We start from the raw sequence: 57,671 nt of genomic DNA, 5'->3' as shown, positions 1-57,671 counted from the left end.
TTGTGCTAATCTCAATCGTATCGGTATCATGAGACAAGCCAGGGATAGTGCCTGACTGTAAGTCCGGTTGGCCGTTCTGTTTTTTGCCGTGAGAGTATAAGTTGATATCTGGTAGGGCTGAGCTTTGGATTTTCATATTCATAAGACCCTCTTCCCATTATTTATTAATGCATCCTCTTATATCCACATTATCGGCATTTACCTCCTTGTTTTTTACAGATAGACAAAAAGAAAACAACCATCAGTTCACATGAACTGATGGTTGCTGCTTTCGAAGGTGTTCTCTTAACCACCGTATATACTATATGCAAAGTGATAGACAATATCGGTAGTATAAACATTCGAACGGCTGGTGACGCTTGCTACCACACCGCAAAGATCGTAATAATGCGTAAAGCTTATGGCACCAGGAATATACTCGCTAATACTTCCTGTGGAAGGCGGTAAGGACAACGTAACCGAGAACTGACCATTGCTATTAGTAATGGCTTGTGCACTCCGGTATCTGTTGTTGCTTGACTCAGACCAATAATCATTGACCCAAGTAACATCGACTTCGGTATTGGCCACGGCATAGTTGTCCGCGGTAGTAGCCACACCGGTTACAGTGAAGGTTCTGCCAGTAATGCGGTAATACTTGCCGTACATATAGCTAGGATAAGAGTTAGGTCCGCCATCTGAATTGTAGCCGGTAATCACGATTTTATCTGCCCGCAGGACAGGGCGCAGATTCAGCGAATAGTTGGCATCAGAGTAAGCGTTAGTCGTGTATACGCGCAAATAGTAAGTGCCGGTTCCGAGTGTTACATTACCGTTCTGAGCAGGAACCAGCGCCATCCGGTTGCCACTTAAGGCGGCATATAATTCGGCCTTGTAGCCGTAGCCAACGGAAGCCTGATCCAGACTGATATGCATGGCATCATAGTTTCTGCTCTCGGGAACCGTAATTGCATACCAATCCTGATCAATCTCGGAATTGATAGAGCGGCTGGCCAGCGTAGAGCCTCCCAGAGCTACTGTGAACGGATAAGCATGCAAGGCATTCTCGTCCGTCTCGTAAGCATCATAGGTTGAGCTTGTGGAGACAGTCAGATAGAACGGCTCGCTGATGCTCGCTCCCACTGCACCATACACCTCAAGCAAGTAGGCTTTGGCATAAGGGGCCGTATTTACAGTCCCTACATTCTCCGCTAAAGTCTTATTATTATTCAGGTATGTGCCGTAGATAGAGTAATCAATCGGATTTGGATTTAATTCTCCCGTGGACATATCGAATTCATAGAGGTACAGATCGTAGTCTAGTTGGGCTGAGGCGGGGGCATCCAGTTGCGATTGAAGAATGCTGCCCGGGTCTACATAAATAGGATAAAGAAAAGAAGAATTGCCTGGTTGCTCAATATAGCCTGTGTATGTATAAGTCGATGCTGTCGCCGTCACGCTATTGAGCGCTTGCAGATCTGCTGTTAATCCTTCCTGCACGGTGGAAGCAATTCGGGCTGAATCGAGGTTCAGCGCGGCTTCTACCGGGTGAGATTTTAATTTGGCTGTGTCCAGATCAGATTCTGATCGGGTAAGCTCAGTGACGACCTCACTGTCCGGCAGTTGCAATGGCTCGGAGACAAGTGCTTCGGGAGCAATCCCCGACGGGGTTACGTCGGGCGCTGCCGACGCACCTAGAGTAAAGAAGAGGCTGAAGAATAAACTCATGACCATTACTGCGGATAACATCTTTCTCATGTAAGGAACACCTCTTTCACACAATATATTTTTACTTCTATTCTAGAATATACCAATTATAGGTTTTTGTTAAGATTACTTGTAACATTTTCTAGAATAATAGTATAGATGGCGAAAGAGGCCCGAAAATAGCTGCCGCAGTTTAGTTCTAGCTTTGTTCTACATAGCGAAATACCGCACAATTCCCTTCGAGAGTAACCACTTCGCTGGAATAGCGAATGGGAGCCCTATGTTGTGCCGAAGCTGCCGAGCGCGATAAAATAGCCTTAACAAGAAACGCTTGGAAAACGGAGGTTATGCCGTGACGATCAAATGGATCGATTTATCCCGAAATGCGATTGACATCTACGAGCAAAAGCATATGAATGGGCATCTCGTGTCCGACCATTACCACGGGGCGCACCAACTGTTGTTTGTGCTGGAGGGCGAAGGAGCCATTCGACTCGACGGGGAAGTACATAAGCTCACGGTTGACAATACGGCGCTTATTGTGCCGTATTCGGTCCATTCGGTCATGTCCAACTCTAGGCTAACTTTACTAGTGTTGGCATTTGATGATAAGGTGCTCGATGCTGATCTAAGAGAACAGTTGCTCCATGCTTATTTCCCGACCTCATGTCTGTTGAAGCCAGGGATGTTCGCCGCAAGCGAGCTCCGTCAATGGCTGAGGAAAATGCTGTTCGGGCACTCCAGAGAGGAATCGCCGCTGGTCCGCATCTCACTCCAGGTTCAACTGTCTCAACTGCTGCTCTTGCTGGTAAGTTCGCTTGATGCGGAGGTCGCCGCAGTCGGCTCCAGTTCAAACAGGCTGCGCGCGGAGAAGATTCGTAGCTACATCGATTCCAACTATTTCGATTCGCTGACGGCCGGGGATATTGCTTCCAAACTGGGCATCAGCACGCGGCACGTCAATAATATTTTCAAAGAACGGTACGAGATGACACCCATACAATACTTAACAGAAGTACGTATTCGCGTTGCCCAGAAGCTGCTGGAGGAGACGAAGAAGGACGTTATCTCGATTTGCTTTGAGGTTGGCTACGACTCGGTGTCCACCTTTTACCGATCCTTCAAAGCCGTCGCCAAGCTATCTCCGAAGACGTACCGGGAACGGCACGCTCGAACAACCGACCCTAATTAAGAAGAGCCTGTTTCCCTCATTGGCCTAGTGCTGGTGAGGGAATTTTTATGTTTCCATGAAATCGCTTCCGAAATTGAGAATGCTGTTCCCGGAGTTGTAAGAAAAGCGAGGACGCCTCAGCTACAATACGAAGTATACGAAGCGAAGGGGGCAATCAATCATGGCAGTTCGCAATATAGGCATTATCATGAACGGTGTGACCGGGCGGATGGGGACCAACCAGCATTTGATTCGTTCAATTCTGGCAATTCGCAAGCAAGGGGGCGTTGTGCTACCGGGAGGCGACGTTGTCATGCCTGATCCCATTCTGGTCGGCCGACAGGAGAATAAGCTGCAAGCTCTGGCAGAGGCTCACAGTATCAAGCGCTGGAGCACGGATCTGGAGGCCTGCCTGGCCGATTCCTATAATGAAATTTATTTTGATAGCCAGACGACGGTGCGCCGTGCGGAGAGCATCAAGCAGGCCATCGCCGCAGGCAAGCATATTTATTGCGAGAAGCCGACTGCCGTTGATTTGGACGGAGCGCTTGAACTGGCGAGCATCGCCACCAAGGCGGGAGTGAAGAACGGAGTCGTGCAGGATAAGCTATTTCTGCCCGGCTTGCTGAAGCTGAAGCGTCTGATCGACTCGGGCTACTTCGGGCGTATTCTATCCGTGCGGATGGAGTTCGGCTATTGGGTATTTGAAGGTGATTGGCAAGCGGGCCAACGGCCTTCGTGGAACTACCGCAAGGAAGATGGCGGCGGGATTATTGTCGATATGTTTGCCCATTGGCGTTATGTACTGGAGAACTTGTTCGGAGAAGTGGAGGCTGTGTCCTGCCTCGCCGCTACGCATATTCCGAAGCGTCTGGATGAACAGGGGGCTTCATACGATTGCACGGCAGACGACGCCGCTTACGCCATGTTTGAGATCAAAGGCGGAATTATCGTGCAGGCCAATTCATCTTGGGCGGTGCGCGTTGACCGGGACGATTTGCTTACGGTGACCGTTGACGGCACCGAAGGTAGTGCGGTGGCGGGCTTGCGGGACTGCAAGACCCAGCATCGGGTCAATACGCCGAAGCCGGTATGGAACCCGGATATCCCTAATCCGTTCCAGTTCCGCGACCAATGGGTCGAGGTGCCTGACAACGCAACGTTCGATAATGCCTTCAAGGTGCAATGGGAGATGTTCCTGAAGCATGTTGTCATTGATACGCCGTTCCCCTGGGATCTGCTTGAAGGGGCGAAGGGCACCCAGCTTGCTGACCTTAGCTTACAGTCGTGGCAGGAGCGTCGCTGGATCGATGTGCCGAAGCTGAGCTTGTAAAGGAGGGAATACGATGGCCAAATCGCTGTTACTCCCCCGCGTGGGGGGAACTTTATACGAATATGCTCCGGGCCAAGCAGCCCAGTTCACCAAGCCAGGTCAGCCGTTTGCAGGCCGCATCGCCTTCTCCGCTGCCCATGTGGTCTGTGATCCCTTTGCTGACGCTGATCCGCTGCACCAAGCGCCGATAGACTGGAACTCGACGCTCGCCTATCGGCACCATCTGTGGTCGCTGGGTCTGGGCGTGGCTGAGGCTATGGATACGGCGCAGCGCGGCATGGGTCTTGACTGGAACCGCTCCAAGGAGCTTATCCGTGCTTCGCTCGCGGAAGCGCGCTCGGTCGGCGGGAAGATTGCTTGCGGTGCTGGCACCGATCATCTGCTTCCCGGACCGTCGGTCACGATTGCCGATGTAGAGACGGCTTATGAGGAACAAGTCGGCTTCATCGAGGGGGAGGGCGGTCAAGTCATTCTCATGGCAAGCCGTGCGCTTGCCGCTTGTGCGACCGGGCCTGAGGATTATGAGCGGGTATACGGTCGTATCCTGGGGCAAGTACAACAGCCAGTTATCCTGCATTGGCTTGGCGAGATGTTCGATCCGGCGTTGGACGGTTATTGGGGCTGCAAGGATGATCTGGACGCAGCGATGGAGGTCTGCTTACGTGTCATTCGGGCTAACGCGGACAAGGTGGATGGCATTAAAATATCGCTGCTTGATGCCAGTAAAGAAATCAAGCTGCGTCGGCTGCTACCAGCAGGCGTCAACATGTACACCGGCGACGACTTCAACTATCCCGAGTTAATCAAGGGTGATGAACAAGGGCATAGCCATGCGCTGCTCGGGATATTTGACGCCATCGCGCCAGCCGCAGCCGCAGCCCTTCATGCGCTTGATGCGGGTGAACTGGCTCGGTACGATGCGATTATGGAACCGACCGTCGCCTTGTCACGCCATATTTTCCAGCAGCCGACATACGCCTACAAGACAGGAATTGTCTTTATGGCTTACTTGAATGGTCATCAGCCGCATTTCCGCATGATCGGGGGAGCGGAGGGGGCGCGTTCCATCATCCATCTGGCCGAGTTGTTTGTACTTGCTGACCGGGCTGGACTATTGGCTGATCCGGAGCTTGCTGTCCAGCGGATGAGACCGGTCCTGGCATTGGCTGGTATCCAGTCGTAAATAATCCTTAGCGATATTTAGAATCCGGGAGGGATCAGCATGGAACCACTTCGTTCCATAGATAGACTCAGCTTGAACCAGATTACGACTGATCGATTAAATATGCGTGAAGCTGTAGAGACTTGTGTTCGCGCTGATGTGTCGTGGATTGCCTTGTGGCGGCATAAGGTAGCGGAGACTGGCCTGGCCGAGAGCAAGCGGCTAGTAAAGGACGCGGGCCTACGCGTCTCCAGCCTGTGCCGCGGGGGTTATTTCCCGGCGGCCACCACTACTGCACGCAGGGAGCGGATGGACGATAACCGCCGCGCCGTGGAGGAAGCGGCAGAACTCGGAACCGATGTGCTTGTGCTCGTTTGCGGCCCCGCACCGGACCGGGATATCGACTTCGCCCGCAAGACCGTTGAAGAGGCTATCGCGGAGTTGGTACCGTTCGCCCGCTCGCACGGCGTCAAGCTTGGCATTGAGCCGTTGCACCCGATGTATGCGGCTGAACGCTCCGTCATTAATACGCTGGCCCAGGCCAATACGCTTGCGGAACAACATAGTCCGCAGGATGTAGGGGTTGTTGTAGACGCATTCCATGTCTGGTGGGACCCTCAGCTATATGAGCAAATTGAGCGAGCCAGGGGGAGAATACTTGGATTTCACGTCTCCGATTGGGTGGTGCCGGTTCCCGATTTGCTCATGGGCAGAGGGATGATGGGGGATGGAGTCATCGAGCTGCGCCGGATGCGCCATGCGGTCGAGGCCGCAGGTTACAGAGGAGCAATCGAGGTCGAGATCTTCAACCAGCAGGTATGGGATATGCCCGGCGAAGAGGCGCTTGCCCTAATAAAGGAACGTTACCTGGAGCACGTTTAATAAATTCATCTATAGCCTTGACTAGTGGGGGGAAGGAATGTGAAGATTTGTCACGCTGCGCTGATCGGAATCGGAGGATTTGGCGTTGAGCATGTCAATATGATGCAGAAGCTGGCCGAAGAGGGTAGCCTGCAAGTTGTTGCTTTTACAGAGCCGAATGTCGACGCTCATCAGGAGTCTTATAATAAGCTGACCGCACTGGGGGTTGTTCATTACACGAATCATGTAGAGATGCTCACGCACCATCCGGACATTGACTTTGTCACGATTGCTACGCCCATCGCCACCCACAAGCCGATGTGTATTCAGGCGATGCAGATGGGGTTCCATGTTCTGGTGGAGAAGCCCCCGGCAATTACAATTCAAGACCTGGACGAGATGATTGCCGTGCAGCGGGAGACGGGCCGCTTGTGTCAGGTGAACTTCCAGAATACTTCGGGTCAGGCGTTCAGGTCGCTGCTGGAGAAGCTTGGCTCCGGCGCACTTGGGCAAGTGGAGCATGTAGTTGGCATTGGAAGGTGGAAGCGGTCTCGCGCCTACTATGATCGGACCCGCTGGGCAGGCAAGCTGGTGAACGATGGCCAGTATGTGCTGGATGGGACGTTCAACAATCCGTTTGCCCATTTACTGCATAATTGCCTGTTGGCGGCTGGAGTCGAAGGCACCCCGAATATGTATCCGCAATCGGTTCAGGCTGAGCTTTACCATGTCAACGATATTGAGGGAGACGACGTATCTTGTATTCGCGCCATTATGGATAATGGGATCGGGGTTCATTTCTACGCTATGCTGTGCTACGAAGGGAGCGAGGAGCCGTCCATTGCCGTGTACGGAACGGAAGGGGAAGCGCATTGGAATTACGAGAACAAGTTGACCCTTCGTACACGCAAAGGCGAGGAAGAATTGGCGTTTGGTCCCGTTGATTTAATTCACAACATGTATGCGAACCTGATAGATGCCATCGAGAACCCGGGTAAGCCGCTCTTCTCACCACTGGAGGCATGTCGAAGCTTTGTACTCGTCTCCAACGGCACTTATGAATCGGCCCGTGTGGTGCATGCTATTCCCGGCAAGTTCATGATTGAGCAACCTGCTGGAAAATCTACGGTGCGTTTACTGCCGGACTTGTCTGAGAAAATGGAGGACGTGGCGGCCAGGCGGCAACTATACAGCGAATATCCTTTCCCCTGGGCGGAGCCGTCCCATCCATTTCCGATGAAGGGCTACCAGCGATTCAAGCTTCCTGCTGACATGATGCAGACTTGATCGTATTTTGATTCATACCCAGCAAATACCACCTTCTGCAAGTTTAGTCCTGCTACTGACGGGGTAATGGAAGGATGTACACCACTTCGCAGAAAGGCGGGATTAATATGTTATGGACTTTATTCGGTATCCTGATTGCGATCTGGCTGCTGGGCTTCATTTTGGACGTCATGGGCGGTTTTATTCATATCGTTCTTGTCATCGCGGCAATCGTAATGGTTATTAACTTTATTCGTGGCCGGGGCCGCGCATAGTTCTGTATGATCGTATGAATTTTAACTCCAAAAAAGCCCTGGAAGCCGGGTTCTCGGATGATTTCCGAATCCCCGGCCTCCAGGGCTTTGCACTGTCTATTGATATACCCACGGGGTAATAGTTATACTCCATTATTTGTATTATTAGTGCAAATGCACAATAAGATTCATCGGAATTTCAATTGTTTAAGTCTCGCAATCGAAATATAATGAAACCGTATTCATCAATAGGCAGACAAGAGGTGTAAGGAGGAGTTCTTAACGAGGCGACGCCGAAATGGCGGATCATAGAAGCCTATTATGTGAATAATAGAACATGCTTTGTAAGCGGATTTATCCGGCTACAAGCATGGTGCAGCAAAGAGAAGAGTCTATCTTGAGGAGGATGTTCAACAATGAACGCATTAGACATAAGCTGGTTTGGTGCCTTATCCGGTCTGGCAATAGCCATTGTGTTGATATTATTGAGATTGGCACCAACCTATGCCTTGATCTTGGGGGCTATCGTTGGTGGCTTCATTGGCGGAGCCAATTTTACAGAAGTTATTCAGATTTTGATTTCCGGAACGCAAAGCGTTCAAGGAACCGTAATACGGATTATTGCTGCGGGCGTATTTGCCGGAGTCATGATGGAGTCGGGAGCGGCGGAGACCATTGCGAAGGTCATTGTAGACAAGCTAGGCGGAACGAAGGCCATGCTGTCCCTCGCTCTGGCGACGATGATTATCACAGCGGTCGGGGTATTTATTCCGGTTGCTGTACTGATCGTGGCGCCGATCGCCTTGTCTGTTGGTAACAAGATGGGGTACTCCAAAGTTGCTTTGTTGATCGCCTTATCCGGCGGCGGTAAAGCGGGTAATATCATTTCCCCCAACCCAAACACGATTGCGGCTGCAGGTGGATTTGGTCTGGATGTGAACCAGGTTATGATCGGCGGACTGGTTCCGGCTTTGATTGGACTGGCCGTAGCCGTAGTTATCGCATCTTTTATGAAGTACAAGGGAACAAAAGTGACGGATGCGGAAGCTGCTGAATTGGAAAAGACTAATTCTACGAACCTTCCACCGCTGTCCAAAGCATTGGTTACACCCGTTATTGCGGTTGTCCTCTTGATGATTAGCCCACTGGGCGCGATGCTCGGTATTGATTTCCTGGCTTCGCTGAAGATTGACTCCTTGTTCATCTTGCCTTTTGCCGGGATCGTAGGCTCACTGGCGCTGGGCCGGAAGAACAAAATGATCGAATATTGTGCCGCGGGTCTCAACCGAATGACACCAACGATTCTGATTATTATCGGTGCAGGCGCTATTGGCGGCTTGATTACGGCTTCAACGCTACCGGCAGAAGTGGTTGCCCTGGTTGAATCCTCGGGTCTTTCCGGTACGTTCCTGGCTCCAATTGCGGGTATCTTGATGGCCGGAGCTACGGCTTCGACATCGACAGGCGTTATTTTGGCGACGGGCTCCTTCTCGGATGCTATTATCAATACAGGTGTTGCCCCACTCGCAGCAGCGGTTATGGTTCATAGTGGTGCTACGGTGATTGACCACTTGCCGCACGGCACGTACTTCCACGTTACTCGTAATGCCATGGCGATGACCATGAAGGATAGAATGAGAGTGGCTCTCTTTGAGAGCGTGGTTGGGCTTACGATGACGATAGTGGCAATCATTCTATACGGCTTCATTTTATAGCATAAGCTTTGGTGCTGAGAATCTGACTTTTTGAACATTCATTCTATAAAAAAAGAAACGAGGAATTTGAGATGAGCAAAGTGTTTGTGTTGGCACCCGATTCATTCAAAGAGAGCATGACGGCGAAGGAAGTATGCGAAGCCATGGAACTCGGTATCAAGCGGGCAATTCCGGATGCCAAATGCATTCATGTCCCAATGGCTGACGGGGGAGAGGGCACTGTCCAATCACTGGTTGATGCTACCGGCGGCAGCTTGATTGAGAAAGAAGTGACGGGTCCACTTGGCACGCCGGTACTCGCAAAATACGGTATTTTGGGCGACGGCAAGACGGGCGTTATTGAGATGGCATCCGCCAGCGGAATTCATCATGTGACGAAGGACACCAAGAATCCATTAATTACAACGACGCTGGGAACCGGCGAATTAATGAGAGATTGTATAGAGCGAGGCATTACTAACATTATCCTCGGCATTGGCGGCAGCGCGACGAATGACGGCGGAGCCGGAATGGCCCGAGCCCTGGGCTACAGCTTCCTTGATCAGGACGGAAAGGAACTGCCACTCGGCGGCGGATTCCTGAATCAGTTGGATCGAATTGATACGAGCGCCGTATTGCCGCAATTAAAAGACGTGAGCATTCTGGTCGCTTCGGATGTCACGAACCCTTTGTGCGGAGAACGTGGTGCTTCGGCGGTATTCGGACCGCAGAAAGGCGCTACGCCTGAGATGGTGGCAACGCTTGATAACAATTTGCGCCATTATGGCGGCATTATCAAGAAGCAGCTTGGTATCGAAGTAATAGATGTACCCGGTGCGGGCGGTGCAGGTGGACTTGGCGGTGGATTGCTTGCCTTCACCAAGGCGACTATGAGAAGAGGCATCGAGATTGTCATCGAATATACGGGGCTTGAAGAGCAGCTCAAACAGGCGGATTACTGCATCACGGGAGAAGGCGGAATTGACTTCCAGACGAAGTTTGGCAAAGCCCCTTATGGTGTGGCTCAAGCGGCCAAGAGAGTGAATAAGGAAATGAAAGTCGTTGCCTTGGCTGGTCATGTAGGCCAGGATGTTGAGACGCTTTACGACGAGGGGTTTGATGCCATCTTTGGTATCGTGCCTGGCGCAGCACAGCTTGAAACCTTGCTTGCTCAAGGCAAAGAGAATGTGGCCCGTACCTCGGAGAGTGTGGCTCGCCTGTTAAGTTAACGCTATTGAAAAAAGGATGTCCCGTAGCCTGAGGTCAAATCAGGAGGGGCATCCTTTCTTCATAGAGGTACTTTTTTATGGAATCCGATAGACTAACATGAAGATAAGCTCCACCAAATCCATCACGTTTTTGGGGTCTTTGCCGGTGATGGCCTGGATCTTGTTCAACCGATATTGCAGCGTATTTCTATGGAGCATCAATAGATTGGCCGTTTCATTCGCGTTGAGATTGCAGTTCACATAAGCTTGCAGTGTTTTGACCAGCTCTTCATTTTGTTCAAGCAAATGAGCTAGCCGCTCCGCCCTGGGATCATTCCTTAGCAGCTTGGATGTATCGGCGATAAACTCACATTGCGCATAATAAATCGTTTTTTCGGTAGAATAAACGCCTTTTAATACGCGTAGCGCAGCCTTGGTCTGTACATATCCCTCCGAAATTGTGGGATTCCACTTGCTGACGACAATATGAGCCGCTGGATATTGCCTCTTGATGGAGCCCAGCACAGCTTCGGTGTCCTTGGCTCTCTGGACGACAAAGAAAAGGGAATAGCCCGGCCCGTTAAAAGAAGGAACGTTCTTGATCAAGCTTTCGCTAATCTCCTGGGGGAACTCGGCGTAAATGATCTGCGATGGATTGGCCAGTTGGATCCCATAGGCCGCTGCCTGATCGGTCAGTTCTTTGGAGTACACTGTATCTGACTGCACGATCGTATTGAAGAACTCCTGCTTCAGGTGCTCCTCCAGTTTTTCTTTTTCCAAGGCCCTGCTTTGCTCAATTAACAAGATAACAGTTGTCTTGACGAGATTGCCGAAGGGGCGTGTCTCTTCAATCTCTCCGCTAATTCCTACCACGCCGACAATGATGCCGCCTAGCTCAATAGGAAGATTAATTCCCTTCTTCACAAACTCTTCGTCGCTATGAATTTCCACTATCTTCTGTTGTTTGATGGCTTCCGCCGCACCATAGTGCAATGTTCCGACCCGGGCCTTATTGCCGCTTCCGATAATAATGCCGTTCCGGTCCATAATGTTAATATTATAGGGGATATCCTTCATCATTTTATTCACGATATTCTGAGCTTGATGACGTGTCAGTTCAAACATAGTTGATCGCGCTCCTTAACATGGCATATCATCTAATTGTAAGCGTAATCAAAAATTTGGTCAATGCACAAAATTTGTGCAAAAGAACAAAGGGGCCATCTTTGACTTTATTCCGTACTCGTATTAACGTTGAATAAACACTCCGATGCTCAGAAGTGGTAACCAAATTGTCGGAGGAAGAAGCAATGGAGGAGAAGACTTGCACACAAAAGAGAGCTTGATAAAACAACTAGAAGCATTAGGCATTCATAGCGAAGGAACGGTATTGATCCATTCTTCCATGAAGAGCCTTGGCGAGGTGGAGGGTGGTGCCGACACAGTTTTGGATGCGTTTACCTCATATATGAAGGATGGGTTGTTGATATTACCGACCCATACTTGGTCTTATATCAACGCGGAAAATCCGAAGTTTGACGTGCAGCAATCCAAGGTTTGTGTGGGCATTCTGCCGGAGCTGTTCCGTCATAGACCGGGCGTTGTCCGCTCCTGGCATCCGACGCATTCCGTGGCAGCCTTGGGCCGCGATGCTGTTGAGTTCACACGGGACGATCACCATTTTGATACGCCTTGCGCAAGGGGATCGGCATGGGGTAAGCTGCTGGATCGTCAGGCGACTATTTTGCTCGTCGGCGTTGACTTGAAGCGGAATACGTTTATTCATGGGATTGAAGAGTGGGTGAATATTCCCGGTCGATTAACGGATGATCCGGAGATGCTTTATACCATTACCCCGGGCGGAACGGAAATCGAGGTGCCTTCGCGCAGGCATTGTGGCTTGCCGTGGTCGGAGCACTTCTGGAAGGTGGATGAGGTATTAATCAGCCGAGGGGCCATGCGTATGGGGCAACTGGGTGATGCTGTCGTTAGAGTATGTGATGCTGCCGCCATAACGGCTATCCTGACAGAAATGCTGGAAGACGACCCGGATTTGTTCTCGGATAATGAGCCGTTGAAGGATCAAGGTCGCTGGATGGCAGGGGCAAGTCAGTTATAGTTGGACGTCAAAAAAAACAAACCGCAGAAAGCTCTCATTCAGAGGGCTTCTGCGGTTTGTCCTGTTTAAATAGTTACGAAGCGGGTGTTCCTTGGGTTACCCCGTGAACATAAGTTTGCCAAGGTGTATCCAGAGCGCCTTGCCCTGGGTTGTAGGTGAAGAAATACTCCACCGTATCTCCTTGCTGCAGGCCTGGAACAGGGTAAGTGTAATTTCCATTACCGTCCGTATGCATGGCTACATTAAGCTGACCCCCGTTATTGATCTTATAATGCAGATCGGCGAAGGTCGCACCGTTCACGTAGAAGAGCAAGTCATTGCCTGTCTTCTTCAAGCCGCGAATTTCGTCCCCGATGATGATCACCGTGGAGGGCGGCGGGGTTACCGTAATGGTGCTTACCGCTGTTTTGCCGCCATCAGCGGTCGTGGCTGTAACGGTTGTTGTGCCTGGCGCAATGCCGGTTACAGTCCCGCTCGCATTAACCGATGCGATGCCGGAGTCAGCTACAGACCAGGTCACTTGCTTGTTGGTGGCATTAGAGGGAGCTACATTCGCGGATAGCTGAACACTTTGTCCAACTTCCACCCCAGTGGATGCGGGAGTTACCGTAACGCCGCTAACCGCTACATCACCAGGCTCTCCCGGAGTACCAGGATTGGTTCCTCCTCCTTGGTCACCATCCTTGTATACCCGAACGTAGTCAACCTGCATGGTTGCAGGGATGTCGCCAGGTCCAGGTGTCAGGCCACCGTCAAAGTTGCCGCCAATGGCCAGGTTCAAAATCAGGTAGAATGGCTCGTCAAACGGTGCATTTGGATTATTAGGAGCTGCTGTAGAGAACCATTGCTCGTTAGTGGCTTTATAGAAGAACTTGCCGTCTACATACCATTTAATATTATCTTCTTCCCAAACGACCGAATACACATGGTAATCGTTAGCGTAGGTTTGTCCACTTGGGAACTGATATTCCCCGCCAATATACTGGTTGGCCGGCCATTGTCCGCCATAGTGGATGGCTCCGCTCGTCACGCCGGGCAGGCGGCCTCTTGCTTCCATAATATCAATCTCGCCGGATGCTGCCCAGGTTCCGTAAGGGGAATTCTGCGGAAGCATCCAGAAGGCTGGCCAGATTCCATTGCCTGTCGGCAGCTTGGCTCTCATATCCACTCGGCCATAGGTGAGAGTGAAGTGGTCCTTCGTATTCACTTTACCCGATGAATATTGCGCATAACGATTCGGGTCTTGCGGGAACGACTTAGGATCGTTGATAGCCCGCAAATTCAAGTTACCATCCTGAACAAAGACGTTCTGCGAACTGTTTGTATAATGCTGCAACTCGTTGTTACCCCAACCCCAAGTGCCTGGGTCATCATTCAAATAGTAACCTTGTTCATAGTTCCATTTGTTCGTATCCAGGGTGGATTGATTGAATTCATCCTGGAAGATCAGATTGTAACCCTCGATATTCGGGTTGCCTGGTGTGCCGACCGGAATATCTACCTGGTCCTCGATGTCCGGACGTGGAGCATTAGGATTACCAATAAAAGTATATTGAACATAATTGCTACCCACATCTCCGCCAGCTTGTCCATTTAGCGGATAGCCAACACGGAATTGCATATCTTCTTGAATCGGTTGGAACCACAGTCCGTAAATATAATCGGCCCAATAACCCCATTGGTTGGCAGGGGACATATTATTGTAGCCATTCGCTTGATAGGAGAAGCCACTCAAGGCCGAGTTATCCATATTAACCCATTGACCATTCACATTGATTTGATAGACAAATTTGTCTAACTCCGACGCGATTGCTGCGCCTCCGTCAATTTTGGGCAGTGGAATTCCGATAGCTCCGTTGGTATCCGCTGTGAAGGACGTACCTTCATAAGGAGTCAAAATATATGAATTCCGTACCGGTTGATTGAAGGTAATGGTATAGATCAGACTGGCCGAAGAGGTCTTGGATTCCAGCTTCACATTAATAGATTCCGTTACCGTGAACCAGTATCCACCACCGCCGTCGGTAAATTGTCCGAAGTTGTGGTCGTAAATCCATCCGCTTGCTGCATTGTTGTCGATATCGATCCAGGTGCTGCTATTTACCGGCTTAACGAATAACTTGAGATCATCCGCCACCGCTTCGTACGTGACAGCCGAATCATTGTTGAAGGTAGGATAAGTGAAGCCTGAGCCACCCGTGAAGCTGGCCGTCAGATCGGGCCCTTGAGTTGGCGTCATTGCCGTAATCGTCGTTTTGTTGATGTTCTGGAATTGCAGCGTATAGTCCAGAGTCACCCCGTTAGCCTTGGAATACAGTTGCACTTCTGTCGTTGCCGAGAGAATGAACCAGTATCCGGTAAAGCCGCCATCGTTCCAGTGCCCCCAGTTCTGGTTGTATACGAAGGTGCTGACGCTGTCGATGTCCACCCAACTGCCATTCACCTTCACTTTAACGCCCAAATCATCTACGACATCGCTCCATGTGGCAGAGCCTCCGTTGAAGATTGGCATAACAAAGCCATAGCTGGCTTGTCCAACTCCAGACTTAGCAATCACGGGACCGTCATTAGCCGAGAAATAACCCATTGAGGTAATGGTGCTTTCTGCGGCTGACGCTGGAGTCCCCATAACGGGCGATAAACTGACGCCGGCAATCATGACTACAGCCAGCAGCATACTCCAAACTCTTCGATTGAACCTGTTCTTCACCTGGCGAAGTTGCTTCATCCTTGATCCTCCTTTGATAGATGTAACCTGGGTAATCGCTTACATTTATATTCTATCAAATGAAATAATTGGATGAAAGGGATAAATATATATTTTTTATAAAGTAATATTATTTTGTATTTAGATACTAGTTGTTTCCAGCAATTGAATATATTATTGTAAAAGTAAGTAATTATTTGGAGGGTATTATAACATGAGAAAAACATTGTTGTTTCTAATTAGCTGTTTGCTTATTTCTATTTCGTTGACTGGTTGTTGGGGAAAATCTAATGTGGATTCCCCCCAGGTTTCTGTTCCGAGCACGAGCGTAATAGGTACCGGAGACTTGCCCGACTATGATGATTTTTTAAAACTTATGGAAGATTTTAAAAATAATATAGCTATAGATGGATTTTCATTAATTCCACCAGTTAAGACAATATTTTTAATAGAAAGAGATTTTACATTTGATAAAAAAGACACCATAACACTTGGTGGTGGAAGTGGTGATTTTAATCCTACACAGCAATTATTTATATTTGAAAAAGAGGATAAGTCTGTTCAGTTTTATGTGCGCTTCTCTTATACAGAGATAGATATGGGAAACAATTTAGTTGCTTGGGAGATTCCTGTTGGATATGAAAATGCCGATGCCGAATTGTTAAATAGAACAGATATGGCAACTTACACATACAGAAATCTGATTGTTACCATTACACAAAATGCAAAAACAAAAGCAGATAATAAAACTACTAAAGAAGTAGTAAAGTCAGTACTTAAGATATTAGATAACTATTATAGCGAATGATATTGAAATAATACCATAATAGTAATATAATGGATAAGAATTAAAAAGTTGGGAGGTAATTATTCTGAAATTAAATATTAAAAGAAAGATCGCAATTTGCACACTCGCCTTACTCACAGTGACAACCCCTAGTGCCATCATCAACGCTCAAGACAGTATACCTAACACAGTTCAGGAGTTGGCGGATTCAAAAGTTTCAAATAAAATTCCAATTCCTGAAGTTAGAGCTTGGGAAACGGATTTAAATGGAAATACCAAGGAGGTTGTTCCGCTCTCACAAAGGGTAAATCTAATGGGTCCTCCAACTAATGACGGTTTCAAGTATGTTTTTGAAACATATATACCAAGCTCCCGGGCAGTAAGAGATTGGCATTATCAAAACTTAGGAATTTATCGTTATCAAAACGCTACTAATGCTGAGGGATCAATCCAATATGAACAGCAAAGCACGACATCTGGAAAATGGAATGTTTCGACTAATATTAGTGCTAAGGCAGAATTTAAGGCACCACTCTTTGGCAAAGTTGAAGCGCAAATTGGTGGATCATGGGGTATGGAAAGAGGATGGACTAAGGGAAGGAAATATGGAGCGACTCAAAAAGTAAATCCTAACACAACAATTTATTTGACAAATTATCAGGTTGCAGCTAATACAAACGGAAAATTGCAGTGGAAAAAATACTCTCCATCCGGTTCCCAGATAGGAGTTTATGAGGAATCAGCTGGTGGGTACGTGGTATCTCTAAGCGATGTTAATATTGAAGTTACAAGAACAGAGCCCAATTAATAGGGTGAAAATAAATAAAGAGGCGCAACTGACATCTAATCAGGTTGCGCCTTTTTGTAGTGTATTCAATTAGTTTAACGCTTTTTTTATACCAATCTGCTTCATATTTACAATCCAGATGCCAGCCAGAACTAGTAGAATTCCTACTAATGTGACAAAATGGAGGCTTTCATTGAGGAATACATACCCGGAGAGGATGCCTACGACCGGAACAAGCAGTAACGATACCGATGCCTTGCTGGCTTCGGTACGGCTCAGAATTAGGTTCCACATTACAAAGGCCAAGGCGGAAGCAATAATACCAGAGAACAGAATGTAAATGATCGGCATCAAGCCCCATTGGGCGCTCCCTCTCTCGAAAGAAAGCGAAAATGCCCATAACCCCGCGGCTCCGATAGCCATTTGCCAGGTGGTGTATTGGAGAGGATCGGCGTGCTTTAATTTTATTTTGAATAGTAGATTAGCGGCTGCCCATGAAATAGCGGAGCTGAGTGCTAGCAGTACAGCCCAGAAGGAGCCTCCCGATTGAATATTCATAGCTATGAATAAGCCGGCCAATCCTACGGCAATTCCCGTCGTCTTCTGAATCGTCAGCCGTTCTCCTGGTATCCAGCGATGTGCCATGATGGATAGAAACAGCGGCATGCTATAGGTCAAGACGGAGGTCAGGCCTGCACTAACATAGTTGAGTGAAATTTGAATTGCAATATTGAAGAAAGTGGTCTGTAGCAGCCCACAGATGATGTACCATTTCATATCCGAACGCTTAGGCTTCGGGGTTTTTCGAATCAAGCACACGGCAAATAGCACGATGGCTCCGGTCAAGAATCGCAGTGCAGCGAACATTACCGGCGGGAACGCCCCATTCCCTAATTTCATAATCACAAAATTAAATCCCCAGACAAGGCATAATAAAGCCATGGCCATTCTCATATCAAGTGTTCCTTTCCCGGATGAAATCGTGTTTTTCCTTGCCCTTACTACGCTATCGATACTTTACAACGGATTGTTATTGTCGTCTAATATATAAGTGTCATGGTTCTAAGTCGATTCGCGACTTAAAAAGGTTGATTCGAAAAGCCATCTTTACCCTGGAAGGAGCTCGTCCCATGGAATTGCGCCAGATTGAATATTTCATTGCCGTGGCGGAGGAACTGCATTTTGGCCGTGCAGCCAAGCGCCTGCAGATGACCCAGCCGCCCTTGAGCCAACAGATTATACAGCTAGAGAAAGAACTTGGAGTCCTGTTATTGGAGCGATCGAAGCGGCATGTGGAACTAACGGATGCAGGAAAGGTCTTCTTGCAGGAAGCGCGTCATGCGCTTGCCCAGCTTGAACAGGCCAAAGCGGCGGCACAGAGAGCGCATATGGGAATCGAGGGCAGACTGGTGCTAGGGTTTGTCGGATCGGCATCGTATGATATTCTTCCTGTCGTTGTGCGGGCTTTTCAGGAGCAATACCCACATGTCGACTTGGTTCTTCATGAGATGCCTACACCTGTGCAAATCGAAGCCTTTCGTCGAAAAGATATCGACATCGGCTTTGTCAGAACGCCAGTCGATGACCCTCTGTTATCATTCTTGCCCGTTCATCAGGAACTGTGTGTCGCGGTTGTCCCCAAGTTGCATCCCTTGGCAGGGCACACTTGCGTGTCGATGGAAGACTTAAGAGCCGAGCAATTCATCTTGCTGGAGAGGGGGATTTGGCCGAGCTGGCATGACGATATTGTGGCGAAATGCCATCAGGCCAGCTTCAGCCCAATCATTCGTCAGAGTGTGAAGGAAATACAAACCGCGATCAGCCTTGTTGCGGCGGGGCTAGGAGTAAGCATCGTACCGAGTTCCACATCCAATTTGCATGCGCGCGACGTTGCCTATTTGGACATTGCTGGAGACGCCCCGCGCATAGATATGAGCATTGCGTGGAGAACGGATAATACATCTCCCCTTGTTCAGCAATTTATCCAGGTCGTAGCACGACTGGATTCGGCTAAGTGAAACCTATGTTATTGACAGAACGTCCGCCCGGGACTAGTATTGAAATACTTAACAGGCATTGGTAGATAAAAATTGAATAATTCGTAAGCTATGATCGCTATGGATCACACTATAGCAGGAGCAGCTTCTGGAGAGACTGCGGGGAACCGCAGCGCCGAAGGGTTCATAATCTCAGGCAAAAGGACAGAAGGGTATTAAATAAACGATGTACTATGTGTTTTATTTCACATATTAGCCTTTATTTATTATTCTTGTGACCTTGAGATTGGAGTCCCTCCAATCTCTTTTTTTATGGGCATTTTATTATTGATCTCAAGGGGGAGTCAACTGTGGCACAACAAGAATTGCAGAGAAATCTAGAGAATCGGCATGTTCAGCTCATCGCGATCGGGGGCACGATCGGGACGGGATTATTTCTGGGGTCCGGCAAAGCCATACAATTAGCAGGACCGTCTATTATATTTGCTTATCTAATTGTAGGGATTGCCATCTTCTTTGTTATGCGGGCGTTAGGGGAGCTTTTGCTCTCCAAGGCGGGCTACCAGTCCTTCACGGATATTGCCCAGGATTATCTGGGGCCTCGCGCGGCGTTCATCACCGGCTGGACCTATTGGTTCTGCTGGATTATGACCGCCATGGCTGATGTCATCGCCGTAGGGGTCTACGTCAAATATTGGTTTGATATTCCGCAGTGGATTCCGGCCCTCATCTGTCTGCTTGTTTTGCTCGTTCTGAATTTGTTAACCGTGAAGAACTTTGGTGAACTGGAGTTTTGGTTCGCCTTGATCAAGGTGGTGACCATCTTGGCCTTGATTGCCATCGGGGCTGTGCTGATCATCATCGGCTTCAAGACCGACACGGGAACGGTCAGCCTCACGAATATATGGGGTCACGGGGGCGTATTCCCTAACGGGATTACCGGATTTCTGATGTCGTTCCAAATGGTAGTATTTGCTTATGTGGGCGTGGAGCTTGTGGGGGTGTCCGCTGCCGAAACCTCTAATCCGGAGAAAAATATTCCGTCCGCCATTAATAAAATTCCATTAAGAATCTTGTTCTTCTACGTCGGTGCACTTATCGCCTTGCTGGCGATTAATCCCTGGACACAGCTTAGCGCTTTGGAAAGCCCGTTCGTTAAAACCTTCACCCTGGTAGGCATTCCGCTGGCCGCTGGTGTAATCAACTTTGTTGTATTGACCTCGGCGGCCTCGGCCTGTAACAGCGGGATGTTCTCGACCAGCCGTATTCTGTATAACCTGGGCAGGAACCAACAGGCACCAGCCAAGCTGGCGAAGCTAAACCGTAACCATGTGCCCAGCAACGCGCTTTTCATCTCTACATTGGTCTTGTCTGTAGGTGCTCTGCTTAGCAAGCTGATTCCCGAGCAGGCCTTCGGCATCGTTACAACGATTAGTGCAATCTGCTTCATTTGGGTTTGGGGTGTGATTCTTATCTGCCATATCAAGTATAAGAAAACCAAGCCTGAGCTTCACGCCAAATCGCAGTTTAAAGCGCCGTTCACGCCAGCCATCAACTATGCTGTTCTTGCGTTGTTTTCGGTCATTCTCATCATTATGTTGTTTGCCGAGGCTACTCGCCCCGCTCTTCTGCTTACGCCGCTCTGGTTCGTGCTGCTCTATCTGCTAAGTCTGCGCCGGATTTAGTCCTGTTGGCTCCGCTGTAGTATAATGGGGGAGTGTAAACCATGCATAGTATAGAGAGGAGCCAGTGGAGATGGCACAAACGTTAACAGACAAAGTGGCAATCATAACCGGTGGAGCCCGCGGAATCGGTAAGGCTACGGCGATTGCATTGGCGAAGGAAGGCGTACATGTCGGCCTGATCTCAAGAACCGAAGCATCGTTGAAGGAAGTCGCGGCGGAAATCGAAGGCTTGGGCGTGAAGGTTGCTTATGCTGCGGTAGACGTGGCTTCCAAGGAGCAGGTAGATACGGCGATTGAAGCCTTGAAGGAGAAGCTGGGACCTGCGGATATCTTGATTAACAACGCGGGGATTGCTACCTTCGGCACACTGCTGGAGATGGACCCGGAAGTATGGAAAGGCATGATCGATACAAACCTGATGGGTACATATTATGTGACTCGGGCCGTTCTGCCTCAACTGATCGCCAAGAATGGCGGCGATATCATTAACATTTCTTCGACCAACGGACTGAATGGGGCAGCTACTGCCAGTGCTTATAGTGCGTCCAAATTTGCCGTTATGGGATTTACTGAATCTTTGGCGCAGGAAGTGCGTCGCAACAATATTCGCGTGTCGGCGTTAACGCCAAGTACGGTGGCAACCGACCTCGCCTTGGATCTGAACTTGATTAAAGAGAACAGCGACTCTAAATTTATCCAACCGGAGGACTTGGCCGAGTTTATTGTCGATCAGCTTAAGCTCCACCCGCGCGTGTATGTGAAGTCGGCATCTTTTATCGCGACCAATCCTTTTTAATATGAGTTAGTCTCATATACATGAAGAAGGGCCACTCTACAAGGTGGCCCTTCTTTGTTATGCTCCCAAGTCATTTATGTTCGCTTAACGCCATTTAATGGACTAATCTAGCTCCTTCACCGTTTCCCCTGTGATCAGCACAGGCTGATAATAGTTGGAGTTGCGCAGATCCTTTTTCCCTTGCAGCTTCTTGATGACCCAATCGGCGGCATCCCGGCCCATTTGTTCCTGGGGATGCGTCAGGGTCGTCAGCTTGATTCCGGCATTCTTGGCGATATAGGAGTTGTCCTGCCCGATCAGGGACAACTCGTCTGGAATGGAAATATTCATTCGTTTGCAGGCTTGAACCACTTCAAGCCCCACTTCGTCGTTGTAGCACACGATGGCGGTCAAGCTCTCGCGATTTGCGGTGAGGAATTGCTCCAGATTTGCGGGCAACCCCTGCTTCGTCTCCGTGTTGAAGGACAAGACCTGTTCCGGGTGAAAGCGCAGCTTCGCCTCCCCAAGTGCTTTGATATATCCTTTCATCCGGTATTTCCCCTGTAAATCATCCATCTTGGCAATAATACCAATTTGGGTATGGCCCATAGCGATGAGTTCCTGGGTCGCCAGATAGCTGGACTGCACATCATCCAGACAGAAGAAGGGCACCTCAAGCTCCTCATAATAAGCATTAATCATAATGAAGGGAACATTCTGTTCCTTAAAGGATAGATAGTACGCAATGTTAGGGTTGTACAGATTGCTCTTGGTGGGCTCCACGATCAAGCCGTCCACACCATAGGACAACATCATCTCTAGCGCCTTCTTCTCCTGAGCCACATCATTATTGGTGCTGGCCAGCAGCAGGGAATAATTGTCCTCATTAAGCCGCCCCTCAATCCCGCGAATAATGGAAGGAAAGATATAGTCGGAAATATAGGTGGTAATCACGCCGATGGTGCGGTTGTTGGTATTTCCACCTGCCTTGGTGAGGTATTGATTGCTGACGTAGGTACCGGACCCCTTCTCGCTTCTTAGGAAACCTTCATTAGCTAGCTCCAATATCGCTTTGCGCACCGTTTGCCGGCTGACATTATATTTATCTTGCAACGCGGATTCGGTGGGAATCTGCTCGCCCACATTATAGGTACCGGAGAGAATTTCGCTGCGAATTTCCTCCAGGATAATCTGATATTTCGGTTTCATCCATCTTCACTTCTTTCCAGGGTAAATAGTTGTATGTACAAATTTATAGACTGAATAGGGATAGCCCTCAAGTTGATTTCATATGTATAAACATTATATAGAAATAAAAAGATTTTTCCAGTGAGATATTTGTACGTATAAATCTTGTATGTTATTGACAAATGTACGAACAAAAAACTATACTAGGGCTGTAAAAAGAAGAAAGCGCCTTCTTGAAAGGGGAGCAGATAAATATGGATCAGGCCATCAGGCAAGCGATTGAACAAGGTGAGACTTCGCTTGGGATTGAACTGGGGTCTACGCGGATCAAGGCGGTGCTGATTAACCGCCGTTTTGAGACGATCGCATCAGGAAGCTATGAATGGGAGAATCAATTGGTAGACGGGTACTGGACGTACAGTCTGGAGGATATTCTGAACGGGCTGCCCGCGGCGTACCAGGAAATGAAACAGGATATCGAGCAAAAATATAGCATCAAGCTGCGAACGGTAGGCTCCATTGGTTTCTCCGCTATGATGCATGGATATATGGCCTTTGACCGCGAGGGGGAACTGCTGGTTCCCTTCCGCACGTGGCGCAATGCCAACACTGGCGATGCGGCCAAGGCATTAACAGAACTGTTCCAGTTCAACATTCCTGAACGCTGGAGCATTGCCCATCTCTATCAGGCGATTTTGAACCAAGAGGATCATGTCCCGAGAGTCGACTTCATCACTACGCTGGCGGGATATATTCATTGGCTGCTGACTGGAGAAAAGTCGCTGGGCATCGGAGATGCATCCGGTATGTTTCCCATCGATGAGGGTGCGGGGAATTACCATGCCGGGATGGTCCAGCAGTTCGATAAGCTTGTCGCCAATCAGAGTTACCCCTGGAAGCTGGCCCAGATTCTACCTCAGGTTCGTCTTGCCGGGGAACGGGCAGGGGAGCTTACCGCTGCCGGAGCGAAGCTGCTGGACCCGGCAGGGGATTTGCTGGCAGGCATACCGCTATGTGCTCCCGAAGGGGATGCGGGAACAGGGATGGTAGCTACGAATAGCGTAAGGAAGCGGACAGGTAATATTTCCGTAGGTACATCGGTATTTGCCATGATCGTGTTAGAGAAGGACCTGACGGCCGTTTATCCCGAGATCGACATGGTGACTACACCGGATGGAAGTCCGGTGGGCATGGTACATGCCAATAACTGCTCCAGTGACATCAATGCCTGGATGGGCCTGTTCCGTGAGTTCTATGAAGCGATGGGCCAGAAGGCCAATCCGGATGAACTGTTTGGCGTCTTGTTCAACAAGGCATTGGAGGCTGATCCTGACGGAGGCGGATTGCTTAGCTACGGCTATTACTCGGGTGAGAATATTACGGGCATGTCAAAAGGCAGACCGTTGTTCGTCCGTTCCCCTGAGAGCCGGTTCAACTTGGCTAACTTTATGCGGGTGCATCTGTTCACCGCCTTCGGTGCGCTCAAGATCGGCATGGATATTCTGACCAAGAAGGAGCATGTGGCGATCGACAGCATTCTGGCTCATGGCGGATTGTTCAAGACGCCGGTTGTCGGGCAAAGAATGGTGGCCGCTGCTCTCAATGTACCGGTCTCTGTGATGGACAATGCCGGGGAAGGCGGGGCATGGGGGATGGCGATTCTGGCCTCCTATATGCTGAACCGGGGGCAAGCGGAGAATCTGGATCATTTTCTGGCAAGTGAGGTATTCAAGGACGTGGCGGGACAGCAACTACAGCCGGAAGCAGCCGATGTGAAAGGCTTTGAACTCTTCCTGGAGCGTTATACCCGGGGGCTGGCCATCGAACAAGCGGCTGTAGATCATCTGGTGGAGAACGGGAGGGCTTGACGTGTTAGAACAATTGAAGGAACAGGTATACGAGGCCAATTTGGAGTTGCCCAAGCAGGGGCTGGTGAAATTCACCTGGGGTAATGTGAGTGCCGTTGATCGCGCGAGTCGTTTGTTTGTGATCAAACCCAGCGGTGTGAGCTACGAGACGATGAAGCCTAGCGACATGGTGGTCGTTGATTTCGACGGAAACGTGGTGGAAGGAGAGCTTAGACCTTCCTCGGATACAGCAACCCATGCCGTGCTTTACAAGCATTATGAGGCAATCGGCGGCATCGTGCACACGCACTCCACCTGGGCGACCGCTTGGGCTCAAGCGGGTGTGGATCTTTCGGTGATGGGAACGACGCATGCCGATACCTTCTATGGAGCAGTGCCTTGCACCCGCTTCTTGACCCAAGCAGAAGTTGAGAGCGGTTATGAGGCGGAGACGGGACGGCTCATTATTGAGACCTTCGAGGAGCGAGGCCTGGATGTTATGGCGGTGCCCGGGGTTCTACTCAAGGGACACGCACCCTTCACCTGGGGCAAGGATGCAAAATCTGCTGTGGTGAACACCGTCATATTAGAGGAAGTCGCGAAGATGAATTTGTTAGCGCGGCAAGTGAATCCATCTGCGGAGGATCTGCCGCAGTACATTCTGGATAAGCACTATTTACGCAAGCATGGCAAGGACGCTTATTACGGACAGAAGTGACAGAAGGTATGGCTCAATCTAAAAATTAGTGTTTGACAAAAGACATCTATAGAACGGAGGGTCGTAGGGATTCTGGAGAAACGAAGTGGTCGCCTTTGCGAGTAGATTTCAACCTTATGAGAATTTATTTAATCGGGAAAATCTAGGAACAACAGCGATTGGAAGAACCCTACGAACCCGGAGGGCCTCATCGCCCACATGTCAAGCACTGCTTTCGCTGTTGAGCCGAACTTATCTAACTAAATCCAAAAGGGAAGAGGATGAATATCATGTCTACAGCCATTGCCAAGCAATTCTGGTTCGTTGTGGGATCGCAGCATTTGTACGGGGAAGAGGCTCTTGCCGAGGTGAAGGCCCATGCGCAGACGATGACTGATGCATTGAACAAAAGTGGTGTCCTGCCATATCCATTGGTTTTGCAGGATCTAGCCGTGAGCGCGGATAAGATTACCTCCATCATGAAGGAAGTTAACTATCGGGACGAAGTGGCAGGCGTGATCACTTGGATGCATACCTTCTCCCCGGCCAAGATGTGGATTCGCGGTACGAAGCTGCTGCAGAAGCCTTTGCTCCATCTGGCTACTCAATATAATGAGAGCATTCCTTGGGCGACGATTGATATGGACTTTATGAACCTGAATCAGGCGGCACACGGTGACCGTGAATATGGATTTATTAATGCCAGGTTGAACAAACAGAACAAAGTGGTGGTGGGCTATTGGGAGCGTCCAGAGGTGCAGCAGCAAATTGCTGATTGGATGGATGTAGCTGCGGCTTACAATGAAAGCTTTAACATCAAGGTAGCGCGCTTTGGCGACAATATGCGCAATGTGGGAGTCACCGAGGGCGATAAGGTTGAAGCGCAAATCCAGTTCGGCTGGACCGTGGACTATTTCGGAATCGGTGATTTGGTAGCGTACGTTAATACCGTGACGGAGGAAGACATTGACGCTTTATTTGCGGAATATGAGAAGCTGTATGATTTCGACTATGGCAACTATAGTAAGGAAGCTTGGGAAGCTAGCGTCAAGGTGCAAGCCAGCTATGAAATTGCCTTGAAACGATTCCTGGATCAGGGCGGCTACAATGCATTTACCTCCAACTTCGAGGACTTACATGGAATGAAGCAGCTTCCAGGCCTGGCCGTACAACGTCTGATGGCCCAAGGCTACGGCTTCGCCGGGGAAGGTGACTGGAAGACAGCGGCATTGGATCGCTTGCTGAAGGTGATGAGTCATAACCAAAATACTGGCTTCATGGAAGATTATACGTACGAGATGGCTGTAGGTCAGGAAGCAATCCTGCAATCTCATATGCTGGAGGTCGATCCAAGTCTGGCTAGTAACAAACCTAAGATTCTGGTATCGCCACTGGGTATTGGTGATCGTGAAGATCCGGCGCGCCTGGTGTTTGACGGTAAGGCTGGCGAAGGCGTCGTGGTATCAATGGCGGACTTCGGTACCCATTACAAGCTGCTGATTAACGAGGTGACGGCCTTTGAACCTACGGTTCCTGCCCCTCATTTACCCGTAGCTCGTGTACTGTGGCAAGTGAAGCCGAACTTCCAGGACGGGGTGAAGGCCTGGATCGAGAACGGGGGCGGGCATCATACGGTTGTGTCCCTGAATCTGACTACAGATCAAATCATTACGTATGCCAAGCTAGTGAATCTGGAGTACGTCGTAATCAAATAAAATAAGCATAACTCATTCCTAATAAATTGCATGTACAAAGAAACTGTTGACCGGGTAAATGGTGGGCTTCACTTCCATTTTCCGGCCAGCGGTTTCTTTTTTTGGTTTGATTTTACGTGAAAAAATATAACACAACAAAAAAATATCAACTCATTTATGTTAGGTTTATGTTATATAAAAAATCAGTGTTTTCAAGTTTTTCAGGACTGCATACAGTCATGGGGAACGCTTGGAAACGGCGCTGGTATTGATTTCCGGTCATGCGGCAGAGTCCATTATCCTATATAATAAAGCAAAAATAGAAACGGGGGGAGTACCTGTGGTGCGACGCTGGAATCAATTAACCTACCAGAGCAAGCTGTTTCTGTCGTTTCTTATGTTAGGTATTATCCCATCTATAGTGATTGGAACCATGGCTTATCTCAAATCGGTGGATACCTTGGAAAGGCGAGTCAGTGAAGATCTCAGGGTCATTGCCGGGCAGCTTAATGAGGCTATTCAGCGTCAGGTGGAGGATGTAGACCGCTTCAGTACCTTTCCATACTTTACCCCGGAGATTCTGGAGATTCTGGGCGAGCCGTATATGCCCCGTGAGCAGTGGAGCTACCGCGAGATTGAAACACAGCGTCAATTCGCCAAGCTGCTCGTGACTTATCCCTCGATCTCAACGACGATCCAGGGAATTCTTTTTTTCAGCGACAAGGGCAATGTGTATGGCTACCGAGTAAGTGATCGTTCATCGATCAATGAGACGGTCAGTCCTGTAGAGGAACCGTGGTACCGGGAGACACAAGAGCGCGGTGGCGGCATCGCTATTTCGGGATTGCGCATGGAACGCCAGTTCAACAGCCCTCCGTTCAACACGATCACGGCCTCGCGGGTGTTGCTGAATGATGATTTTAGCACGGCAGGGGTCATTGCAATCGATATTAATCCGGATTTTATTCAAAATATTGTCCGGTCCTTCCAGCTTGAAACGATGCATGTGCTGGTTGCCGACGAGAAGGGGGAGCTTATCTACTCGACTCAAGGCACAGACAACCGGCAGTTCCTGGATGCAGCAGCGGCTCAGGCCGAGAAGCTGGGGGCAACGAAGGGCATGATTACTGTGCCCGAACTGAGTGAGAGCCACCCGGCGGCCACGGGGGTTTACGCCTATAGCGATTATCTTGGCTGGACAACGTATCTGCTCATCGACCGGCAGGAGCTGCTGGGGGATGTAAATGTCATCCGCAACTTCACCATCATCCTGGTTGCGGTCTTTACGGTCCTAGCTGCAATTCTATCGTTGTTGCTGGCTCGCGGACTGTCGAAGCCCATCCGCCGCTTGATCTCATCTATGCGGGAGGTGGAGCTTGGTGTATTTGCTCCGCCAACGGAGCCGCTAGCCAAGGGGGAGCTTGGGCAATTGCATCTCAGCTATGTAACGATGGTGCGCCGGCTGGATATGCTGATCCAGTCCATTGAGGAGAAGGAGCGGCAGAAGCGTGAGGCGGAGCTGTATGCGCTGCGTGCCCGGATTGCCCCGCATTTCCTTTACAACACAATCAACTCTATCCGCATGCTTGCTGTGTTGCAGCAGTCGGACGCCATTGCGAAGCTACTGCTCTCGCTTGGCAAGCTGCTGCATGCCAATATGAAGCTTGATAGTGAACTGGTGCCGCTATCGGCCGAACTGGAGCTGTTGCACCACTATGTACGGCTGATGGAACTCCGCTATACGAACCGATTTCAGGTGGAGTGGCAAATACAGGAGGGGACTCCAGATGCCTTGGTGCTGCCGATGATTCTCCAGCCGTTGATGGAGAACGCGATTTTCCACGGTTCACTGAATAAGGACGGCGTGTTGCAGATTGAGGTTGGTGCAACCCTGGTGGGCGATGGCACTGAACTGGTGATCTGGATTGAAGACAACGGTCAGGGTATAGAGGCTGGTCGTGTAGCTGAATTGAATGCGGAGACGCCGAAGGCCGCTTTGCAGGAACGGGCGAGTATTGGCATGGCTAATGTGCGGGACCGTATACAGCTTCGCTTCGGCTTGCCTTATACCTTGAAGGTAGAGAGTGAGCAAGGAGCCGGTACTAGAGTAACCGTGAATGTGCCTTACCAGTCACCAAGCGGTCTGGATAGCTAGGTGCATAACAAGGGGGGAAGGCTAGTGTGGAACTTGATGGTGGTCGAGGATGAAACGATTGTACGTCTGGGGTTGCGCTACATGATGGACTGGAATGAACTGGACATCAACTGGAAGGCGGAGGCATCGGGCGGCGAGGAAGCGCTGGAACTGTTGGAGAAGGAAGAAATTCATATTGTAATGACGGATATTCGTATGCCGGGTATGGATGGACTGACGTTAGCTCGCCAAATCAAGGAACGGTATAGCTGGATACAGATTATTTTCTTTAGTAGCTTCGAGGATTTTCCTTATGTGAAGGAGGCCGTACGAATCGGCGTCGTTGACTACCTGCACAAGCCAACGATGGAACCCGAGGAGATTGCTGCGGCACTCCGCAAGGCCCGCGCCAACCTGGAGGAGCAGCAGGCGGCGACTCCGGCAGGCTACACCGACAAGGAACGCGAGAGCTTCCTGCTGGAATGGCTGGAGGGGGAGCGCCTGCCGGAGGGAATGGAGGAACGCGTTCGTCGCTTTGGACTCAGGACATTACTTGGAGCAGGGGTTCAACTCGCCATTCTGCATATCGAGGGCGAGGTGAAGCCGGAATTGGCTCGCTTCATGTCTTTCCGCTATTACCTGGAGGAATATGCCGTGCGACAGTGGGGCGGACTGCTGGTAAGCCGCGGACAATGCGAGCTTATCTGGCTTCTGCCCCGCAGCGGCAAGGGCCATGACGAGGAGGAGATTCATGAGTATTTAAAGCAGTTGGAGCAGGGGCTGTCCAACATGCTGAGTCTCCGGATGGCTTACACTTACACCGGTATTCGGGACGGACTGGAGGAATTGCCAGAGGCATACCGGACCGCAGCCGCGCAGCCGCTGTCCAGTGAAGGTGGCTACAGCGGAATTGTTAGGCTGGCCACCGGCTACATCGACCAATTTCTACTCAAGGAGGTGACGCTGGCTCGAATTGCGGAAGAGGTTCATGTCAGTGTTAGCCACTTGAGCAGGGTGTTTCTGAAGGAGACCGGACAGCACTTTAACGAATATGTTACCGCCAAGAAGATGCTGTTGGCCCGCAAGATGCTGCGGGAAAGCAATCTGAAGGTATACGAGGTGGCCGAACAGCTTGGGTATGCGAACCCGCATTATTTCAGTAAATTGTTCAAAGATGACATAGGCATGACACCTCTTGAATTTCGCAATCAATAGGCTGCTGAGCCGTAAATAGCAAGAAAATAGGGGAAGACAGCAAATTTCATCTATTTATAGCTCGCCGCATACAGAATGCCCTCATCAAATCGGCAAGAATTCGCAGTAAAGCAGCAAACCAGTATGGTAGTTTACCTGACACAACAACAGTAATATAGGGGTAAGAAATTCAATTCATGTCAGGGAGGCTAACATATGAGAAGAAAAGGCGGGTTATGGTGGTTAACGACGGTGTGTCTCAGCTTGGTTCTGGTACTGGCGGGCTGTGGCAGCAATAACGGCAGCAGTTCAAGCAACTCGGAGCCTGGGGCTTCCAGCGGAGCGAATGCAGCAAGCGGCACAGAAGATAAAGAGCCGGTTACGCTCAAACTGACAACCTGGAATCCGATTAGCCAGACGGTCATCGACAAGTTCCAGGAGGAGTATCCTTGGATTACCATCGAGCATGACAAAGTATACGATCAATTCCGCGAGATCATCCGTACCCGGATAGTCTCCAAGGCGGATATGGATATGACCTGGTTGTTCCCTAACCAAGTCGTTGACTTCTCCAGGGAAGGGGCTCTGATGGACATCAGTGGTAGCCCGTGGCTGAGCAACTACTTGGAGGCGGCAGTTGATCTCGGCACCGTGGATGGCAAGACATACGGCGTTCCTTACAATAGCCAGCCCATCCTGATGTTCTACAACAAGACCTTGTTCGATCAGCTTGGGTTGTCCGTTCCAAAGACCTGGGAAGAGATGATGGAGGTCAGCGAAGCTATTAAGGCTAGCGGCACGGCTCCTATGGTCATCGGCAGTAAGGATGGTTGGGCTACCCAATTCCTCGCGACGGCACAATTCGGTCTGTATAAGCATGACAATTCGGAGGTATTTGCCCAACTGGCGGACGGGGAGAAGAAATGGACCGATCCGGAATTTGCAACCTTCTTCGACGGGATGAAGGAATTAGTAGATAAGGGTTATCTGCTGGAGAACTCGGTGGGTTTGAGCTATGACCAGGTGGCCCAGGTATTTAAAGAGGGCAAAGCCGCCATGTGGCCAATGGGTGAATGGGGCTATAGCGAGAACTTTGATGCCAGCTTTGATAGCTTTGAGATTGGTGCGTTCCCCATTCCGGTCAACCGCGGTGATCAGCCACTCGTGACCAACCTTGTCTCTGATAATTTACTGGTTGGCGTAAGCTGGAGCAAGCATCAGGAAGAGATCAAGCTGTTCATGGAATTCGTTGCCCGGCAAGACATGGCTCAAATCTGGTCTGAGGAGACGAAGCAAGCCGTTACCGTTAAGGGGGGGACCTCCGGTACTTACAGCCCGCTTGCTCCTGCGCTCCAACCGCTCATTGATGCTACGGAAGCGCAGATTTTTCCGAGCATGACCGCTTCGGTTGAGCCCGTGATGTTCCCGATTTTCCAACAGATTCTACTGAAGCAGGATGTGGATATGGCGAAGCTGCTCGAGCAAATGCAGGCGGCACAGGACAAAGACATCTAGGAAGCCAGGGCGTGTCTGACAATTGGTAGAGCTGGCTAATCCCCGGCATGCTCAGACACGCCTGGCCCACTGCATATGGAGGTTTGGCAATGAAATTCATGAACTTACGCAACTACATCTTATTTGTCGCTCCTGCGCTGCTGATTTACCTGGTTTTTTTCGCCGGTCCAATCTTCAGTGGCCTCTACTACGGTTTTACCGACTGGAATGGCTTCTCCTTCAAAGCCGAATGGGTGGGACTGGAAAATTTTCAGGAGGCTTTTCGTGACCCACTGCTTCTGACCGCGTTAAAAAACATGGTCATACTCTCGGTTGTAGTCATTGTGCTACAGCATAGTTTCTCCATCTTGCTCGCCGTATTGCTGGACCAGAAGGTGAAGGGCATTGTCTGGATGCGAGCGGTTATCTTTTTCCCGGTTATCCTGAACACGGTAGTTATCGGCTACGTATGGAGCTACATGTACGCGCCGATGGTTGGCTTCTTGCCCCGGTTGTTCGCGGCGCTGGGACTGGACGGTCTGGCACAGCTTGACCCGCTCGGTGATCCGAAGCTGGCCATCTATGCCATAGCATTTGTCATGGTCTGGCAGTACACCGGCTATTCCATGATGATCTACCTGGCGGGTTTGCAGTCCGTATCGGGAGAGATTTACGAAGCTGCAAGTATTGACGGCGCGGGTCCATTTAATAAATTTTTCAAAGTCACGCTACCGCTCCTGATTCCTTCCATAATTGTGAACACGGTGTTATCTGTCATCGGTTGTATGAAGATGTTTGAGCATGTCTTCATCATGACTCAGGGCGGGCCAGCCAACTCGACCCAGACTTTCGGGATTATGATCTACCAATATGCCTTCAAGACTTCACAGATGGGCTACGGTACAGCGATGGCGATGATCTTATCCGTCATGATTTTGCTGGCGACCTTCATTCAGATCAGGCTGCTTAGCCGCTTGGAGGTGACAAATTGACGACTACTCTGCAAAAAGCATCCATATATACGATTCTAGCGATCGCCCTCATTCTTGTGCTGGTGCCGATGGGCGTCATGATTACGGTCTCGCTGCAAACTTCGTCTTCGGTCAACCCGCTGGCATTGCCGCGTGATCCACAATGGGGCAACTACGTAGAGGCGCTTCGTACCGGGAATCTGCTTCCGTATTTCAGCAACAGCATTCTAGTGCTCGTAATTACCACTACGGTAGCAATTGCTATCGCTGTGTTAGCCGCTTACGGTCTGCATCACGGCAGAAGGTATAAGTCCGATGCACTGTCGACCTTCTTCCTGATGGGGATGATTCTCCCCGCCTTCTCAGGTACGATTCCGGCATTTCTGGTATTGCGCGAGATTCATCTGCTTAATACACATATCGGGCTATCTCTGATTCAGATTGCTTCGGGTTTGGCGCTACCTATTTTTTTATACGTCAATTTCTTCAAAACCGTGCCCAGAGAGATTGAAGAAGCCGCCGTGGTGGATGGTTGCGGGCCGTGGCGGACGTTCTTACGAATTATATTCCCGCTAACGCTGCCGATTACCGCGACAACTGTCATCGTTGTGGCTATTAACTCCTGGAACGACTTCTTTAACCCGCTGATCTATTTGTCCTCACCTGAAATGCGCACGCTGCCGGTCGGGCTGATGGCATTCAAGAGCCAATACAACACCAACTGGCCGCAAATGTTCGCCGGTGCTACGCTGGTGGCCTTGCCAATTATCATTCTGTACATGTTCGTGCAAAGGTTCATTATCAAGGGAATGGTTGGCGGTGCGGTGAAGGGCTGAGCGACAGGAACATCCAAGATTCACCTAGCCTGCTGAAAAGGAGTTGTGTCTGTATGAACAGCAATAGAAGTATCATTCCGTGGCAAGGGCTGGTCGTTTCCTGCCAAGCCTTGGAGGATGAGCCGTTGCACGGCAGCGCTCATATGGTTGCGATGGCTCGGGCCGCGCAGTCGGTGGGAGCCACCGGAATCAGGGCCAACTCGGAGGCGGATATCCGCGCGATCAAGGCGGAGGTCAAGCTGCCGCTGATTGGGCTGCGGAAGCGGACGGTTCCTGGCTTCAGCGTATTTATTACGCCGACGCTGGAGGATGCGCTCAGCGTTCATGCCGCCGGTGCGGATATCGTCGCCATTGACGGCACGGGACGCCCTCGTCCTGACGGGCGGACACTGGAAGAGACGGTAGCTGCACTAAAGTCAGCGGGTGTGCCCGTGATGGCAGATATCGCGACGTTTGACGAAGGCGTTAGGGCAGCTCAGCTTGGGGTTGATTATGTATCGACCACGCTGAGCGGCTACACTGAGGACACGGCAGACATCGTACTGCCCAATATGGAGCTGCTGGCCCGGCTGACCGCCGAGCTTCAAGTGCCGGTTGTAGCCGAAGGAGGCATTCATCAGCCGGAACAGGCGGCGGAAGCGCTCCGGCGGGGAGCCGCCTTCGTGGTGGTTGGCTCGGCCATTACACGGCCGCAGTGGATCGCCGCCCGCTATGCGGAAGCCATGCGCCTGGCCGCCGCAGGCATGAGAGAGGGGCGCGCTGAATGAAGGAGAGCTATATCGGCCTTGATCTCGGCGGTACCGGCATTAAGGCGGCACTGGTCGATGAGGATGGAACAATCACCGCCAGAGCCAAGAGAATGACGCCAACCGCCGAGGGGCGGGAAGGGATTTTCCGCGCGGTCCAGCAGGTCATTGCTGAACTGCTTGAGCAGAATTCACAGGTTCGCGGTATCGGCATCGGTACGGCGGGCTGGGTGGAGCCGGACACTGGCAAGGTGCTCTTCGCGAACAACAACCTGCCCGGCTGGACCGGCATGCCGCTCCGTGAGGCGGTGGCGCAGGCCTTTTCGTTGCCTGTAGCCGTGGAGAACGACGCCAACGCGGCTGCCCTGGGGGAAGGTTGGCTCGGCGCCGCCTTGCCTTACCGCCATTATGCCATGCTGACTCTGGGTACCGGCGTCGGTGGCGCCGTGGTGCTGGGCGGGCGCATCATTACTGGCGGCAAAGGCGCTGCCGGGGAGTTCGGCCACATGGTGCTGCACCCGGGAGGTATCCCGTGTAGCTGCGGACAGCGTGGCTGCATGGAGCACTACGTGTCCGGACGGGCGCTCGGGCGGCTGGCGGCGGAGGTTCATCCGGCATGGGACGGTCGTCATCTACTGGAGGCGTTCGCCGCAGGAGACACTGCCGCTGCACCGGCGGTAGAGCGTTACTTTACCGACCTTAGCCTGGCTGCACACAATATCCAGTCATTCCTTGACCCGGAGGCGATTATCCTGGGTGGAGGTGTAGCCGACTCCCATCCGTTGTGGCTGGAAGCATGGAAGCTGCGACTGGCTGAGCTGACACCGCTGAAGCTGACCCTGATTCCAGCATCCCTTGGGAATGAAGCGGGCATACTGGGCGCCGCCAGAGCAATTATGCAGAAGGAGAGGGGTTGACGTGCTGCTTGAAGTGATCGCAACGACGGCAGAGGATGCGTGGCTTGCCGAGCAAGGGGGCGCGGACCGAATCGAGCTCATTACGGCATTTCCCGAAGGCGGGTTAACCCCGTCGCTTGGATTGGTCGAAGAGGTTCGTGCACGAGTGAGCCTTCCGGTGCGGGTGATGATTCGTCCCCATGCACGCTCCTTCGTATATAGCCGCATCGATGCGGAGACGATGCTGCGCGATGTGCGGCATATCGCGGCCATCCCGGGTCTTGGCCTCGTGACAGGGATGCTCCGCCCAGACGGCGCAGTGGACGAAGAACTGCTCACTGCGTTACTCGCGGCTGCTGAAGGTCTCCCGGTGACATTCCACCGGGCATTCGATGAAGCGGTTGATCTGGCCGCTGCTTATGAGGTACTTGCGAAGTATCCGCAGATTACCGATCTGTTAACATCCGGCGGTGCGGCTATAGCTCCCGAGGGAGCGGAGTTACTCGCTGGGCTGATTCGCCGCTCCGCCAGTGGGGGTCCTGCTGTTCTGTGCGGCAGCGGTCTGAATGCCGACAATTTGCCGGACTTCCTCGCTTGCACAGGAGCCGAGCGAATTCATCTCGGGTCCGCCGTGAGGGAAGGCGGCGACCCGCGCAGGCCGGTAGATCCGGCCAAGGTTGAGGAAGTACGCAGTCTGCTACATTCATGGAAGAGGTGAGGAGCATGTCACAACAGAAGCAGCGCGAGCTGCGTCAGCAGAAGAAGCAAGAGATTAAGGCATCCATCGAGAATGGTCCTTACGTAGCGGACTGGACGTCTCTTGACGGGTATACCGTTCCGCGTTGGTATGAGGACGCGAAGTTTGGCATTTTCATCCACTGGGGGGTCTATTCTGTACCCGCCTTCGGGACAGAATGGTACGCACGCAATATGTACAGGGAAGGTACCGAGGTGTACGAGCATCATGTACAAACTTATGGTACGCCGGATCAATTTGGCTATAAAGATTTCATTCCGATGTTCACCGCGGAGAAATTTGATGCGGAAGAGTGGGCGTCCCTCTTCAAACGAGCTGGCGCTGCGTTCGTCGTACCCGTCGCTGAGCATCATGACGGTTTCGCAATGTATGACAGCCCGTTCTCCGAATGGACAGCGATCCGGATGGGCCCCAAGCGTGATGTCATTGGTGAATTGGCCGCCGCGGTGCGTCGCCATTATATGACCTTCGGGGTCTCGTCCCACCGAGCCGAGAACTGGTGGTATTACAACGGAGGTCGCGAGCTGCCGTCCGATGTGCAGGACCCGCAATACGCCGAGTTATACGGTCCGGCGCAGGCCTGCTACGGCGACCCGGCATATCCCTTGCCGATTCTTCCACCGAATGAGGAATTTCTGGACGACTGGTTCTTGCGTACCTGCGATCTGATCGACCGTTATGGCCCGCAGTTGGTTTACTTCGACTGGTGGATTGAGCAACCGGTATTCAAGCCGTATCTGCAAAAGCTGGCCGCCTACTATTACAATAAAGCCGCGGAATGGGGCCAGGGCGCAGTGATTAATTACAAATTCGATGCCTTTGCTGAAGGTACAGCGGTCTATGATATGGAACGTGGACAATTGGCCGATATTCATCCAAGTGTCTGGCAGACCTGTACCTCTGTGGGAGAGACGGCCTGGTGCCACATTGCTGACCACAAATATAAGTCGGTGCAGACCATCCTTGGTGATCTGGTTGATATCGTCAGTAAGAACGGGGTTATGCTGTTGAATGTGGGGCCACGCGCCGATGGGACGATCCCTGAGGAAGAACAGCGGATGCTGCTGGAGATCGGCGACTGGCTCGCGGTGAATGGCGAAGCCATCTATGGCACAAGACCGTGGAAGGTGTACGGCGAGGGACCCACGCAGATCGTGAGCGGGACCTTCAATGATACCAAGCGTAGTGCATTTACCGCGCGCGACATTCGGTTTACATCACGAGGCGACGGCATCCTATATGCCACAGTGATGGGGTGGCCGGAGGACGGCGTCGCTGTGATCGAGACGCTGGGCATCCGCGGCAAGCTGCTGCCAGGTGAGATTGGCAAGCTGGAGCTGCTAGGCTGGAAGGGTGAACTTGCGTGGAGTCGGGAGGAACTGGCGCTGAAGGTCAATCTGCCAGAAGCCATGGCCTCCCGTGGTATGCTGGTACTGCGCATAGAGCACGGTGCTGTGGACGCAGCCAGATAAATCTACTCCAGCCACTTAACGTTGAGACGTACGGGCATTGGCCGTCTGATGATTTAACATCGGCTTGGCGTCCTTGCCCTTGCTCTTGACTTGCTTCAGAGCGGCGACGATCAAGAAGCTGATAATGACAAGCAGCAGCCAGGAACTGATCTTGCCGATATGCACGAGATGCCAGCCCCCCGTTTGATTCGGATATTTCCATGCGCTGAAGAAGGTGGCGATATTCTCAGCAACCCAGATAAAGAAGCCGATCAGACCGAAGGACAGGACGAGCGGCATATGGTAGCGCTGAACGCCTACTTCGTAATACACCCGGGTCCGCCAGAACACGACCACCACGAGGGCAAACAGCCACCAGCGGATATCAATCCAGTAATGATGGGTAAAAAAGTTCAGATAAACCATCGCGGCCAGCGGTACGCTAAGCCAAAGCGGCGGGAAGTGTTCAAGCTTGATACTCAGCCGCCGCCAGGCTTGGCATAGATAGCTGGCTACGCTGGCATACATAAATCCGCTATAGAGCGGGACTCCGTTCACCTTCGCCCAGCCCTCCTCCGGATAAGACCAGGAGCCCATATGAACCTTGAACATTTCCAGCGCTAAGCCAATCAAGTGAAAGACGCTAATGACCTTAAGCTCATCGCTGGTCTCAAGTCCCGATCGTACCATCCAGACCTGCATCGCCAGACAGATGATGAGCAGCCAATCGTAGCGGGGGAGCCAGGGCAAGGGAAGGAATTGGGTCAGGGCAAGTGAGGCAAAAATCACGACGGGAAACACGCAGGATAACGCTTGTTGCCACCCGAAGCGGACCAACTGTTGCATAGCATGCCATACGCGGTTTTTCATGAGCTTTCCCCCCTTATCCCTCTGTTTTGCTATCGCTTCTGTATTCAAGAATATCTCCGGGCTGGCAATTCAAGGCCTCACAGATTGCCTCCAGTGTGGAGAAACGAATAGCCTTGGCCTTGCCGTTCTTCAATACGGATAGGTTGGCCATCGTAATCCCCACCCGCTCCGAAAGCTCCGTGACACTCATCTTCCGTTTGGCCAGCATGACATCGACATTTACTATAATCGCCAAAGCATTCACCTCAGATCGTCAGATCATTTTCTGTTTTTATCTGGATCGCGCTGGTCAAGAGCCGCTCTAGCACCGCCGCGAACACGGCAATGACAGCGGAGGCAAAGCAGATGACCAGACCCAAGGCAGCCAGCCCGGGAGCATCATTCTTGTCGGCAATGATGAGCAGGGTCGGCAGGATGGCAGCATAAATGATGCTAATAGCCACCCCGCAATTTCTAATCTGTCTCAGGGCGTTCACCGAGCCTTCGGAGAAGGCCGTGTTCCGATCAATCAAGCCCAGCAGCTTGAGCGTCTGGTACAACGCAAAGAAAAATGGCAGCGCAGCCCCGTACATGCCGACCATGATGGGCACCGTGACGTACAGCGGGTAATATCCCAGCAAATCGCCACCAATGCGGGGCAACGCGTATATAGCTAAAGCAAGCACCGCAAACCCCATCAGGAAGACGACGACTCGCAGAAAAAGCGTTGAACCTTGCTTCGATTTCATCACACAAGCACCTCACGACAATTAGTATGGGATTAATTTAGCATGGTTTTTATCGTTTTACAATAAATATTTATTATTTTTAATGATAAAAATATTGTTAAGCACCTTTTCTGCATCAAATTACTGGTCTTGGAGAGGGTTATTGATTGGAACGTTGGATGTAGGGAGCAACCTACCTAACAGCTTGCGCATTATACCTTGCACATTCACCTTGCACGATGCACATCGCACATGACACAGTCCAGATTTAACGGGAAATCCTCCATCTAAAACTTGATTTATCGTCTGAAATCGACGTTTATATGGAATTCCTCCCTATAATGTTGCACCGATTGCCGAAAATGGCCCTAAAGCGCGGAATTATAGGGAGCTTTTCCAGTTAAGTAGCACAAATCAGCCAATCTGTGAAAATTAACTGGATGATTTCCTGCTAATTTGCCATAAGAGGGGGATATGATCAGGGGGCTGCGTATTCAAACTTGCCTCTAGGCCCATTTTCGGCCACCATGGTGCTTGTCACTTGTCACTTGTCACTTGTCACTTGTCACTTGTCACTTGTCACTGGACAAAGCTTCGGACGCTAGCAAGTAGGAACACGGTCAGCTTGGGGAGCGTGCCAATGCTGATGCCTCTCTTTTCTGCGGAAAAGTTCCGGTTATGTTATGATAAGGGCTAATGATAAAGCAAAGGGAGAGTATGAATTTCATGTCAGATTTGCCAAACTGCCCAAAATGCAACTCCGAATACACCTATGAGGACGGCAACCTTCTCATTTGCCCGGAGTGTGCCCATGAGTGGAGCCTGGAGCAACAAGAAGCCTCTGAGGACAGCAAGGTTTATAAGGATGCCAATGGCAACGTATTGAACGACGGAGACAGCGTAACCGTGATTAAGGACCTCAAAGTCAAAGGTAGCTCGTCCGTGCTCAAGATCGGAACCAAGGTGAAGAACATCCGCTTGGTCGATGGCGATCATAATATTGATTGCAAAATCGACGGGTTCGGTGCGATGAAATTGAAGTCGGAATACGTTAAGAAGGCGTAAGCTGTTACGGTTAATTAAGAAGTCGGCCCAAGCATCCCAGCGGATACTTGAGCCGGCTTTATTTCATATAAGCGCCAGTTCAACCTCTAAAAAATAAATATTATAGAAATACATATTTCAATCCTTGCACGCTATTGATACACTAATACCAGAGAAGTTATCGGAAAAGGTGTGGGCCTGTTCGGAGTCCCGGGCTATCGATAGCACGGAAGAGAGAACGCTTACATCGTTTCGGCAAATTTTAAGGTAAGGATGGTAGACATGAGCCACGAACAAACTACTACGGATGTTATCTTGATTGGCGCCGGAATTATGAGTGCAACATTAGGGGCTCTGCTTAAGGAACTGGCCCCGGATTGGCGTATTGCGGTATTCGAGAAGCTAGACAAGGCTGGAGAAGAGGCCTCCAACGAATGGAACAATGCGGGGACAGGTCATGCTGCGCTTTGCGAGCTCAACTATACCCATGAGCGGCCGGATGGATCGGTTGATATTACTCAGGCCGTCAAGGTGAACGAGCAGTTTCAGGTATCCAAGCAATTCTGGGCGCATCTGGTGCGAAGCAAGCGGATATCCAATCCGCAGGATTTTATTATGCCGCTTCCGCATCTGAGCTACGTGCAGGGAGAGCGCAACGTTCAGTTCTTGAAGAGTCGGTATGAGGCCATGTCCAGCCATCCGCTGTTCCAGGGGATGGAATATTCGGAGAACCCGGATCAGTTGAAGGAATGGATACCGCTTATGATGAACAATCGCAACGTTCAAGAGCCTGTCGCTGTAACCAAAGTGGACTACGGCACGGACGTGAACTTCGGCGCTTTAACGCGCATTATACTGGAATCCTTGCAGAAGCAGCAGGTGGATATTCGTTACGGTCATAGTGTAACCAAGCTGAGCCGGACGAGTGACGGGCGCTGGGAGCTCAAGGTGAAGGATTTGAATAGCGGTGAGACGAAGCGGCATACGGCCCAATTTGTCTTTATTGGCGCTGGCGGAGGTAGTTTGCACTTATTGCAAAAATCCGGCATCCCGGAAGGCAAGCATATCGGGGGCTTTCCGGTTAGCGGCTTGTTCCTGGTGTGCAATAATCCGGAGGTCATAGGGCAGCATCATGCCAAGGTGTACGGTAAGGCTTCGGTGGGAGCCCCGCCTATGTCAGTGCCCCATCTGGATACCCGGTTTATTGATAACCGCAAATCACTGCTATTTGGACCGTTTGCCGGGTTTTCACCTAAATTTCTCAAGACGGGTTCGATGATGGATTTGATTACTTCGATCAAAACGCATAATCTCTTAACTATGATGGCCGCGGGCGTCAAGGAGATGTCGCTTACGAAATATCTGGTGCAGCAATTGATGTTATCCAAGGATCAACGCATTGAGGAATTGCGCCAATTCGTCCCGGATGCCCGAAGCGAGGACTGGGATTTGGTCGTTGCCGGACAACGGGTACAGGTTATCAAGGACACGCCTGAAGGCAAAGGCAAGCTGAGATTCGGCACAGAGGTAATTAGCAGTGCTGACGGCTCGGTAGCCGCATTGCTTGGTGCCTCACCAGGAGCCTCGACGGCGGTGCATGTCATGCTGGAGGTCATTCAGCGATGCTTCCCTCAACACTTGAAGGAGTGGGAGCCAAAAATCAAGCAAATGATTCCTTCCTATGGCGTGCTGCTGTCAGAACAACCTGAGCTTCTGCGCGAGATTGAGCCTGTCGTTGCCCAGGTGCTTGGCTTGACCGTGATGCCCTCTCTGGCCGGAGAGACTGTGGAGCCTATAATTTAGCTCCGGGAGGAGAACAACATGAAGACGATAACCGCTGAGATTCTTGCGGACAAATTCAAGCTCGAAGTGCTGGCGGGAGCCAGCCGGATGGACCGGGTAATTACCCGTCCAAGAACGCATCGCCCTGGCCTGGAGTTCGTGGGCTACTTTGACTTCTTCCCTATGGAACGGGTACAGGTCCTGGGCCGCAAAGAGATTACTTACTTGTTGACCTTAAGCGTGGAGGAACGCAAGCTTCATATCGGAAACATCGTGAAATACCACCCCCCGTGCTTTATCGTGACCTCGGGTCAGCAGGAGATCCCCTATCTGACTCTGTTCTGCGATCAGGAGGGAATACCGCTGCTGCGTACGAAGGAAACGACGACGGAATTTATCGCCAAGCTGGATAGCTATCTGGTCAAGGCGCTGGCCCCCGAGCTGTCGATTCACGGGGTATGTGTGAATGTGTCGGGTATCGGCATCCTTCTGCGCGGGAAGTCTGGCATCGGCAAGAGTGAGACGGCTCATACGCTAATCCGCAGAGGACATCGCTTTGTGGCGGATGATGTTGTGGTACTGAAGAAGCTGGGGCCTACGACATTGTTAGGGACTCATAATGAGACGACTCGGGAGTTTCTGGCCTTACGCAGTGTGGGGCTGATTAACGTTGTCCGTCAATACGGACGCAGGGCTTTTCAGGACGAGACGCGTATTGTCCTGGACATTGAACTGGTGCCGTGGCGGGAGAATGCCTTGAACAATGAACTGGAAGTGGTGCCTCAGTTCACGGAATACCTGGGTGTCCAAATTCCGCATATTGAGGTCCAGCTTCAGCCAGGCCGGGATGTGGCCGGATTGATCGAAGCTGCTGCGAATAACTGGTATTTGAAGCAACTCGGATACAGTGCGGTAGAAGAGTTCATGAAACGAATTGAAGACGAGATGCAATCATGAGCGCTGGCTTCAGGTTCCGGCTATAAAGGGAAGTGAATCGAGATTGAAGTATGGGCAAGTCGTGCATGGTTGGTTCTACGCGAGACTTAATCGCTTTATTGCCGAAGTGTTTGTAGGTGGGGTTAAAGAGCGAGTGCATATCAAAAATACCGGCCGGTTAAGGGAACTGCTGCTACCGGATGCCGAGGTACTGTTGGAAGTGAGCGGTAACCCCTCCCGGCAGACCCGTTATTCGCTGATTGCGGTGAACAAGGAAGGGCGCTGGGTGAATATTGATTCCCAGGCGCCCAATGCTGCGGCCTTCGAGGCTGTACAAGCGGGAAAGGTGCCGGAGCTAGGCCATATCATCAGTGTGAAGCGAGAGGTTACCTATGGGGATTCCCGCTTTGATCTGTATTATGAGCACGATAGGGGTCAAGGCTTTGTTGAAGTTAAGGGTGTGACACTTGAGCAGGAGGGAGTGGCGATGTTCCCCGATGCCCCGACAGCCCGGGGGACCAAGCATGTGCTGGAAATGGCGCGGGCGGTCCGAGAGGGCTATGCTGGAGCCATCCTGTTTCTGGTGCAAATGAAAGGCTGCCACACCTTCACGCCACATCGCCAGATGGATGAAGCGTTAGCCGATGCTTTGCTGGAGGCCTCCCGCGAGGGAGTATGTATTTTAGCTTATGACGCCAGAGTAACGGAGGATGGGTTGTGGCTGGATCAGCCGCTCCCCGTTATCCTGTAAGTGAAGCAGCCTTGCTCAAGGGTACCGTATCTATCAAAAACTAATAGCAAAAAAGGACGCTCTCAGAGGCGTCCTTTTTTTGCTGCTATCCAGCCATTCTTGGCTATATCGCGTTATCATTCCACGGCGAAGTCGTTGTCGCCGCTTACCTTACTCTTTGCTACCCGTATTGGCAATCCCTTGCACATAATAACGCTGCAACGGAATCAGCAGAACGACCGGGATAATGACCGATAGAATGGCGGCAGCGAACATTTCGTTCCAGTAGGTTCCATATTCGGTGATGAAGTCGCTCAAGGCAACTTGAATAACCTTATATTCCTTGGACCGGGTGGCGATGAGCGGCCACATGAAGGACTCCCATTGCTGGATGAAGATAAGCAAGCTGGCGCTTACGGTGACGGGCTTGCATAGCGGCATGACCACGCGGGCATATACCCGCCCCCAGGAAGCCCCATCCATCCGGGCAGATTCAATCAGGGAGTAGGGAAGCTCCAGGAAGAACTGACGGAACAAGAAGACCACCAGCCCGTTCGCCAAGCCAGGAACGATAATCCCCGCGTAGGTATCGATCCATCCCAACTGATTCACCAAGCTGTAGAGGGGAATGGAGATCACTTCGAATGGAATCATGAAGGTTAACAGCACGAGCAGGAACAACGCCGACTTGCCACGAAATTCGAAGTAGACGAAGGCAAAGGCAGCCATCGAGCCCAGGAGAAGTCCGCCTACAACCGCAGAGAAGCCTACGAAGAAAGTATTCAGGAGCGTTCTCCCGAACCCGCGTTCCGTGAACAGGGATTGGTAGGCCTCCCAGGTTAGCTCGCTGGGCCAGAAGGTCTTCCAGGTGACTGGCGACATATATTTATAGATTTCATCCAGGGGCCTGAACGAAGATACTAGCGCAAAGGCCAACGGGAGCAGCACGATCAGAGCCAGGGCCAAATGGATGATATAGACCGGCAGAGACGAGCGTAGAGATCGAATCACAGGCATGTCCTTTCTGACAGTTGTCTTGAGATGTAGTTTAATGGGAGGCCTTCAACCACTTGAACTGTACAGCAACTGCCGTCAGCGTGAGCATCAGCAAAATAACGACGATGGCTGAAGACCGCCCCAAGTCGGAGTATAGAAAGGCACTGTTGAAGCTCTCCAGCATCAGTACGTTGGTACTGTTCTCCGGCCCGCCCTTGGTAAGAATGTACATGGGCGAGAATAGGAGGAAGTTGGCGGTGGTGATGGATACCACAATGAACGTCAAGGGACGCTTCATCATGGGATAAATAATGTGAATCAGTTGCCGCCAGCGCCCCGCTCCGTCTAGAGAAGAAGCCTCCATTAATGAGGCTGGAACCTCTTGAAGACCCGCCAGCAGGAATAATGCCCAGTAGCCTACGCCCTTCCACGAAGCAATAGCGATGATTGAGCCTAGAGCCTGGGTGCTACTGCCCAGGAAAGGCTGCTCCGGCAGGCCGAACGCGGCCAGGATGGAATTGACGACGCCTTGCTCCGGACTGAGCATAATATTCCACAGCATGCAGGCGGTGGGCACCGATATGGCCACGGGCACAAAGTGGATACTCCGGAACCAGGCAATTCTCTTGATTCTGGCATTTAATAGTAAGGCTAGCAAGAAGGCGAGCACGACCTGCAACGGGTTAATGATAATATTGAACAACAGCGTCACCTTCAGGGAGTTCCAGAAGACAGGGTCCTGAAATAAGGTGATGTAATTCTGAAATCCGACAAAGCTTTGACCGCCAGTCAGGAACGATGTTGTGTATAGACTTTGCAAAATGCCATTGCCAATAGGATACAGCTTGAATAGAAAGAGGCCCGTCAAAGCGGGCAACAGAAATAGTAAAAGAGGGCCAAGCATTTTTTTGCTACGCATCGGGTTCACCCTTGACCTATTTATTTTGCAGCTACATCTTTGTATTTCTTCAACTGATTATCAATAATGGATACCGCTTGATCCAAGGCTTTCTGAGGCTCAGCCCCATTCTTGATATCATCGAATGCCTTGTTCATATTGGACTCCCATTCCAGATATCCTGGTGTCATCGGACGGGATACGGCTGTCTCCAGCGATTCCTTGGCCGCAATGCGAAGAATGGAATCCGGGAAAGCCTCATATTTCGGATCGGTAGCGATGGCGTCAAGTAACTCAACCTGTGGAGGTAGCGTTCCCCCTACTTCAAAGATGATTTGCGCACCTTCACCCAGCGTCAGGAATTCAACCAGCTTGGCGGCAGCTTCCTTCTTCTCGGAGAACTGGGATACCCCAAGGTTCCATGCGCCCGTAGGAGTAGCGATTTGTTTGCCTGCAAAATAAGGATGGAGCGTCACGCCGAAGTCCATCCCGGAATCCCGGATTTTCGGCATATTCTGATTGGTGGCAAGGTACATAGCGACTTTACCTGAGGTGAAGTAGTCCAGCGATTCTTCTTTCTTAATCTTAGGGCTCACCTGATCTTGATTGAACAGATCGCCATAGAATTGGAAGGCCTGTGCAGCCTCCGGAGAATTGGAATATCCTGTTGCTGTTAGTCCATCCTCGCTGATCATCTTCACGCCCAGACTATCGGACAAGGCCAGCATTTGATAGGCTTTGCTAATCTGCTCGAACGAGAAGCCGTAGACATTGTCACCAGTGAGCTTCTTGGCAAGCTCTACAACTTCTTCCCAAGTCATGCGTGTGTTCTCATCCGGAAGAGGAATGCCGTTCTTCGCGAACAATTCTTTGTTGTAATAGAGCACCTGGCTGGAGCTATTCATCGGAGCTGCTACTAGCTGGCTATTGTAGGTCACACTCTCTACGGCAGCAGGCGTCCATTTCTGCTTCGCATCTCCGTCGATCAACTCGTCCAGCGGAGCTAAGTATCCCTTGACCGAATAGTTCATGACCAGTGGGGAATCGACAAACAAGGCGTCCACGTCTTTGGATTTGGCACTCAGCTTGATTTCAATCGTCTCCATCAATTGGTCGAAGGGAGCCAGGTCCAGCTTGACCTTAATCTCGGGATTCTGTTCTTCGAACGCATTGATGGCTTCGGTTAACGGCTTCTCATAGTTGGAATATGCGGCAAATGTGATTTCTTGCTTGCCAGTCGCAGAAGCCGATTCCGGTTGCCCATTCGCAGAAGGAGTCGGGTTGCCCGAAGCGCAGCCAGCCAGTACCGTCGAAGTAATCAGCAGCGGGGCAAGCCAGGTTCCTAATTTACGCATAGTTTGGTTCTTTATCATCAAATCTCGCACCTCATTTATAATTAGTGAAATCGAGCCTTAAGAGAACAGTCGCTGATGCAGCAGCTTGAAGAAACGATCCTTATCCAGCTCCAGAGCCACCTCAATGGGGCTGGAAGGGTGAAGGCGGGCCAACGTTTGGCCGGAGGATGCCCGGTGGTCATATACGACCTCGATGTCCATGGCCGATGTACGAATCAGCGAGGGATCAATCAGCGCGGCAATGGTCAGTGGGTCACACATATAGGAGAAATCCCGCTCCATATAGTCCATAAAAGCATGCATCATTTCTACCAGACATACGGCGAGCGGGGTGGCGCATTGAGCCATCTGCCGGGCCTCATCTCGGGTAAATCGCGCTTGCCTGGTGACGTCCAGTCCTACCATCAGGATGGGGGCGCCACTACTGAATACGACCGAAGCCGCTTCCGGATCGCATTGAATGTTGTGCTCTACCGCATCCAGTTCAGCGCCATTGGCCGCCAGGCGGGTCACGCCACCCATCATGACGATGCGCTTCACCTGCTTGGCGACCCGAGGTTCGAGAATCAAGGCGGTGGCTACATTAGTCAGGGGTCCAATCGTGACCAGTGTGATTTCGCCCGGATGGTCTAATATCTGCTGAATTATAAACTCTACGGCATGGCGTTCAGGTTCCAGGGCTTCATTTAGTGCTGGCCCATGGCCTTCAATGCCTGCCCGCAGCAGCGGGCGGTTGCGGAGCAGGGGGGACGCTACCCCCGGAAATACCGGGATATGATCTGTTCCGCATAGCTTCAGTACGGAGCGGGCGATTTGTGCCCGGGCATGAACCTGTCCGTAGACAGTGGTCAGGCCTTCTATACGGATTTCCGGTGATCGCAAAGCCAGTGCGACAGCTACCGCGTCATCGGCATTGGTACCGATATCGGTATCGATGATAATTCTTGACAATAGGTCCACTACTTTCTCTCTAGTTGCCTGGGAGTCCCCTTGCTTAGCTGGGCTCCCCGATGATTGGTGTCAGGTTTTGAATCAAGATTTGCTTGCGGTCATAACGAATCCATCCTTGCTGCTTCCACCGGCTAAGCAGTTCGGAGACGGTCTGACGCGTGCAGCCGATGATGTTCGATATTTCCTCATGGCTCAGGTCAAGCTCTACCCGCAGTTCCCCGGAGGAAGCCAAGGTTCCAAGCTGTTGAAGCAGCCAGGCCAGTCTCCACGCCACAGGCTTGGAGATGAGTAACTCCACGGTGCTCTGATGATGAATCAGCCTGTGAGTCAGTGTGTACAGAATCGTTTGCGTAACAGCCGGGTTGGTCAGAATTTGTTCACGGATGATGGAGGATTCCAGCACCCAGATTTGGCTATCATGCAAGCATTGGGCATAGCAAGGATGGTTCTGCTGCAAGATGATCTCGGCTAGTCCGAACGCATCTCCTGTCTTGCGAATGAAGAAGGTGACGTCTCGTCCTTCCTCCGTAAATTGGCAGACCTTCAGAAGTCCGGATTCAATATAATAGGAGCCGGTGGATACGGACCCTTTCGTAAATACAAAGGAGCCTTTGGGAAAATGCCGCAAGGTCCCGTGTTTGCGGTGCAACTCATTGACTGAATTGTCGGGATAAGACGTATTCGCTGACGCGGGATTCATCCGGGCGTCGCGCGCAGAATGTTGAAGCTCAAGCAAGCTTGTCCCCTCCTCCGCTTCTGTACACAAAGCGTGGATTGGACACTTCACTTGCCGAGTACGATTTCAGTATAAATAAGGGGTTATGTGGATTCTGTCGGCTACCCGACAGAGAGAGAAGAAGTTGCTCAGGTAAAGACATGAAGGGTTCCTCCCATCTGATTGTATTGCACTCTTCAGTATGGAGGAGGAGTACACGCGAAATGTTATGGCAGGGTAAAACTTTGTAAAACCCAATATTTTCAAAAGCAAAGAGCCAGGCCCCCGCAAGGGCCTGGCTCTTCACAGATCGTTACTGCTATTTACAACTTACCAATTGTTACCTGAGTTGCGAATGACGTTAAAGTTCGGACTTCCGCTTTCACCATAAATGGCGGTTACTCCCGGATTATGAATTTGTACATTGGTGAAGCTGGCTTCCCCGACTACAGGCCCTTGCCCGGCTTCCGCACTGACAACCAGCTTGATCCCGTAACGTGTCGGGTTGTTAATCGTGATGTTCTCCAGGCGGACATTCTCCATTGGAAGATTCTCCGGCGACTTGGTTTGGAACATAATGCCGAAGTAAACCGGATCATTGATGTCCACATTTTTGACGACCACGTTCTTGAAGTCGCGGTCCCCACTATGAAGCCAGATGGCACCGAAGTTTTGGTATTCGTTGATTTTATCATCGGCTCCGACGCTGGTCCAGAAGTCTCCGCCGGTACGGTCCAGTGTGACCCCGTCGATGACGGTATCCTCATCGCCAAATCCGAGGGTATTGTATCCAAAGCTCAGACTGCTGACGGTCAGGCCCGGATAGGTGAGTGTATCTGCACCGTACAGGTTCTGGAACAGATTGTTCTGACCTCCATAGACGGCAAAGGCAGCCGCACGTCTCACGTTAGTTGCTGTAAGGTTCGTGTACTTATTGCCTACATTATAAGAGCCTCCCGAATCGATGGCACTGAACAGGGCAAAGGAATCATCCCCGGTGCCCCGGGCGTAGTTGTTGTCGATGATGTTGTAGGATGAACCGTTGGTCATATTAATACCGTCGGCAAATACGTTCTTAATCCGGTTATCCTTGAACGTATTATAGGAGGAATTTACTCCCCAGTAGAGGCAGATGAAATGCTCTGCCCAGATATTCTCGATGGTCACGTTCTGCATACCGTTTCCGTCGATGAATTTGCCTGGACCATCCACACGATAGACGTAGTTGCCCCAAGCGGACAGGTCTTTAATGGTTGAGCCATTGGCTTGGGAGCTGATATTAAATCCGACATCGGTATTGGTTTTGTCCTGCGGAGCCACCAGCTTGGTATGCCATGGACCCGCTCCGATAATCTCCGTGGCCCGCCCGTATAAATAAATCTTGGACGAAATCGTCCATTCTCCGGCTGGAATAAAGATCCCTTTCTTGGCAGGATCTTGGCGGAACTCATTTAAGGCTTGCTCAATAGATTTAGTGCTGGATACTTCTACATACTTGCTTGGATCAGGATTGGATGCGGCAGGTGCTACCTGCTCGGTCTCGATCATGTCCACATAGATCCATGGTACATCCCCGGCATCCTTCTGAATTTTGATCTTCGTTCCGGCAGGATAGACCTGATCTAGCATAAGCTGAGCATCTTCATAGAGCCAGTAAGCTTTGGAACCGGAATTATCGTAGCCGAGTTGCCCCAGGGTTGAAGGTGTTGCGTAGACGTAAGAGAACTTGGAGGTGACGGTGAAGTCGCCTTTGTTCACCCCATCAGCATAAATGCTGATTGTGCCCGTCGTATCCTCATCAACGGCGTTGCGAAGCACGAAGGCATTGGCCGGAGAGGTTAAGGTGAATTCTACATATTCTCCTGTAGCGTCCAGACGAACGGCAGATCGGCCTGAGGCTTCGCCCGCAAAGTCGCCAGGGGTAAAGTTTGGTGCCAGTTTGGTGCCGTTGGTGCTATTGCCCGGAGCCTCGGCTTCCAGAATGGTGAATGGCATATTGGCCCCACGGCCGGAATATAAGCTCACCGTACTAGTGTTATTTGCTTGCTTGGAAGCGACTTCGTTTGCATCGACGTCTACTGTAGTGGTGACGGTGTAGCTGCCATTAATCGCAGTCCAGGTGCCCATCGTTACGCTGGACGATGCACCCGCAGCCAAGGAGCCGTTGTAGGCCTTGGTGAAGGATTGAATGGTGGAGCCGCTGGCGTCCTTCAACACCAGGGTGATGCCATGAGCACCGCCGGCGGAGGCCAGAATGCCCTGATTGCTGAGGTTGACACTGAAAGTCACCGTATCCCCGGCACTTGGGTTGCTTGGTGTCCATGAAGCCGTGCCGATGAGATCGGAGCTTTGCACCTGACTCACCGTCAGTGGAGTAGTATGGGTATAGCTGTTATTGGTATTGTCCTTCTCAATAACCGTATTGCTTTCGTCTACTTTGGCGGTCACAGTGTAAGAGCCCGCTTCTACGGCCGCTACGGTGGCGGTTACTTGTACGGATTGACCGGCGTCAATCGCGTTCACAGGAGCTGTTCCCGCAAGCTGGGTGCCCAGATAGAAGTTGACGTCTGTAGCACCTGAAGCTATATCGCCAATATTGGCGACCGTGGCTTGAAGGTCAAGTGCTTGGCTCTCGTCCGGCGAGGCTGGGGACCAGGTGATGTCCGTGACTGTCAAATCCGGGTTGGGAGCAGGGATGCCGATAACTTCAAATTCAGCAACCTGTCCGCCCGGTGCGCCGGAATTGTCAGTGAAGCGAAGCTGAACGCTGCTGACAGTTGCGCTGACCGGAATAGTAACCGTGTTATTTAAGGCTGGATTGAACGTATAGGAGGACGCGGGAACCAGACTTGTAAAGTTGGCTGCTTCCTGAGTACGTCCCAGCACTTGAATGGTTTGGGTGCGAGTCGACCAATCACTGGATGGATTTAGCTTAATCCGAGCCGCCGAGATGCTGGCATTGGCCTCCAGGTCGACGGTCAATGTGCTTGGCTGCCCATTGCCTTCCCAGTATGTGCTTGTATCATTGTCGTTGGCATTGGTAGCTACAAAGGTAAAGGCAGAGGATGAGGCTGTGATCGGCTTGCCCAGCGCCAGATTCACTTCGTCCTCTCCACCGCTTGAAGCTGTGCGCGTGACTGAGTTGCTAGGTGCAGACACGTTGCCGGCCGCGTCCTTGGCAGTGACATAGTATGTCACCGTTACGTCTGCTGGCTGTTGATCGGTGTAGGCCAGCGTAGATCCGTCCACGCTGCCGCGAAGCTGATGATTCGCATACACGTCATAGCCCGTTACGCCTACATTATCTGTGGCCGCAGCCCAGGCCAGTTGGATGGTATCCGCAGCAGACTGGGTATAGGCCAAGCTGGCTGGTGCGGTTGGCGGCTCTTGATCCGGAGTTCCCGGAGACGTAGTACCGTAGATTTCTAACTCGGACAGTTGAGCCGCTGGCCAGCCGGTATTAGCGGTGACCTCGATGCGGACATAACGTGCCTCGGTAGCCGCAAAGTCGATGGCTACGGTATTATCCGTACTTGGATCAAAGGTATAGCTGCTGGAGGCTTTAAGTTGGGTAAATGTACTCCCATCGGCACTGCCTTGTACGGACAGGGTTTGAGTACGGCTTTCCCATCCTGCTGGCAGCTTCAGCACAACTTGCTCCACCGAGGTGGATTGAGCTAAATCAACTTGAACCCATTGGGGAAATGCTTGATTGGTGCTCTCCCAATACGTTCCGGCATTTCCATCTACAACGTTCGCTGATACATAAACATCGGCATGTCCCGAGGCCGAGGTGGCCTTGCCTGCGGCTAGGTTCGGGCCTGCTGCACGCGCGGGGTCCGCAAAGCCAAAAGCGGTCAGAAATGTTCCCGCCACTAAGGTAATCATGCAAATCCAGGCAAATACTCGTTGATAACGTTTCACGAATTTAATTCTCCCTTCATTACTGTTTATGAGTGTGTAAGCGGTGTCAAAAATAAGCATCTCCTTTCCACACCTGAAATTGGATGCATTGTAATCATAAGTCAGTTAATGATGCGAAGTAAGGGGTAATTCTATCGAAATGGTGTGCAGGACTATGATATATTCATTCCTATAGTATTGCTTTGAAGGAAGGGGCTGGAGGTCCGTGAAGGATATTCTGATGAAATATATGGGCGAACTGACTTCCCTCAGCCAAGAGGAGCAGCAGGCTGTGCTTGCCGATATTCAAGTCGGGGAGTTTGCGAAGGGAACATTTCTGTTGAAGCAAGGAGAATCTCCCACGGAATGCTATTTTGTCCTGAAAGGCTGTGTCAGGCAGTATACGTTGGATGAGATGGGGAAAGAGGTCACTACCGGCTTCTATACGGAGGAGCAAGCCATCGTCAGCTTTAACCGTCACAAGCCGGATCGTGCCTCTGAGTTCTCGCTGGTGTGCCTCGAGGATTGCACTTTGGTTGTGGGGGATTTGAGCGTCGAGCAGGATATGTATGCCAGGCATGGGCAACTTGAGGGTATGACGCGGAGCATGGTAGAACAAAATTTCGGGGAGACTCAAGACCGGTTTGCGGCCTTTATCGCTTCTACACCTGAGGAGCGTTACACCAGGCTCTTGCAGGAACGCCCCGGCCTGTCGGGCCGGGTGCCGCAGCATCAATTGGCAAGTTATCTTGGCATTACCCCGGAGTCGTTAAGCAGAATCAAGAAGCGGCTGCAAACGGAGCGTAAGCCATCGGACTTAATATAAGATGAGGTGAGCATCCATGTTCAACGATCTGTTAATTCAGCGTTCTAACTATCTTGGTTATCAGCTAACTATGCAAGAGAACGACAATCATGGTTGGGTTGGTGGGAGTGCCCCGCGGTGGTTCGAAGATAAGGAGCATCTGCTCACAGATGAATCTCAACTTAAATATGGGTTCTTTCTTAGTGTAAAGCTTCCAGTATCCAATCACATGGTTTCTATTTTTATCCCCGAGTTGGCCGAAGCTTACCAAATATCAAAGACAGTTCGAGGACTTTATTCAATTTGGCGGCCAGCCCGCCTGGGTTCAACAAGAGGAAAAATACTACGCCAATCAATTGCTAGATGAAGGGTATGAGTACATCATGCAAGTAAATGAAGACCAGTACCTGCCGGATATGGTACACGGCAATTATCCTTTCTACTTTGGAGCCCTGTATCTATATGGAAAGACCCGGAACGAGAACGAGGAGTTAACGGATTTGATTGCCGCGTTTTGGCAGAACAGTTGAGATCAGCCATAAGGCTAAGCCCAATTCGCCAATCGTCATCGGCACGGTCAGGATATATTCAAGCACCGTAACTATCCCGCTACCGGTTGGGAGAAGCAAGGAGCAGATATGGACGATGATGTAACCGATGGCGGCTATTAGCAGCAGGAAGCCCAGCAGGTTGGGCATTGAATCTCCGAGCAGCACCAGATAACCAACCACCAGCAGATGTATCCCGAAGACAATGAGCCCTGCGGACCACATCATATCAAACCCTTGCAGCAAGAGCGTGGTCCAGGCCTCTAGTTGGGCATTATCAATGGCTGTGGTCAGAGATGTATTATTCGTAAGGAGCAAGACCAGTAATAAATTCAGAATAGAGCTTCCGAGCAGCGTGGCATAGATCAGTCGCAACCAGGCAGCCAGCAACGACAGAGGACGATGAATCGGCTGGAAGAAGAAATAAAGTGCCCAGGCTGCCACCACATCCAAGACCACTATGAAGATCCAGCCGAGAATTTCCCCCTTAAATAAGAGGCTGGATGTCTGAAGATTGTGCCAGGTGGCTAATGCATCCTCTTCCACGACAAGGCTTCCGTGGGCAATCCCATAGGAGAATGCGGCGACCAGGGCCATGAGCAATAAGGCAATTCCTCCAATCAGTGCAGATTTGCGGCGGTAAGACGGGGTGTTCTCCAAAGTCATCATGTTCATTCCTCCATTTCAGCTTACTTGTAGTTTAATCAAGAGAGCCCCGCAGCTCATTGACTTAAGTTAAGCCGCAACAGAGAAGAGAGAATGGCATAGCGAATAGCAAAGACGCCTCCAAACACCACCGATCGGTGGGTTTGAGGCGTCTTTCTTTAATCCTTATATTCTTAAGCCAAACGCATTTTAAAGTCTTCGTAACCGAACTCATGCACAATATGGCAATCGCCGGATTTATCTTGCAGCACGATAGCAGGCAGCGGCATACCGTTGAATGTCGTGTTCTTCACCATAGTGTAGATGGCCATGTCGCCAAATACCAGGCGGTCCCCCGGCTTCAAGGGTTGATCGAACGAGTAATCTCCGATATTGTCCCCGGACAGGCAAGTGGGTCCGCCCAGCCGGTACGTATGAGCCTTCTCGCCTGGCTCACCGGAGCCAAGAAGCGGTGGACGGTACGGCATCTCCAGCACATCTGGCATGTGGCAGGAAGCCGAAGTATCGAGAATAGCGATATCCATGCCATTTTGCAGCGTATCCAGTACGGTAGTAATCAGGTAACCAGCATTCAGCGCGACCGCTTCGCCAGGCTCCAGATAGACCTCCAGACCGTATTTCTCTTGCATCCGTCTGATGCATTGCTCCAATAGTGGAATATCGTAGTCCTCGCGGGTGATATGGTGCCCACCACCAAAGTTAATCCACTCCATCTGGGATAAATAAGGTCCGAACTTCTCTTCAATGGCATCGAGCGTTGTTGCCAGATCATCGGAGTTCTGTTGGCACAGGGTATGGAAATGCAGTCCGGATACCCCATCCAGCAGCTCGGGACGGAAATGCTCAATCGTTACGCCAAAGCGAGAACCGATGGCGCAAGGGTTGTAAATATCGTGTCCTACCTGGGTTGAGCATTCAGGATTGATACGTAGGCCGATTTTCTTGCCTGCGGCCAGCACCTTATCACGAAATTTCTCTACCTGGGACAAGGAGTTGAAGATGACATGATCGCAAAGCTGCACGATCTCGTCAATTTGATCTTCCCGGTAAGCGGGGGCAAAGACGTGATTCTCTTTGCCCATCTCTTCACGGCCAAGCCGTGCTTCATACAGACCACTAGAGGCGGTTCCGCTCAAATACTGTCCGATCAGCGGGTACGTCGAGTACATCGAGAACGCTTTTTGCGCCAGGATGATTTTCGCGCCCGTCCGCTCCATGATGCCGGCCAGAGTTTTCAGGTTTTTTTCCAATAGTGTTTCATCGACAACATAACATGGGGTAGGGAGTTCCTCAAAGCGCATCTTAACGAACGAGCCCCGATTCCAATTTCTCAGCGTCTTCCGGGAAGGCATCGACCAGTTCCGGGTCAAAGCTCTCTTGCCAAGGCAAGCCCCATTTGTTCAGAGCATCCATGAACGGATCTGGATCGAATTCTTCAATGTTGAACACGCCTGGTTTGTTCCATTTGCCTGTCATCAGCATCATGGCGCCGATCATGGCTGGAACGCCTGTTGTATAAGCAACGGCTTGGGAGCCGACTTCTTTGTAGCAAGCTTCATGGTCGCAGACATTGTACACATAGTACAGCTTATCCTTGCCATCTTTTTTCCCTTTGAAAATACAACCGATGTTCGTCTTGCCCTTGGTGCGAGGTCCCAGGGATGAAGGGTCAGGAAGAACGGCCTTCAGGAACTGCAACGGAATGATTTGCTTGCCTTCGTATTCAATAGGCTCAATCGAAGTCATGCCCACGTTCTCCAAACATTTCAGGTGGGTCAGGTAGCTTTGGCCAAAGGTCATGAAGAAGCGAATTCGTTTGATGCCAGGCATATTCAAGGCCAGGGATTCGATCTCCTCATGGTGCAACAGGTACATATCCTTCTCGCCGATTTCCGGGAAGTTGTAGACGCGTTTGATTTCCATCGGCTCGGTATGAATCCACTCACCGTTTTCCCAATAGCTGCCCTTTGCCGATACTTCACGGATGTTGATCTCCGGGTTGAAGTTGGTAGCAAATGGATAGCCATGGTCGCCGGCATTGCAGTCCAGAATATCAATGTACTCGATTTCGTCAAAATGATGCTTCAGGGCATGGGCCGAGAATACGCCGGTTACGCCCGGGTCGAAGCCGCTACCCAGCAGCGCGGTAATTCCTGCTTTTTCAAAGCGCTCACGGTAGTCCCATTGCCATTTGTATTCAAATTTTGCTGTATCTTCAGGTTCGTAGTTCGCAGTATCCATATAATTTGTTTTGGTCGCCAGGCAGGCGTCCATAATCGTCAAATCCTGATAAGGCAGAGCCAGGTTCATCACGATATCCGGTTTGACCTCGTTGATCAACGCGATGAGTTCATCTACATTGTTGGCATCCACTTGGGCCGTCGTAATTTTGGTGTTGCCGCCGTCCAGCTTGGCTTTCAGGTCGTCACATTTCGATTTCGTCCGGCTTGCAATACAAATTTCTTCAAAAACCTCACTGTTCTGCACACATTTGTGAATGGCTACCGAGGCTACTCCACCGCAACCGATAATCAGCGCTTTTCCCATGTTAACACTCTCCTATCCAAGTTTGTTTTGTCTGCCTTGTGAACGTAAAAAAAAGCAAGTGAAAAGGGGCCGTAGCACACCGCATCACTTGCTTTTTGACATAGTCATCATATTAGGATTACCCATAGTGGGCACGCGAACGCCAGTCCAACGCAAGAACGTCGGCAGCACAATAGCGTAACCAAGGGGGAAAGCCCTTAATACCTGAATATATCAAATTCGGATCAGAGTCTATTTAGCAAATAATCGCCTTTACCACTCTTATTGACCGTTTCACAAGTTGATGTGCATATGCACTGGTTGTAAAGTAACCAACTTATAAAATTTGAGCTTTTAACTCAATCAATAAGGCAACAGTAGTTGCCAATCGGCATTTGACCCGGCTGTCCGTATGGCCTTAACTCCCCGAGGAAAGTGGTCAAAGTTATCTGCTTGGAAAGACCCTGCGATATATTCAATATGCTTTCCAAATTTCGTGCTTCTTAATATTAGCAGGAACTTTTCCAATGAGCAATAGAAATTTTAAATAAATATTTTCCAACTATTTACTTACTAAGTTAGGCCAAAACCTGGCGAATACCGCTTTACTGGTGATGTATGCCTTTCCAATGGTATAATTTGCTTTAGGACAATTTGCCTGGGAGGCCAAGTGAATGAGAGATGAGTTATTGCAGCAGTTGGAAGCATGGCATGAAGCTGACGATTACGAGCAAATCGTACAAGCCGTAACGGATATTCCCAGTGGGGAAAGGGATTATGTGCTGGTCAGCCATCTGGGTCGGGCGTTGAATAACCTGGAGCGGTACGAGGAAGCGGTTGAG

General features: G+C 50.9%; 51 protein-coding genes and 1 riboswitch (2 of these 52 cut by a window edge). Of the genes, 33 read left to right on the top strand and 18 right to left on the bottom strand.

The window, feature by feature from the left end:
• Positions 1-142, bottom strand: partial view of a hypothetical protein gene (locus tag BN3279_RS09345; RefSeq protein ID WP_232436798.1) — the 5' portion only. It extends 719 nt beyond the left edge of the window; 142 of the gene's 861 nt are visible here — the first part of the coding sequence; its start codon is at positions 140-142; its stop codon lies off the left edge, out of view.
• 143 nt (positions 143-285) lie between these two features.
• Complete coding sequence (locus BN3279_RS09340) at positions 286-1,737, bottom strand: Ig-like domain-containing protein (protein WP_059050340.1); 1,452 nt, start codon at positions 1,735-1,737, stop codon at positions 286-288.
• Between the two features lie 301 nt (positions 1,738-2,038).
• On the opposite strand from BN3279_RS09340, the gene BN3279_RS09335 reads away from it, so the two are divergent.
• From BN3279_RS09335 to BN3279_RS09300, 8 genes are all read left to right on the top strand, one after another.
• Positions 2,039-2,878, top strand: coding sequence for an AraC family transcriptional regulator (locus BN3279_RS09335; protein WP_059050339.1), 840 nt, complete (start codon positions 2,039-2,041; stop codon positions 2,876-2,878).
• Between the two features lie 160 nt (positions 2,879-3,038).
• Complete coding sequence (locus tag BN3279_RS09330) at positions 3,039-4,190, top strand: Gfo/Idh/MocA family protein (RefSeq protein WP_059050338.1); 1,152 nt, start codon at positions 3,039-3,041, stop codon at positions 4,188-4,190.
• 13 nt (positions 4,191-4,203) lie between these two features.
• The gene (locus BN3279_RS09325; protein ID WP_059050337.1) at positions 4,204-5,373 is read left to right on the top strand and encodes a dihydrodipicolinate synthase family protein; all 1,170 of its coding nucleotides are present in this window, start codon (positions 4,204-4,206) and stop codon (positions 5,371-5,373) included.
• Between the two features lie 39 nt (positions 5,374-5,412).
• On the top strand, positions 5,413-6,234 hold the full coding sequence (locus BN3279_RS09320) for a sugar phosphate isomerase/epimerase family protein (RefSeq protein ID WP_059050336.1): 822 nt from the start codon (positions 5,413-5,415) through the stop codon (positions 6,232-6,234).
• A 39-nt stretch (positions 6,235-6,273) separates the two neighbouring features.
• Positions 6,274-7,500 carry a Gfo/Idh/MocA family protein gene (locus BN3279_RS09315; RefSeq protein WP_059050335.1) on the top strand — a complete coding sequence of 409 codons (1,227 nt, stop codon included), beginning with the start codon at positions 6,274-6,276 and terminating at the stop codon, positions 7,498-7,500.
• A gap of 107 nt (positions 7,501-7,607) precedes the next feature.
• Complete coding sequence (locus BN3279_RS09310; protein WP_148466822.1) at positions 7,608-7,754, top strand: lmo0937 family membrane protein; 147 nt, start codon at positions 7,608-7,610, stop codon at positions 7,752-7,754.
• 395 nt (positions 7,755-8,149) lie between these two features.
• Entirely contained in the window at positions 8,150-9,448 is a 1,299-nt protein-coding gene (locus tag BN3279_RS09305; protein ID WP_059050333.1) for a GntP family permease, read from the top strand.
• Between the two features lie 71 nt (positions 9,449-9,519).
• Entirely contained in the window at positions 9,520-10,656 is a 1,137-nt protein-coding gene (locus BN3279_RS09300) for a glycerate kinase family protein (protein WP_059050332.1), read from the top strand.
• Positions 10,657-10,731: 75 nt separating this feature from the next.
• Here BN3279_RS09300 and BN3279_RS09295 read toward each other — a convergent pair whose 3' ends face one another.
• Positions 10,732-11,760 (bottom strand): CdaR family transcriptional regulator, encoded by a 1,029-nt coding sequence (locus BN3279_RS09295; protein WP_059050331.1) that lies wholly within the window; start codon positions 11,758-11,760, stop codon positions 10,732-10,734.
• 199 nt (positions 11,761-11,959) lie between these two features.
• On the opposite strand from BN3279_RS09295, the gene BN3279_RS09290 reads away from it, so the two are divergent.
• The gene (locus BN3279_RS09290; protein WP_059050330.1) at positions 11,960-12,754 is read left to right on the top strand and encodes an AAC(3) family N-acetyltransferase; all 795 of its coding nucleotides are present in this window, start codon (positions 11,960-11,962) and stop codon (positions 12,752-12,754) included.
• A gap of 73 nt (positions 12,755-12,827) precedes the next feature.
• Here BN3279_RS09290 and BN3279_RS09285 read toward each other — a convergent pair whose 3' ends face one another.
• Complete coding sequence (locus tag BN3279_RS09285; protein ID WP_059050329.1) at positions 12,828-15,482, bottom strand: family 16 glycosylhydrolase; 2,655 nt, start codon at positions 15,480-15,482, stop codon at positions 12,828-12,830.
• A 193-nt stretch (positions 15,483-15,675) separates the two neighbouring features.
• On the opposite strand from BN3279_RS09285, the gene BN3279_RS09280 reads away from it, so the two are divergent.
• Positions 15,676-16,269, top strand: a complete 594-nt coding sequence (locus BN3279_RS09280) for a hypothetical protein (protein ID WP_059050328.1) — start codon at positions 15,676-15,678, stop codon at positions 16,267-16,269.
• 118 nt (positions 16,270-16,387) lie between these two features.
• Positions 16,388-17,056, top strand: coding sequence for a hypothetical protein (locus tag BN3279_RS09275; protein WP_187377756.1), 669 nt, complete (start codon positions 16,388-16,390; stop codon positions 17,054-17,056).
• 69 nt (positions 17,057-17,125) lie between these two features.
• Here BN3279_RS09275 and BN3279_RS09270 read toward each other — a convergent pair whose 3' ends face one another.
• Positions 17,126-17,977, bottom strand: coding sequence for a DMT family transporter (locus BN3279_RS09270; protein WP_262362533.1), 852 nt, complete (start codon positions 17,975-17,977; stop codon positions 17,126-17,128).
• A gap of 188 nt (positions 17,978-18,165) precedes the next feature.
• Here BN3279_RS09270 and BN3279_RS09265 point away from each other — a divergent pair, with 188 nt between their 5' ends.
• The 3 genes from BN3279_RS09265 to BN3279_RS09255 all read left to right on the top strand — a co-directional run bounded on the left by BN3279_RS09265 (position 18,166) and on the right by BN3279_RS09255 (position 21,513).
• Complete coding sequence (locus BN3279_RS09265) at positions 18,166-19,053, top strand: LysR family transcriptional regulator (RefSeq protein ID WP_059050325.1); 888 nt, start codon at positions 18,166-18,168, stop codon at positions 19,051-19,053.
• Positions 19,054-19,170: 117 nt separating this feature from the next.
• A riboswitch (glycine riboswitch) is annotated at positions 19,171-19,250 on the top strand.
• A gap of 132 nt (positions 19,251-19,382) precedes the next feature.
• Positions 19,383-20,717, top strand: a complete 1,335-nt coding sequence (locus BN3279_RS09260; protein ID WP_059050324.1) for an amino acid permease — start codon at positions 19,383-19,385, stop codon at positions 20,715-20,717.
• A 70-nt stretch (positions 20,718-20,787) separates the two neighbouring features.
• Positions 20,788-21,513: a 3-ketoacyl-ACP reductase gene (locus BN3279_RS09255; RefSeq protein ID WP_059050323.1), complete on the top strand. Its 726-nt coding sequence runs from the start codon at positions 20,788-20,790 to the stop codon at positions 21,511-21,513.
• Between the two features lie 102 nt (positions 21,514-21,615).
• Here BN3279_RS09255 and BN3279_RS09250 read toward each other — a convergent pair whose 3' ends face one another.
• Positions 21,616-22,701 carry a GntR family transcriptional regulator gene (locus tag BN3279_RS09250; RefSeq protein WP_059050322.1) on the bottom strand — a complete coding sequence of 362 codons (1,086 nt, stop codon included), beginning with the start codon at positions 22,699-22,701 and terminating at the stop codon, positions 21,616-21,618.
• A gap of 233 nt (positions 22,702-22,934) precedes the next feature.
• Here BN3279_RS09250 and BN3279_RS09245 point away from each other — a divergent pair, with 233 nt between their 5' ends.
• The 12 genes from BN3279_RS09245 to BN3279_RS09190 all read left to right on the top strand — a co-directional run bounded on the left by BN3279_RS09245 (position 22,935) and on the right by BN3279_RS09190 (position 37,418).
• On the top strand, positions 22,935-24,548 hold the full coding sequence (locus BN3279_RS09245; protein WP_059050321.1) for a xylulokinase: 1,614 nt from the start codon (positions 22,935-22,937) through the stop codon (positions 24,546-24,548).
• 1 nt (position 24,549) lies between these two features.
• The gene (locus tag BN3279_RS09240; RefSeq protein ID WP_059050320.1) at positions 24,550-25,245 is read left to right on the top strand and encodes an L-ribulose-5-phosphate 4-epimerase; all 696 of its coding nucleotides are present in this window, start codon (positions 24,550-24,552) and stop codon (positions 25,243-25,245) included.
• 269 nt (positions 25,246-25,514) lie between these two features.
• Positions 25,515-26,939 (top strand): L-arabinose isomerase, encoded by a 1,425-nt coding sequence (gene araA, locus BN3279_RS09235; RefSeq protein WP_059050319.1) that lies wholly within the window; start codon positions 25,515-25,517, stop codon positions 26,937-26,939.
• 229 nt (positions 26,940-27,168) lie between these two features.
• The gene (locus BN3279_RS09230) at positions 27,169-29,073 is read left to right on the top strand and encodes a cache domain-containing sensor histidine kinase (protein ID WP_232436797.1); all 1,905 of its coding nucleotides are present in this window, start codon (positions 27,169-27,171) and stop codon (positions 29,071-29,073) included.
• Positions 29,074-29,097: 24 nt separating this feature from the next.
• Entirely contained in the window at positions 29,098-30,267 is a 1,170-nt protein-coding gene (locus BN3279_RS09225) for a response regulator transcription factor (protein WP_059050318.1), read from the top strand.
• Between the two features lie 195 nt (positions 30,268-30,462).
• Complete coding sequence (locus BN3279_RS09220; protein ID WP_059050317.1) at positions 30,463-31,761, top strand: ABC transporter substrate-binding protein; 1,299 nt, start codon at positions 30,463-30,465, stop codon at positions 31,759-31,761.
• An 89-nt stretch (positions 31,762-31,850) separates the two neighbouring features.
• On the top strand, positions 31,851-32,732 hold the full coding sequence (locus BN3279_RS09215) for a carbohydrate ABC transporter permease (protein ID WP_059050316.1): 882 nt from the start codon (positions 31,851-31,853) through the stop codon (positions 32,730-32,732).
• On the top strand, positions 32,729-33,547 hold the full coding sequence (locus tag BN3279_RS09210; protein ID WP_059050315.1) for a carbohydrate ABC transporter permease: 819 nt from the start codon (positions 32,729-32,731) through the stop codon (positions 33,545-33,547). The genes BN3279_RS09215 and BN3279_RS09210 overlap by 4 nt, the downstream gene beginning before the upstream one ends.
• Positions 33,548-33,600: 53 nt before the next feature.
• Positions 33,601-34,314, top strand: coding sequence for an N-acetylmannosamine-6-phosphate 2-epimerase (locus BN3279_RS09205; protein ID WP_059050314.1), 714 nt, complete (start codon positions 33,601-33,603; stop codon positions 34,312-34,314).
• Positions 34,311-35,210 (top strand): ROK family protein, encoded by a 900-nt coding sequence (locus tag BN3279_RS09200; protein ID WP_059050313.1) that lies wholly within the window; start codon positions 34,311-34,313, stop codon positions 35,208-35,210. Before BN3279_RS09205 ends, BN3279_RS09200 begins: the two co-directional genes overlap by 4 nt.
• A gap of 1 nt (position 35,211) precedes the next feature.
• A complete protein-coding gene (locus tag BN3279_RS09195) occupies positions 35,212-35,907 on the top strand; it encodes a copper homeostasis protein CutC (RefSeq protein WP_082672995.1) in 696 nt (231 codons plus the stop codon).
• Between the two features lie 5 nt (positions 35,908-35,912).
• Positions 35,913-37,418, top strand: coding sequence for an alpha-L-fucosidase (locus BN3279_RS09190; protein WP_232436796.1), 1,506 nt, complete (start codon positions 35,913-35,915; stop codon positions 37,416-37,418).
• 15 nt (positions 37,419-37,433) lie between these two features.
• On the opposite strand, the gene BN3279_RS09185 is transcribed toward BN3279_RS09190, so the two are convergent.
• From BN3279_RS09185 to BN3279_RS09175, 3 genes are read right to left on the bottom strand one after another with little or no spacing between them, the layout of a single operon-like run.
• The gene (locus BN3279_RS09185; protein WP_059050310.1) at positions 37,434-38,267 is read right to left on the bottom strand and encodes a DUF817 domain-containing protein; all 834 of its coding nucleotides are present in this window, start codon (positions 38,265-38,267) and stop codon (positions 37,434-37,436) included.
• Positions 38,268-38,280: 13 nt separating this feature from the next.
• The gene (locus BN3279_RS09180) at positions 38,281-38,502 is read right to left on the bottom strand and encodes a helix-turn-helix domain-containing protein (protein ID WP_059050309.1); all 222 of its coding nucleotides are present in this window, start codon (positions 38,500-38,502) and stop codon (positions 38,281-38,283) included.
• Between the two features lie 10 nt (positions 38,503-38,512).
• Positions 38,513-38,995 (bottom strand): DUF2975 domain-containing protein, encoded by a 483-nt coding sequence (locus BN3279_RS09175; RefSeq protein ID WP_059050308.1) that lies wholly within the window; start codon positions 38,993-38,995, stop codon positions 38,513-38,515.
• A 705-nt stretch (positions 38,996-39,700) separates the two neighbouring features.
• Here BN3279_RS09175 and BN3279_RS09170 point away from each other — a divergent pair.
• The 4 genes from BN3279_RS09170 (at position 39,701) to sfsA (ending at position 43,487) form a co-directional block, all read left to right on the top strand.
• Positions 39,701-40,039, top strand: a complete 339-nt coding sequence (locus BN3279_RS09170) for a zinc ribbon domain-containing protein YjdM (protein WP_059050307.1) — start codon at positions 39,701-39,703, stop codon at positions 40,037-40,039.
• Positions 40,040-40,264: 225 nt separating this feature from the next.
• A complete protein-coding gene (locus tag BN3279_RS09165) occupies positions 40,265-41,821 on the top strand; it encodes a malate:quinone oxidoreductase (protein ID WP_262362532.1) in 1,557 nt (518 codons plus the stop codon).
• Positions 41,822-41,839: 18 nt separating this feature from the next.
• Positions 41,840-42,757, top strand: a complete 918-nt coding sequence (hprK, locus tag BN3279_RS09160; RefSeq protein ID WP_059050305.1) for an HPr(Ser) kinase/phosphatase — start codon at positions 41,840-41,842, stop codon at positions 42,755-42,757.
• Positions 42,735-43,487: a DNA/RNA nuclease SfsA gene (gene sfsA, locus BN3279_RS09155; protein ID WP_232436795.1), complete on the top strand. Its 753-nt coding sequence runs from the start codon at positions 42,735-42,737 to the stop codon at positions 43,485-43,487. The genes hprK and sfsA overlap by 23 nt, the downstream gene beginning before the upstream one ends.
• A gap of 150 nt (positions 43,488-43,637) precedes the next feature.
• Here the strand turns inward: sfsA and BN3279_RS09150 are convergent, their stop codons facing one another.
• From BN3279_RS09150 to BN3279_RS09125, 6 genes are all read right to left on the bottom strand, one after another.
• Positions 43,638-44,483, bottom strand: coding sequence for a carbohydrate ABC transporter permease (locus BN3279_RS09150; protein ID WP_232436794.1), 846 nt, complete (start codon positions 44,481-44,483; stop codon positions 43,638-43,640).
• 31 nt (positions 44,484-44,514) lie between these two features.
• Positions 44,515-45,381, bottom strand: a complete 867-nt coding sequence (locus tag BN3279_RS09145) for a carbohydrate ABC transporter permease (protein WP_059050302.1) — start codon at positions 45,379-45,381, stop codon at positions 44,515-44,517.
• A 20-nt stretch (positions 45,382-45,401) separates the two neighbouring features.
• Entirely contained in the window at positions 45,402-46,715 is a 1,314-nt protein-coding gene (locus BN3279_RS09140) for a sugar ABC transporter substrate-binding protein (protein WP_089153458.1), read from the bottom strand.
• Positions 46,716-46,772: 57 nt separating this feature from the next.
• On the bottom strand, positions 46,773-47,675 hold the full coding sequence (locus BN3279_RS09135; RefSeq protein WP_232436793.1) for a nucleoside hydrolase: 903 nt from the start codon (positions 47,673-47,675) through the stop codon (positions 46,773-46,775).
• Between the two features lie 34 nt (positions 47,676-47,709).
• Positions 47,710-48,402: a Crp/Fnr family transcriptional regulator gene (locus BN3279_RS09130; RefSeq protein WP_059050300.1), complete on the bottom strand. Its 693-nt coding sequence runs from the start codon at positions 48,400-48,402 to the stop codon at positions 47,710-47,712.
• A gap of 309 nt (positions 48,403-48,711) precedes the next feature.
• Positions 48,712-52,305 (bottom strand): discoidin domain-containing protein, encoded by a 3,594-nt coding sequence (locus BN3279_RS09125; protein ID WP_059050299.1) that lies wholly within the window; start codon positions 52,303-52,305, stop codon positions 48,712-48,714.
• A 205-nt stretch (positions 52,306-52,510) separates the two neighbouring features.
• Here BN3279_RS09125 and BN3279_RS09120 point away from each other — a divergent pair, with 205 nt between their 5' ends.
• Both BN3279_RS09120 and BN3279_RS09115 read left to right on the top strand, forming a co-directional pair.
• On the top strand, positions 52,511-53,110 hold the full coding sequence (locus tag BN3279_RS09120) for a Crp/Fnr family transcriptional regulator (protein WP_059050298.1): 600 nt from the start codon (positions 52,511-52,513) through the stop codon (positions 53,108-53,110).
• 16 nt (positions 53,111-53,126) lie between these two features.
• Entirely contained in the window at positions 53,127-53,456 is a 330-nt protein-coding gene (locus tag BN3279_RS09115) for a hypothetical protein (protein WP_059050297.1), read from the top strand.
• Positions 53,457-53,580: 124 nt separating this feature from the next.
• Here the strand turns inward: BN3279_RS09115 and BN3279_RS09110 are convergent, their stop codons facing one another.
• From BN3279_RS09110 to BN3279_RS09100, 3 genes are all read right to left on the bottom strand, one after another.
• Positions 53,581-54,306, bottom strand: coding sequence for a DUF4386 domain-containing protein (locus tag BN3279_RS09110; RefSeq protein WP_232436792.1), 726 nt, complete (start codon positions 54,304-54,306; stop codon positions 53,581-53,583).
• Positions 54,307-54,476: 170 nt separating this feature from the next.
• A complete protein-coding gene (gene nspC / locus BN3279_RS09105) occupies positions 54,477-55,604 on the bottom strand; it encodes a carboxynorspermidine decarboxylase (RefSeq protein ID WP_059050296.1) in 1,128 nt (375 codons plus the stop codon).
• 1 nt (position 55,605) lies between these two features.
• On the bottom strand, positions 55,606-56,850 hold the full coding sequence (locus BN3279_RS09100) for a saccharopine dehydrogenase family protein (RefSeq protein WP_059050295.1): 1,245 nt from the start codon (positions 56,848-56,850) through the stop codon (positions 55,606-55,608).
• A 653-nt stretch (positions 56,851-57,503) separates the two neighbouring features.
• Between BN3279_RS09100 and BN3279_RS09095 the strand changes: the two genes are divergently transcribed.
• Positions 57,504-57,671 carry the beginning of an SMI1/KNR4 family protein gene (locus tag BN3279_RS09095; protein ID WP_059050294.1) on the top strand. It continues 789 nt past the right edge of the window, so only the first 168 of its 957 coding nucleotides appear in the window; it begins with the start codon at positions 57,504-57,506; its stop codon lies off the right edge, out of view.

Source organism: Paenibacillus senegalimassiliensis, from assembly GCF_001486585.1.
GTDB classification, from domain to species: Bacteria; Bacillota; Bacilli; order Paenibacillales; family Paenibacillaceae; genus Fontibacillus; species Fontibacillus senegalimassiliensis.
Note: the sequence above shows the minus strand (reverse complement) of the source record. Positions and strands in the feature narration are given on the sequence as shown.

Bases quoted from the DNA above. Each gene is read 5' to 3' on its own strand.
- BN3279_RS09285 (WP_059050329.1), bottom strand. From the start codon at position 15,482: ATGAAGCAACTTCGCCAGGTGAAGAACAGGTTCAATCGAAGAGTTTGG.
- BN3279_RS09270 (WP_262362533.1), bottom strand. From the start codon at position 17,977: ATGGCTTTATTATGCCTTGTCTGGGGATTTAATTTTGTGATTATGAAA.
- nspC (WP_059050296.1), bottom strand. From the start codon at position 55,604: ATGCGCTTTGAGGAACTCCCTACCCCATGTTATGTTGTCGATGAAACA.
- BN3279_RS09245 (WP_059050321.1), top strand. From the start codon at position 22,935: ATGGATCAGGCCATCAGGCAAGCGATTGAACAAGGTGAGACTTCGCTT.
- hprK (WP_059050305.1), top strand. From the start codon at position 41,840: ATGAAGACGATAACCGCTGAGATTCTTGCGGACAAATTCAAGCTCGAA.
- BN3279_RS09205 (WP_059050314.1), top strand. From the start codon at position 33,601: ATGAACAGCAATAGAAGTATCATTCCGTGGCAAGGGCTGGTCGTTTCC.
- BN3279_RS09265 (WP_059050325.1), top strand. From the start codon at position 18,166: ATGGAATTGCGCCAGATTGAATATTTCATTGCCGTGGCGGAGGAACTG.
- BN3279_RS09185 (WP_059050310.1), bottom strand. From the start codon at position 38,267: ATGAAAAACCGCGTATGGCATGCTATGCAACAGTTGGTCCGCTTCGGG.
- BN3279_RS09255 (WP_059050323.1), top strand. From the start codon at position 20,788: ATGGCACAAACGTTAACAGACAAAGTGGCAATCATAACCGGTGGAGCC.
- BN3279_RS09340 (WP_059050340.1), bottom strand. From the start codon at position 1,737: ATGAGAAAGATGTTATCCGCAGTAATGGTCATGAGTTTATTCTTCAGC.
- BN3279_RS09215 (WP_059050316.1), top strand. From the start codon at position 31,851: ATGAAATTCATGAACTTACGCAACTACATCTTATTTGTCGCTCCTGCG.
- BN3279_RS09310 (WP_148466822.1), top strand. From the start codon at position 7,608: ATGTTATGGACTTTATTCGGTATCCTGATTGCGATCTGGCTGCTGGGC.
- BN3279_RS09170 (WP_059050307.1), top strand. From the start codon at position 39,701: ATGTCAGATTTGCCAAACTGCCCAAAATGCAACTCCGAATACACCTAT.
- BN3279_RS09295 (WP_059050331.1), bottom strand. From the start codon at position 11,760: ATGTTTGAACTGACACGTCATCAAGCTCAGAATATCGTGAATAAAATG.
- BN3279_RS09110 (WP_232436792.1), bottom strand. From the start codon at position 54,306: ATGATGACTTTGGAGAACACCCCGTCTTACCGCCGCAAATCTGCACTG.
- BN3279_RS09175 (WP_059050308.1), bottom strand. From the start codon at position 38,995: ATGAAATCGAAGCAAGGTTCAACGCTTTTTCTGCGAGTCGTCGTCTTC.
- BN3279_RS09150 (WP_232436794.1), bottom strand. From the start codon at position 44,483: ATGCCTGTGATTCGATCTCTACGCTCGTCTCTGCCGGTCTATATCATC.
- BN3279_RS09140 (WP_089153458.1), bottom strand. From the start codon at position 46,715: ATGCGTAAATTAGGAACCTGGCTTGCCCCGCTGCTGATTACTTCGACG.
- BN3279_RS09145 (WP_059050302.1), bottom strand. From the start codon at position 45,381: ATGCGTAGCAAAAAAATGCTTGGCCCTCTTTTACTATTTCTGTTGCCC.
- BN3279_RS09320 (WP_059050336.1), top strand. From the start codon at position 5,413: ATGGAACCACTTCGTTCCATAGATAGACTCAGCTTGAACCAGATTACG.
- BN3279_RS09115 (WP_059050297.1), top strand. From the start codon at position 53,127: ATGTTCAACGATCTGTTAATTCAGCGTTCTAACTATCTTGGTTATCAG.
- BN3279_RS09325 (WP_059050337.1), top strand. From the start codon at position 4,204: ATGGCCAAATCGCTGTTACTCCCCCGCGTGGGGGGAACTTTATACGAA.
- BN3279_RS09190 (WP_232436796.1), top strand. From the start codon at position 35,913: ATGTCACAACAGAAGCAGCGCGAGCTGCGTCAGCAGAAGAAGCAAGAG.
- BN3279_RS09220 (WP_059050317.1), top strand. From the start codon at position 30,463: ATGAGAAGAAAAGGCGGGTTATGGTGGTTAACGACGGTGTGTCTCAGC.
- BN3279_RS09200 (WP_059050313.1), top strand. From the start codon at position 34,311: ATGAAGGAGAGCTATATCGGCCTTGATCTCGGCGGTACCGGCATTAAG.
- BN3279_RS09305 (WP_059050333.1), top strand. From the start codon at position 8,150: ATGAACGCATTAGACATAAGCTGGTTTGGTGCCTTATCCGGTCTGGCA.
- BN3279_RS09330 (WP_059050338.1), top strand. From the start codon at position 3,039: ATGGCAGTTCGCAATATAGGCATTATCATGAACGGTGTGACCGGGCGG.
- BN3279_RS09280 (WP_059050328.1), top strand. From the start codon at position 15,676: ATGAGAAAAACATTGTTGTTTCTAATTAGCTGTTTGCTTATTTCTATT.
- BN3279_RS09250 (WP_059050322.1), bottom strand. From the start codon at position 22,701: ATGAAACCGAAATATCAGATTATCCTGGAGGAAATTCGCAGCGAAATT.
- BN3279_RS09100 (WP_059050295.1), bottom strand. From the start codon at position 56,850: ATGGGAAAAGCGCTGATTATCGGTTGCGGTGGAGTAGCCTCGGTAGCC.
- araA (WP_059050319.1), top strand. From the start codon at position 25,515: ATGTCTACAGCCATTGCCAAGCAATTCTGGTTCGTTGTGGGATCGCAG.
- BN3279_RS09300 (WP_059050332.1), top strand. From the start codon at position 9,520: ATGAGCAAAGTGTTTGTGTTGGCACCCGATTCATTCAAAGAGAGCATG.